Origin of the sequence: Methanococcus voltae PS (genome assembly GCF_024807035.1) — an archaeon.
In the GTDB taxonomy this organism is placed as follows: domain Archaea; phylum AGJL01; class Methanococci; order Methanococcales; family Methanococcaceae; genus Methanococcus; species Methanococcus voltae.
On sequence record NZ_JANUCQ010000003.1, the window covers coordinates 57,672 to 115,342 of the forward strand.

63 protein-coding genes (2 of these 63 cut by a window edge) are annotated in these 57,671 nt (G+C 28.6%); 15 read left to right on the forward strand and 48 right to left on the reverse strand.

The genetic code is table 11. The features are described 5' to 3' along the window. The 7 genes from M2325_RS05855 to M2325_RS05885 all read left to right on the forward strand — a co-directional run. Positions 1-183: the 3' portion of an energy-coupling factor ABC transporter permease gene (locus M2325_RS05855; RefSeq protein WP_209591180.1), read on the forward strand. It extends 486 nt beyond the left edge of the window; the window shows 183 of its 669 coding nt (coding positions 487-669); its start codon lies beyond the left edge, outside the window; the stop codon is at positions 181-183. Further along, on the forward strand, positions 176-481 hold the full coding sequence (locus M2325_RS05860) for an energy-coupling factor ABC transporter substrate-binding protein (RefSeq protein ID WP_209591181.1): 306 nt from the start codon (positions 176-178) through the stop codon (positions 479-481). Before M2325_RS05855 ends, M2325_RS05860 begins: the two co-directional genes overlap by 8 nt. A 256-nt stretch (positions 482-737) precedes the next feature. Continuing rightward, on the forward strand, positions 738-1,517 hold the full coding sequence (gene cbiQ / locus M2325_RS05865) for a cobalt ECF transporter T component CbiQ (RefSeq protein WP_209631850.1): 780 nt from the start codon (positions 738-740) through the stop codon (positions 1,515-1,517). Positions 1,518-1,702: 185 nt separating this feature from the next. Then, positions 1,703-2,551, forward strand: coding sequence for an energy-coupling factor ABC transporter ATP-binding protein, CbiO family (locus M2325_RS05870; RefSeq protein ID WP_209591183.1), 849 nt, complete (start codon positions 1,703-1,705; stop codon positions 2,549-2,551). A 158-nt stretch (positions 2,552-2,709) separates the two neighbouring features. Further along, positions 2,710-3,195, forward strand: coding sequence for a MogA/MoaB family molybdenum cofactor biosynthesis protein (locus M2325_RS05875; protein WP_209591184.1), 486 nt, complete (start codon positions 2,710-2,712; stop codon positions 3,193-3,195). Positions 3,196-3,416: 221 nt separating this feature from the next. Next, complete coding sequence (locus M2325_RS05880) at positions 3,417-4,823, forward strand: lactaldehyde dehydrogenase (protein ID WP_209631849.1); 1,407 nt, start codon at positions 3,417-3,419, stop codon at positions 4,821-4,823. A gap of 133 nt (positions 4,824-4,956) precedes the next feature. After that, positions 4,957-6,339, forward strand: a complete 1,383-nt coding sequence (locus M2325_RS05885; RefSeq protein ID WP_374759691.1) for a TldD/PmbA family protein — start codon at positions 4,957-4,959, stop codon at positions 6,337-6,339. Between the two features lie 179 nt (positions 6,340-6,518). On the opposite strand, the gene M2325_RS05890 is transcribed toward M2325_RS05885, so the two are convergent. The 5 genes from M2325_RS05890 to M2325_RS05910 form a co-directional block, all read right to left on the reverse strand. Continuing rightward, positions 6,519-7,319 (reverse strand): Rossmann-like domain-containing protein, encoded by an 801-nt coding sequence (locus M2325_RS05890; protein WP_209591187.1) that lies wholly within the window; start codon positions 7,317-7,319, stop codon positions 6,519-6,521. A gap of 313 nt (positions 7,320-7,632) precedes the next feature. Next, positions 7,633-8,409 carry an ABC transporter ATP-binding protein gene (locus tag M2325_RS05895; RefSeq protein WP_209591188.1) on the reverse strand — a complete coding sequence of 259 codons (777 nt, stop codon included), beginning with the start codon at positions 8,407-8,409 and terminating at the stop codon, positions 7,633-7,635. A 96-nt stretch (positions 8,410-8,505) separates the two neighbouring features. After that, positions 8,506-9,645, reverse strand: coding sequence for a FecCD family ABC transporter permease (locus tag M2325_RS05900; RefSeq protein ID WP_245314190.1), 1,140 nt, complete (start codon positions 9,643-9,645; stop codon positions 8,506-8,508). Between the two features lie 9 nt (positions 9,646-9,654). Further along, positions 9,655-10,764, reverse strand: coding sequence for an ABC transporter substrate-binding protein (locus tag M2325_RS05905; RefSeq protein WP_209591189.1), 1,110 nt, complete (start codon positions 10,762-10,764; stop codon positions 9,655-9,657). Positions 10,765-11,121: 357 nt separating this feature from the next. Then, positions 11,122-12,951, reverse strand: coding sequence for a bifunctional NADP phosphatase/NAD kinase (locus M2325_RS05910; RefSeq protein ID WP_209591190.1), 1,830 nt, complete (start codon positions 12,949-12,951; stop codon positions 11,122-11,124). Positions 12,952-13,251: 300 nt separating this feature from the next. On the opposite strand from M2325_RS05910, the gene pstK reads away from it, so the two are divergent. Beyond that, positions 13,252-14,067, forward strand: a complete 816-nt coding sequence (gene pstK, locus M2325_RS05915; protein WP_259052066.1) for an L-seryl-tRNA(Sec) kinase — start codon at positions 13,252-13,254, stop codon at positions 14,065-14,067. On the opposite strand, the gene M2325_RS05920 is transcribed toward pstK, so the two are convergent. Beyond that, on the reverse strand, positions 14,064-15,359 hold the full coding sequence (locus tag M2325_RS05920) for an amidohydrolase (protein ID WP_209591192.1): 1,296 nt from the start codon (positions 15,357-15,359) through the stop codon (positions 14,064-14,066). The two genes, pstK and M2325_RS05920, sit on opposite strands and share 4 nt — an antisense overlap. Before the next feature lie 150 nt (positions 15,360-15,509). Then, positions 15,510-15,959 (reverse strand): prefoldin subunit alpha, encoded by a 450-nt coding sequence (gene pfdA, locus M2325_RS05925; protein ID WP_209591193.1) that lies wholly within the window; start codon positions 15,957-15,959, stop codon positions 15,510-15,512. Positions 15,960-16,388: 429 nt separating this feature from the next. Here pfdA and M2325_RS05930 point away from each other — a divergent pair, with 429 nt between their 5' ends. Next, positions 16,389-16,691 (forward strand): monovalent cation/H+ antiporter subunit E, encoded by a 303-nt coding sequence (locus tag M2325_RS05930; RefSeq protein ID WP_209591194.1) that lies wholly within the window; start codon positions 16,389-16,391, stop codon positions 16,689-16,691. A gap of 73 nt (positions 16,692-16,764) precedes the next feature. On the opposite strand, the gene M2325_RS05935 is transcribed toward M2325_RS05930, so the two are convergent. From M2325_RS05935 to M2325_RS06035, 21 genes are all read right to left on the reverse strand, one after another. Continuing rightward, on the reverse strand, positions 16,765-17,154 hold the full coding sequence (locus M2325_RS05935; protein ID WP_209591195.1) for an HTH domain-containing protein: 390 nt from the start codon (positions 17,152-17,154) through the stop codon (positions 16,765-16,767). 287 nt (positions 17,155-17,441) lie between these two features. Further along, a complete protein-coding gene (locus tag M2325_RS05940; protein ID WP_209591196.1) occupies positions 17,442-18,083 on the reverse strand; it encodes a CBS domain-containing protein in 642 nt (213 codons plus the stop codon). 281 nt (positions 18,084-18,364) lie between these two features. Further along, on the reverse strand, positions 18,365-19,126 hold the full coding sequence (locus M2325_RS05945; protein WP_259052068.1) for a 4Fe-4S binding protein: 762 nt from the start codon (positions 19,124-19,126) through the stop codon (positions 18,365-18,367). 160 nt (positions 19,127-19,286) lie between these two features. Continuing rightward, a complete protein-coding gene (locus M2325_RS05950) occupies positions 19,287-19,769 on the reverse strand; it encodes a 4Fe-4S binding protein (protein ID WP_209591198.1) in 483 nt (160 codons plus the stop codon). A 30-nt stretch (positions 19,770-19,799) separates the two neighbouring features. Further along, positions 19,800-21,062 carry a 4Fe-4S binding protein gene (locus M2325_RS05955; RefSeq protein WP_259052078.1) on the reverse strand — a complete coding sequence of 421 codons (1,263 nt, stop codon included), beginning with the start codon at positions 21,060-21,062 and terminating at the stop codon, positions 19,800-19,802. Positions 21,063-21,230: 168 nt separating this feature from the next. Continuing rightward, positions 21,231-22,361, reverse strand: a complete 1,131-nt coding sequence (locus M2325_RS05960) for a hydrogenase large subunit (RefSeq protein ID WP_209631845.1) — start codon at positions 22,359-22,361, stop codon at positions 21,231-21,233. Positions 22,362-22,507: 146 nt separating this feature from the next. Further along, complete coding sequence (locus M2325_RS05965) at positions 22,508-23,008, reverse strand: NADH-quinone oxidoreductase subunit B family protein (RefSeq protein WP_209591201.1); 501 nt, start codon at positions 23,006-23,008, stop codon at positions 22,508-22,510. Positions 23,009-23,198: 190 nt separating this feature from the next. Further along, complete coding sequence (locus M2325_RS05970) at positions 23,199-23,612, reverse strand: DUF1959 domain-containing protein (RefSeq protein ID WP_209591202.1); 414 nt, start codon at positions 23,610-23,612, stop codon at positions 23,199-23,201. 75 nt (positions 23,613-23,687) lie between these two features. Next, positions 23,688-23,981, reverse strand: coding sequence for an energy-converting hydrogenase subunit EhaL family protein (locus M2325_RS05975; protein WP_209591203.1), 294 nt, complete (start codon positions 23,979-23,981; stop codon positions 23,688-23,690). 4 nt (positions 23,982-23,985) lie between these two features. Next, a complete protein-coding gene (locus tag M2325_RS05980; protein ID WP_209591204.1) occupies positions 23,986-24,225 on the reverse strand; it encodes a hypothetical protein in 240 nt (79 codons plus the stop codon). A 124-nt stretch (positions 24,226-24,349) separates the two neighbouring features. After that, entirely contained in the window at positions 24,350-25,225 is an 876-nt protein-coding gene (locus M2325_RS05985; RefSeq protein WP_245314189.1) for a respiratory chain complex I subunit 1 family protein, read from the reverse strand. A gap of 2 nt (positions 25,226-25,227) precedes the next feature. Then, positions 25,228-25,440: a hypothetical protein gene (locus M2325_RS05990; RefSeq protein ID WP_310572594.1), complete on the reverse strand. Its 213-nt coding sequence runs from the start codon at positions 25,438-25,440 to the stop codon at positions 25,228-25,230. Between the two features lie 169 nt (positions 25,441-25,609). Then, a complete protein-coding gene (locus M2325_RS05995; RefSeq protein WP_209591205.1) occupies positions 25,610-26,272 on the reverse strand; it encodes a proton-conducting transporter transmembrane domain-containing protein in 663 nt (220 codons plus the stop codon). A 170-nt stretch (positions 26,273-26,442) separates the two neighbouring features. Next, complete coding sequence (locus tag M2325_RS06000) at positions 26,443-27,153, reverse strand: EhaG family protein (protein WP_209591206.1); 711 nt, start codon at positions 27,151-27,153, stop codon at positions 26,443-26,445. Between the two features lie 133 nt (positions 27,154-27,286). Continuing rightward, entirely contained in the window at positions 27,287-27,790 is a 504-nt protein-coding gene (locus M2325_RS06005) for an EhaF family protein (protein ID WP_209591207.1), read from the reverse strand. Between the two features lies 1 nt (position 27,791). Then, entirely contained in the window at positions 27,792-28,049 is a 258-nt protein-coding gene (locus M2325_RS06010) for an EhaE family protein (RefSeq protein ID WP_209591208.1), read from the reverse strand. Positions 28,050-28,176: 127 nt separating this feature from the next. Then, entirely contained in the window at positions 28,177-28,455 is a 279-nt protein-coding gene (locus M2325_RS06015; RefSeq protein ID WP_209591209.1) for an EhaD family protein, read from the reverse strand. Positions 28,456-28,558: 103 nt separating this feature from the next. Continuing rightward, positions 28,559-28,849, reverse strand: a complete 291-nt coding sequence (locus tag M2325_RS06020; RefSeq protein ID WP_209591210.1) for a DUF2109 domain-containing protein — start codon at positions 28,847-28,849, stop codon at positions 28,559-28,561. Positions 28,850-29,043: 194 nt separating this feature from the next. Then, positions 29,044-29,550 (reverse strand): [NiFe]-hydrogenase-3-type subunit EhaB, encoded by a 507-nt coding sequence (gene ehaB, locus M2325_RS06025; protein WP_259052080.1) that lies wholly within the window; start codon positions 29,548-29,550, stop codon positions 29,044-29,046. 22 nt (positions 29,551-29,572) lie between these two features. Next, complete coding sequence (ehaA, locus tag M2325_RS06030; RefSeq protein WP_209591212.1) at positions 29,573-29,809, reverse strand: energy-converting NiFe hydrogenase A subunit EhaA; 237 nt, start codon at positions 29,807-29,809, stop codon at positions 29,573-29,575. 164 nt (positions 29,810-29,973) lie between these two features. Continuing rightward, complete coding sequence (locus M2325_RS06035; RefSeq protein WP_209591213.1) at positions 29,974-30,609, reverse strand: helix-turn-helix domain-containing protein; 636 nt, start codon at positions 30,607-30,609, stop codon at positions 29,974-29,976. Between the two features lie 436 nt (positions 30,610-31,045). On the opposite strand from M2325_RS06035, the gene M2325_RS06040 reads away from it, so the two are divergent. Then, positions 31,046-31,663, forward strand: a complete 618-nt coding sequence (locus M2325_RS06040) for a ZPR1 zinc finger domain-containing protein (RefSeq protein WP_209591214.1) — start codon at positions 31,046-31,048, stop codon at positions 31,661-31,663. A gap of 746 nt (positions 31,664-32,409) precedes the next feature. Here M2325_RS06040 and M2325_RS06045 read toward each other — a convergent pair. Next, positions 32,410-32,775 (reverse strand): hypothetical protein, encoded by a 366-nt coding sequence (locus M2325_RS06045; RefSeq protein ID WP_259052082.1) that lies wholly within the window; start codon positions 32,773-32,775, stop codon positions 32,410-32,412. A 309-nt stretch (positions 32,776-33,084) separates the two neighbouring features. Between M2325_RS06045 and M2325_RS06050 the strand changes: the two genes are divergently transcribed. Beyond that, positions 33,085-33,720, forward strand: a complete 636-nt coding sequence (locus M2325_RS06050) for a hypothetical protein (RefSeq protein ID WP_259052084.1) — start codon at positions 33,085-33,087, stop codon at positions 33,718-33,720. Between the two features lie 28 nt (positions 33,721-33,748). Further along, positions 33,749-34,600 carry a helix-turn-helix transcriptional regulator gene (locus M2325_RS06055; protein WP_259052086.1) on the forward strand — a complete coding sequence of 284 codons (852 nt, stop codon included), beginning with the start codon at positions 33,749-33,751 and terminating at the stop codon, positions 34,598-34,600. A gap of 18 nt (positions 34,601-34,618) precedes the next feature. On the opposite strand, the gene M2325_RS06060 is transcribed toward M2325_RS06055, so the two are convergent. The 9 genes from M2325_RS06060 to M2325_RS06100 form a co-directional block, all read right to left on the reverse strand. Continuing rightward, on the reverse strand, positions 34,619-35,542 hold the full coding sequence (locus M2325_RS06060; RefSeq protein ID WP_209591218.1) for a uroporphyrinogen decarboxylase family protein: 924 nt from the start codon (positions 35,540-35,542) through the stop codon (positions 34,619-34,621). 232 nt (positions 35,543-35,774) lie between these two features. Next, entirely contained in the window at positions 35,775-37,106 is a 1,332-nt protein-coding gene (locus M2325_RS06065; RefSeq protein WP_209591219.1) for an MFS transporter, read from the reverse strand. Between the two features lie 200 nt (positions 37,107-37,306). Beyond that, positions 37,307-38,251, reverse strand: coding sequence for a CobW family GTP-binding protein (locus tag M2325_RS06070; RefSeq protein WP_209591220.1), 945 nt, complete (start codon positions 38,249-38,251; stop codon positions 37,307-37,309). Between the two features lie 107 nt (positions 38,252-38,358). Then, positions 38,359-40,419: an ASKHA domain-containing protein gene (locus M2325_RS06075; RefSeq protein WP_259052089.1), complete on the reverse strand. Its 2,061-nt coding sequence runs from the start codon at positions 40,417-40,419 to the stop codon at positions 38,359-38,361. Positions 40,420-40,498: 79 nt separating this feature from the next. Next, positions 40,499-41,569 carry a methylcobamide:CoM methyltransferase MtbA gene (locus M2325_RS06080; protein WP_259052092.1) on the reverse strand — a complete coding sequence of 357 codons (1,071 nt, stop codon included), beginning with the start codon at positions 41,567-41,569 and terminating at the stop codon, positions 40,499-40,501. A 229-nt stretch (positions 41,570-41,798) separates the two neighbouring features. After that, positions 41,799-42,884: a uroporphyrinogen decarboxylase family protein gene (locus M2325_RS06085; protein WP_209591223.1), complete on the reverse strand. Its 1,086-nt coding sequence runs from the start codon at positions 42,882-42,884 to the stop codon at positions 41,799-41,801. Positions 42,885-43,182: 298 nt separating this feature from the next. After that, on the reverse strand, positions 43,183-44,271 hold the full coding sequence (locus tag M2325_RS06090) for a uroporphyrinogen decarboxylase family protein (RefSeq protein WP_259052095.1): 1,089 nt from the start codon (positions 44,269-44,271) through the stop codon (positions 43,183-43,185). A gap of 137 nt (positions 44,272-44,408) precedes the next feature. Next, complete coding sequence (locus tag M2325_RS06095; RefSeq protein ID WP_209591225.1) at positions 44,409-45,080, reverse strand: cobalamin B12-binding domain-containing protein; 672 nt, start codon at positions 45,078-45,080, stop codon at positions 44,409-44,411. 340 nt (positions 45,081-45,420) lie between these two features. Next, on the reverse strand, positions 45,421-45,570 hold the full coding sequence (locus M2325_RS06100; RefSeq protein ID WP_209591226.1) for a hypothetical protein: 150 nt from the start codon (positions 45,568-45,570) through the stop codon (positions 45,421-45,423). A 239-nt stretch (positions 45,571-45,809) separates the two neighbouring features. On the opposite strand from M2325_RS06100, the gene M2325_RS06105 reads away from it, so the two are divergent. Next, entirely contained in the window at positions 45,810-46,529 is a 720-nt protein-coding gene (locus tag M2325_RS06105) for a winged helix-turn-helix domain-containing protein (RefSeq protein WP_259052097.1), read from the forward strand. Between the two features lie 99 nt (positions 46,530-46,628). On the opposite strand, the gene M2325_RS06110 is transcribed toward M2325_RS06105, so the two are convergent. From M2325_RS06110 to mmp3, 7 genes are all read right to left on the reverse strand, one after another. Then, positions 46,629-46,784 carry a 50S ribosomal protein L39e gene (locus M2325_RS06110; protein ID WP_209591228.1) on the reverse strand — a complete coding sequence of 52 codons (156 nt, stop codon included), beginning with the start codon at positions 46,782-46,784 and terminating at the stop codon, positions 46,629-46,631. Positions 46,785-46,789: 5 nt separating this feature from the next. Continuing rightward, the gene (locus M2325_RS06115) at positions 46,790-47,410 is read right to left on the reverse strand and encodes a DUF7411 family protein (protein WP_259052098.1); all 621 of its coding nucleotides are present in this window, start codon (positions 47,408-47,410) and stop codon (positions 46,790-46,792) included. A gap of 12 nt (positions 47,411-47,422) precedes the next feature. Next, positions 47,423-47,776, reverse strand: a complete 354-nt coding sequence (locus tag M2325_RS06120; protein WP_209591230.1) for a DNA-binding protein — start codon at positions 47,774-47,776, stop codon at positions 47,423-47,425. A 253-nt stretch (positions 47,777-48,029) separates the two neighbouring features. Continuing rightward, the gene (locus M2325_RS06125) at positions 48,030-48,455 is read right to left on the reverse strand and encodes a 30S ribosomal protein S19e (RefSeq protein ID WP_209591231.1); all 426 of its coding nucleotides are present in this window, start codon (positions 48,453-48,455) and stop codon (positions 48,030-48,032) included. Between the two features lie 342 nt (positions 48,456-48,797). Then, positions 48,798-48,956 (reverse strand): hypothetical protein, encoded by a 159-nt coding sequence (locus M2325_RS06130; protein ID WP_209591233.1) that lies wholly within the window; start codon positions 48,954-48,956, stop codon positions 48,798-48,800. A gap of 114 nt (positions 48,957-49,070) precedes the next feature. Next, positions 49,071-50,240, reverse strand: coding sequence for a homocitrate synthase family protein (locus M2325_RS06135; protein ID WP_209591240.1), 1,170 nt, complete (start codon positions 50,238-50,240; stop codon positions 49,071-49,073). Positions 50,241-50,485: 245 nt separating this feature from the next. Then, positions 50,486-52,027 (reverse strand): methyl-coenzyme M reductase-associated protein Mmp3, encoded by a 1,542-nt coding sequence (gene mmp3, locus M2325_RS06140; protein ID WP_259052099.1) that lies wholly within the window; start codon positions 52,025-52,027, stop codon positions 50,486-50,488. A 429-nt stretch (positions 52,028-52,456) separates the two neighbouring features. On the opposite strand from mmp3, the gene yhbY reads away from it, so the two are divergent. Continuing rightward, entirely contained in the window at positions 52,457-52,855 is a 399-nt protein-coding gene (gene yhbY / locus M2325_RS06145) for a ribosome assembly RNA-binding protein YhbY (RefSeq protein ID WP_209591243.1), read from the forward strand. 253 nt (positions 52,856-53,108) lie between these two features. On the opposite strand, the gene M2325_RS06150 is transcribed toward yhbY, so the two are convergent. From M2325_RS06150 to M2325_RS06160, 3 genes are all read right to left on the reverse strand, one after another. Next, complete coding sequence (locus M2325_RS06150; RefSeq protein WP_259052108.1) at positions 53,109-54,458, reverse strand: SLC13 family permease; 1,350 nt, start codon at positions 54,456-54,458, stop codon at positions 53,109-53,111. Between the two features lie 920 nt (positions 54,459-55,378). After that, positions 55,379-55,522: a 50S ribosomal protein L40e gene (locus tag M2325_RS06155; protein WP_013180947.1), complete on the reverse strand. Its 144-nt coding sequence runs from the start codon at positions 55,520-55,522 to the stop codon at positions 55,379-55,381. A 371-nt stretch (positions 55,523-55,893) separates the two neighbouring features. Beyond that, positions 55,894-56,403: a DUF367 family protein gene (locus M2325_RS06160; RefSeq protein WP_259052110.1), complete on the reverse strand. Its 510-nt coding sequence runs from the start codon at positions 56,401-56,403 to the stop codon at positions 55,894-55,896. Positions 56,404-56,673: 270 nt separating this feature from the next. Here M2325_RS06160 and M2325_RS06165 point away from each other — a divergent pair, with 270 nt between their 5' ends. Then, positions 56,674-57,671, forward strand: the 5' portion of a protein-coding gene (locus M2325_RS06165) for a THUMP domain-containing protein (RefSeq protein ID WP_209591247.1). 250 nt of this gene lie beyond the right edge of the window; 998 of the gene's 1,248 nt are visible here — the first part of the coding sequence; the start codon lies at positions 56,674-56,676; its stop codon lies beyond the right edge, outside the window.

Sequence of the window (57,671 nt, forward strand, 5' to 3'; positions counted from 1 at the left end):
TTCCCTAATCCAAGCTTTATGTCATCATTCACAGATTTTGGAACCATATTCGCAATAACACAGATACCTTTAGCAATAGCAGAAGGTCTTATTACAGGTTTATTGTGGGATTATTTATCCAAATTAAGACCTGAATTATTTGAAAAAGTGATGAACATTAAAAAAGGTGGTAACAATGAGTAATAAGCATCTCTTTATGATTTTAGCACTTATTGCAATTATTGTAGCACCTTTAATTATGTTTAACGGTCTTGGAGAAGACGAAGGTTTCTTTGGCGGTGCCGATGGAGCTGCTGAAGAACATATTACAGTAATAAATCCAGAATATGAACCATGGTTCAGCTCATTTTGGGAACCACCTAGTGGGGAAATAGAAAGTTTATTATTTGCTTTACAGGCTGCTTTGGGTGCCATAATAATTGGATACTATATTGGATACTTTAAAGGACTTAAAAAAACTGAAAAGTCTGAAAATGAATAGGTCTGACCAGTATTTTTAAGTAATGTACGAATGGTAGACAAATACCATTTATATTTTATTTTTTTTGATTTAACATATTATTTTTTTAAACATTTAATTACAATTTATTAAAGATTACTTAATAACTATCAATTAAGTTTTAATAATATTAACCATCTAATACTACTAACGAAAATAAAAAATAAAAATTTAAAATTAAATTTGAATTTGAATTTGAATTTGAAAATAACTTAAAAAATAAATTGTGGGGAATATAATGGTTCAAAAATTAATAATAGACGATATAGCACATTCTAATGGGTTATACTCCACAAGTCCCAAATTAAAAGTAATATTTTCAATTTTATCACTATTTGTAGTTTTATTATTTAATTCCCCAAGTATTTGTATTTTAATGGCTATTTCAATGATTTTTTTAACGATTTTTAAAGCAAAAGTTCCTAAAGGGATATATTTCAAACTACTATCAATTCCAGTATTATTCGGGATTTTTTCACTGATATTCATGACTTTATTATTTGGTACTGATGTTTGGTTCAATTTGGATGTTGGAACTATTTCAATACCTTTATATTACGATGGTTTTAGTTTGGGATATCATGCTTTATTTAGGATGTTTGCAGGGGTTACTTGTACACTGTTTTTAGCACTAACTACGCCATTTACTCAGCTATTAACTGTTTTAAAAGAGTTGAAAATACCAGAAAGTGTTATAGAAATTACGATGTTAGTATATCGATATATATTCATATTAATCGATGAGGCACTTTTGATAGAGCATGCTCAAAAAACTAGATTTGGGTATTCAGGATTTAAAAATACATATAACTCGCTTGGAACACTTGCTGGTGTAATGCTAGTACGTTCTTTGGATAGAGGCGATAATTTATATACCACAATGTGTTCAAGAGGCTATAATGGAAATATCTATCATTTTGGAGAAGAACAACCAGTTCAAAAAACTCAAATATTTGGAATATTTGTATTTGAGGGAATTATTATCTCCTTAGGATTGTTACCGTCGTTGATATTATAAATTATATAATTATAATCGCTAACTTAATTTTTATTTTATTCTTTATTTTATCTTTATTTCCTAAAACTGACATATCATATTTTTTATATTAGGATACTTTATTATTACTATTATATTACTATTATTACTATTATATTATTATTCAAATTAATCATAATCACGATTTTAATCATTATGGTGATAAATTGCCAATTCTTGAAGTAAATGACTTAATATATAAATATCCCGATGGAACATCTGCCTTAAAAGGAATTAATTTTAAAGCAGAAGAAGGAGATATGATTGCAATTTTAGGACCTAACGGCGCTGGCAAATCAACCTTATTTTTACACTTTAATGGAATTTTAAAGCCTAAAGAGGGAATTGTTAAAATTAAAGAAAAGCCGATATCTTACAAAAATAAAGATTTACTTGAAGTTAGGAAAACTGTTGGAATAGTATTTCAAAACCCTGATGACCAACTTTTTGCCCCTACAGTTGCTCAGGATGTAGCATTTGGTCCAATGAATTTAGGATTGGATAAAGAAGAAGTAACAAAGCGAGTAAAAGAAGCCTTAAAAGCTGTAGATATGGAGGGTTATGATGAAAAACCACCCCATCACTTAAGTGGCGGTCAGAAAAAGAGAGTAGCTATTGCGGGTATATTAGCAATGAAACCCGAAATAATAGTTCTTGATGAACCTACTGCAGGTCTTGACCCACTCGGTGCTTCTCAAATCATGCGATTGCTTTATGAATTAAATAAAAAAGGTATTACAATCATAATATCTACTCATGACGTTGATTTAGTTCCTGTTTATGCCAATAAAGTTTATTTAATAAGTGATGGAAAAATTATAAAAAATGGTACGCCTAAGGAAATATTTAACGATACAGAAGCTATCAGGAGTTCAAAATTAAGATTACCGCGTATATCTCACCTATTGGAAATATTAAAACGCGAAGATAAATTAAATATTGATATGGGTTATACTATTGGAGAAGCCCGCGTAAATTTGTTAGAATACATTAGCAAAAGTCAAATTAAAGAATAATACTTATAATTAATTATAATATTTTAAAAATTATAAGTGGAGAATAAATGCAAATAAATATACTATAAAAATGATATAAATAATATATAATATAGAAATAATATGAATAATATTACAAATAACATTATAACATTAATTAGTATAAAATGAGGGATTTTATGCATACCAAAATACAAAATATTAGATATGCGGTAGTATCTATTAGTGATAGTAGGTATATGGAAAAATTAAGGGGTTTAACTGTCGAAGACGGTTCTGGAATATTATTAAGAGATGAATTAAACGCTGAAATATATGAATTAATCCCCGATAACCCTAAAATGATAAAAGGACTCATAGAGCACATTATAGATTACTCAGATGTGGAATGTATTGTTTTAACTGGAGGTACTGGATTATCTAACCGAGATAACACTTCGGAAGTAGTAAACGAGTTATACGATAAAAAATTAGAAGGATTTAGCATAGTATTCCATAAATTAAGTTATGATGAAGTCCAATTCTCCACGATACTTTCAAGAGCTTCAGCAGGCATATATAATAAAAAACTTATCTACTCGCTACCTGGTTCAATTAATGCTTGTAAAACAGGTTTAAAAATAATTAAACAGGAAAGTGGTCATATTTTAGGACATATTGAATAAAAAAATTATATCTATCTGTCTTATTATTTTATTATTTTTTACATTGCTATTTTATTAATATTATTTTTACGTTACTAATTTTGTATCCTATTTTACGAAGATTATTAATATTTTAAAATAGATAATATCTTAAATAATTAACTAAAAAATGTCATATTATAATTATTTATCAAATATTAATTACGGAATGTTACAATTATTTATTGAGAATAGGTGGTTTTATGTTTATTGATGGCAAATGGGTACTCAGAGATGAAATTGACGTTATAAATCCGTATGATTACAAAGTAATTGAAAAAATTACTGCAAATAGTAGGGATGAGACTAAAAATGCGATAAAAGTTGCCCTAGAAAATAAGGAACATATGCACAAATTATCGGCAAACAATAGGTATAAAATATTGATGAGATTAGCAGACGCTGTTTCAAACAATAAGGACCGTTTTGTAAAATTATTAGCGATAGATGCGGGAAAACCTGTTCGTCAAGGTCGAATAGAAGTAGACCGTAGTATTACCACCCTTAGGTTATCTGCATTCTACGCCAAAGAATTGCGCGGAGAAACTATAAACTCGGAAAATAGGCTAATATATACTAAAAAGGAACCTTTAGGGGTCGTAGGTGCAATTACACCATTTAATTACCCCTTAAATTTAGTAGTACATAAAATAGCGCCTGCAATAGCTACGGGAAATACTATTGTATTGCACCCTTCGTCTAAAGCTCCATTATCTGCAATATTACTTACTAAATTAATAGAAAATACCTTGAAAAAGATGAAAATACCCCTTGGAGTATTTAATTTAGTTACGGGTCATGGCGAAGTTGTAGGTAATGAAATAGCTACCAATGAAAACGTTAATATGATTTCATTCACAGGTAGTGTAGAAGTAGGTCAAAATATTGCTAAAAATGCAGGTATGAAGAAAATTGCTCTTGAATTAGGGGGTAATAATCCATTGATAGTATTGGAAGATTGCGATATCGATAAAGCAGTAGAAAATGCAGTTAGAAGCAAGTTTTTAAATTCTGGTCAGGTATGTATCTCGGTAGGTAAAGTTTTAGTACATGAGCAGATTTACGACGAATTTATTGAAAAATTAGTTGATAAAACGCGTGATTTTAATATAGGGAACCCTCTTGAAGATAGCACCGATATGGGACCGCTTATAACTTCAGAAAATGCAGATAGAGTGGAAAACTTAATAAAAACATCTATTTCAGAAGGTGGGGAACTAATAACTGGTGGAATGAGACGAGATTCATTGATAAGTCCTACTATAATCTCAGTTAAAGAAAATAACATATTGTTGAATGTTGAAACTTTTGGACCAGTTTTACCAGTTACAAAAATTATAAATATGGAACATGGGCTAGAATTAGCTAATAAAGGCAATTATGGGTTACAAGCGGGCGTATTTACGCGAGATATAAATAAAGCCATGTATATTGCAGAAAATCTCGATTATGGAGGAGTAATGATAAATAATAGCCCCACGTTTAGACAGGAAAATATGCCTTTTGGAGGAGTGAAGAATAGTGGTTTAGGGCGAGAAGGAATAAAATATACTGTAGAAGAGATGACAGAAGATAAAACTATTGTAATTCACAATGATTTTAAATTTTAAGGTGAATAATACTAATTTATTTAGATACATTTGATAAAATATTAATAATTTTAAATAAAAAGACGGTTAAATAACATATATTAAATTATATTTAGTTTTAAAAATCAAAATAATTTATAAAAATATTGGTGACATTATGGTTTTAAATTTAGATTGTTTGAATGTCGAGAAAATTCAAAAACTACTAGAAAAGGGAACTTATGCGGATATAAGGGTCATTAAAAGTTGTTCTAACAACATAGTAATGAAAGATGGGGATATAGACGAAATATCTAGCGGAAATTACGGAGGCGTTATTGTTAGAGTGCTTGAAAATAATGGATGGGGATTAGCAACGTCTAATGACATAAATATGCCCAATATTGAAGAATTATTTGATAGCGCATATAAAAGTGCCAAATTATCCGATATGCACACCAATAAAGAAGTTATAATGAAGGAAGTTCCAATTGTAACCGATAAACTAAAAACAAAAGTTAAAATAAATCCTTTGGATATCTCAGTCGAAGAAAAAAAGGAATACATGAATATTGTAAATAAAAACCTTAGCGATGAGAATAATCAAATTGTAAGCAAATCTATTAATTATTCCGATGCAGAGGGTGCTTCATTACTCCTTACTAGTGAAGGCACATGTATTGAAAGCGAAGGGATAAAAACACTTATGAGAATGATGGCAGTTTCAAAAGGAGAATCTTTACAATTTGCATTTGATAAATCAGGTGGTGATGGTTTTGAAGCTATTTCTGAAGATAATCTAGAAGAAAAAAGTATAAAAGTCAAAGAAAGAGCTTTAAGATTACTTAGTGCAAAACCTTGTCCAAAAGGAGAATTTAACGTAGTTTTAGACCCCGAATTAGCAGGAGTATTTATACACGAAGCAGTTGGGCATGCTACCGAAGCAGATTTGGTTTTATCCAATGATAGTGTATTTAAAAATAGAATAGGGGACATAATTGGTAGTGAAGAAGTAACCGTTATTGACGACCCTACAATTGAAGGTTCCTTTGGATTTTATAAATATGATAATGAAGGTGTTAAGGGAGCAAAGTCAACACTTATTGAGAACGGTGTTTTAAAAGGTTATTTGCATTCAAGAGAAACTGCAGGAAGGCTTGGGATGGATGTAACCGGTAATTCTAGAGCTCAAGCACTTAATAAGCCTATCGTACGTATGAGCAATACATACATAAAGTCTAAAAACTGGAAATTCGATGAATTAATCGAGGATACCAAAGACGGTATTTACTTAATTGGCTCCAGAGGGGGACAAGTCGATACAGGTAAAGGTTTATTCCAATTTAATTCTGTAGAAGCATTTATGATTGAAAATGGAGAATTAACCACGTCTCTCAAAGATGCAGGACTTAGTGGCGAAATTATGTCAATTTTACATGACGTAAATGCCGTTACAGATGATTTTTACCTTAGCAAAGGTTACTGTGGAAAAGGAGGTCAAAGTGTACCCGTAGGAGATGGTGGTGGTTGTATAAGAACTAAAACCACGTTATGCTAACTTATTCTAATATATTATGCAAATAAAATAGCTATTTTTTAATTTTTCATTTTATATTTGTAAGCCTATTAAAATAGAATATATTTAAAAATAAAATTTTAAGAGTTTATTATAGGGTTTATATACACTATAATTTATTTAGAATTTATATAATTTATATATTTATATATTTATATAAATTATTTATAATTTTTCACATCTATGGTATATTTAGTTCCTTTTTGGAATAATCCGCATGAAGAGCCCAATTTTAAATTCATTACGGTATTTTCAACGTCATTTACCATTATAGAACCCATGTGGGTTATTTTTGTTTCTTCCAACAATTCGGGGTGCATTTGTGCAGTAGGTCCTGTTAAAACATTTATTTTAGAATTTATTGCCCTATCTAATACCATATCTATTGTATCATTTACCATGGTTGAGCCGGTTATAAATAAAGCGTCCATTTCGGGTAATAACCTATATTCAAAAGTATCCATTAGGAAACCCCCTGAACAGCATGAGCCACCTCTATCAAAAACGTAAATATTGTAATCGCCTTTTTTTTTCAATTCATTTGCAATAGGCGCTATATTTCCTATAAATCCTATGTTTTTTACACCATCTAAGTTTAATATAACTTCTACAGCATCCTGTTTCTTTAAATCCTGTGCCATTATATAATACTGTGAAATTGCATTTATAGCTGAAATACCCAAGGCTCTATCAGTGTATGAAAAACTTGTGACTTTTTCGAGTAAATCATATAAATCAGGTGTTTTATTTTCTAACTTATTACAGGAACCTCCCTCATTTAATGTCATACCTGCTCCCAAAACTTCTTTAGAGGTTCCATCATTCTTAACAAACTCCAAAACCGTATAAGCGTAAGGTAATCCCAATGCAAAGTCTTTTAAGATTACTTCTTTTAAATTTCCGCTTTCTATGTCTTTTTTTATTAAGTTTATTGCTTTTTCTTTCATTTGTTCTACAATCATAGTGCCACCAAGGGGATTTATAATTAAATATATAATATTAAGTAATATTTTGTAGTATTGTATAATCTTACGTAGTATTATGTATTCTACGTATTATTACGTATTTTATTTTCAAATTTGAGTTTTAATTATATTTAATTTTGATGTTAAGTTCGATTCTAAGTTCGATTTTACATCAAATCTATCGTAAAGTAATTGGATTAGATTATTAATTATTAATTATGAAACTAATATATATTAATCTCAATATTTAATTAATATTGGTTACATATAAGAGTTACGAAATGAATTTGTTAAAAAAATATATAATTAATTAAATATTAGGAATCACGATTTTTTTATTGTTGTATTGGAGTATATCAGTGGATAATCCATATATATCCATGAAAGTGTCCTTATTAAGTAAATCCTGACCTCCACTATTTACTATTGTTCCGTTTTTCATTGTAAATATTTTATCTGAAAAATGTGTTAAATTAGGGTCATGTAACGAGAATAAAATTGTTTTTTCATATTCTTTTGAAATTTTTTTGATTACGTCTAGTATTAAGACTTGATTTTTAAAATCTAAGAAACTTGTAGGTTCATCAAATATCATAACTTTACTATCCTGAATTAAAGCTCTTGCTATCATTACTAGTCTTTTTTGACCGCCACTTAATGATAAAAAACTTTTATTTGCCAAATGCTCAATTTGTAATTTATTTAATGTTTTATAAACTAATTCCTCATCTTCAGCAGTTGGGCCATTGAAAAAATTAACGTAAGGATTTCTACCCATTAATAATATTTCAAATACTGAATAGTTAAAATTGATACTAAATTCTTGTGCGGAATAAGTTATGAGCTTGGAACGTTCTTTAGGATTTATTTGGGATATTTCCTTATTTGCTACTTTAACATTACCATCGTAATTCAATAAACCAGTGATACATTTTAATAAAGTAGATTTTCCTACCCCATTCTGTCCTAAAATACAACCAACTTCGCCCTTTTTTAATTCTAAATTACATTTATCCAATACGTTATGGTTTTCGAATTTATAATTAAAATTAACATTTGAAACATCTAGCATTATTTTTTCTACCATATTAATCATCCCACTATCGTTTGATATCAATTTAGTATTTTTAAGAATTCTAAGAATTAGCAATTTAAAAATTTAGAAATTGGCAATAAATCAAATTTAAAGCTTATTTTGATTTCTAATAAGTATTTTTAACAATATTGGCACCCCGATTATTGAAGTCATAACACTTAATGGCAATTCTGAAGGCGTTAAAGAACGCGCTATAGTATCACATATTAGTAATAATGACGCCCCTGTGAACATTGATGCAGGTATTAAACGTCTATTATCTACGCCCACAACTAAACGAGCTATGTGTGGACTTACTAATCCAATCCATTGTACCATACCGGCCATTGCAGTGGCGGAAGAAGTCCCGAGCGTTGCTAGTAATATTATAATTACAGAATATTTTTTAACATTTAAACCAAGAGATTTGGCGTTTTCCTCACCCATGGATAATATATTAAACTGCCATTTTAATAGGTTTAAACCAATTATACAAATTATTAAAGGTATTACAGTAATATAAACATCATCCCAACGTATACCTGTAAAACTACCCAATAACCAGTACGTAATTGCTTGTAGCTTATCAGTTGGGTTTGCAACGTATTTTATAAGCCCCACACCTGCGGAAAATAGTGCGGAAACTGCAATACCTGCCAAAACCAAGTTTATAATGCTGGATTCGGATTCAGTTCTTAAACTACCATTTAATTTTTTCCCTACAGTATACGTAATTGCCATTGCTAAGACACCAGACAAAAAGGCGGATATCTGTATTGCATAAGGATTGTAAGATAGCAAAAGAATTGCCAAAACAGCACCAAACGCTGAACCACTTGTTACACCTAATATGTTAGGCCCTGCCAAGTAATTTTTAAATAAATTTTGTAGTGCGACTCCAGATAGTGCTAAACAAGCTCCAGATAGAGAAACTGCTATTAATCTAGGTAATCGTACATTTAATAATATATTCTTTGCCAAAGCATCAGTAAATATACTATTTGGGTCAAACCAAAGCCTTCCAATAAATAATGATAAAATGAAAGAAATTATAAAAATTAAAGGAAATAAGGTTAAAGTATAATTGATTTTTTTAGTATTTTTTTTAGGAGTACCATTATTATCGTTATTATTAATCTCTTTATGATTATTTTCCGATTTATTGCCCATATTAAGTGCAATAAGTAAATAATTAATAAATTTAGATTCCTTTGAATTTTTAATAGTTAATTTCTTCATTTTTTCCATATTTATCACTTAATTAACCGCATCTCCAACAATATTTACTTTGGAAATTTGTTCTGGAGTCATATTGTATACATCAACATATTGTTGCATTGCTTCGTCTTTTAATGAAACGTTCATAACTTCAGGGTGTATAACTTTTGCAGCCCACATTAAACCTAATGTAAATTTAGGGCTTAATACATCCCATGAATCTCCATCGTTTGGCATTCCATAAACTTCACCGTTTTTAACAGCGTTTATTTCTTTCCATCCTTCGTCGTTCATTAATTGATTTTTAGCATCTATTGATGAGAAATCTCTAGTATATGTGATGATAATGATTTTATCAGGATTCCAATTTGATATTTGCTCTACGTTTACAGGCATTTTACCAGTTTCAAGGTCTTTTGAGACACTCACACCGCCGGCAATGTCTACCATTTCATTACCCCAGAAATCTCCTCCAGGTGTCCAAAATGAGTTTTTCTTAGCACTGTGTGCTAATACCAATACTTTAGGTTTTTCACTGTCTTTTACAGTATCCTGAATGTATTGGATTTTACCCTTATAATAATCGATTAAATAATCGGATTTTTCGGATTTATTAAACATTTTACCCATACTTGATAATAATTTGTAGTAATTAGGTACTGTTTCAATATCTACGAAAAATACCGGTACATCTAAACTATTCAACTGGGTGTATATTCCATTCTTTTTATTCCAGTATGGTGCAAAAACGATGTCAGGATTAGTTTTCTTAATTTCCTCTACGTTTTCGGTGTTTACTTGTGCCATATCATCGAAATTGGGATTTAATATTCTTAAAAATTCGTCACTACCCATTATACCCTTACCTGCTTTAAGGGTGTCTTGAGCGTCTAATGAATATATTATAGGCGGTATCATACCATATGTAGAAACTACACTTCTACAAGGGTAATTTACGGTTACATTATTATTTAAACCATCTGTTAATGAAATGGTTGAAATTTTAGTTATTTCATTATCTTTTACAGTGGTATTATCGGGGGTATCAGTTTGTGTAGATACACACCCAGACATTGCCAAGATAACGGATAAAAACATTGTCAATATAATAGTTTTTAAATTCTTTTTCATATTTTTATTTAGTTTCATAAATACACCATTCTATATTTTATAAAGAAACTCCGTATTATAGGATATTTAGCATTTAAACCAAAAATTGTAATATATTATAATTACATTTGAACTAATAAATTAATATATAATAATTACAGTAATTATATTATGTTAATCTCCTATATAAATATAACAACCTTTGATTACATCATAAGCTAGATTAAAAATTGTAAAACATAAATAATTGTAAAATAACCTTTAAATCGATAAATAAGTAGAAATATAGGGTTAAAAATAGAATTTAAAAAATAGTGAAATTGAGTAATTAATAATTAGTAATAAATAACTAACAATAAATAATATTTAAATAATAAATAATATTTAAATAATATATTATTCCATTAAACTTAATTTCTTAACTTTATTGTAAAAATTACTTCCTTTTACAAAGTACGTATACGAATTTGATTTCCTAAACGTAATTTCATCGCCTTTTGATAATAAACCCTCTTCTTTACTACCATCTACCACAACCATTGCAGATTTTTTCATCACTTTGAGTTTTATCTCAGAATTTCCATCTACAACAAGTGGTCGGGAAGATAACTTAAATGGGCATATTGGTACTATAATAAAAGCATCTACAGTTGGTTCAATAATTGGCCCACCTGCGCTTAACGAATAAGCCGTAGAACCATTTGGAGTTGAAACTATAATACCATCTGCTCGAACATTTTCTGCCAATATACCGTTTATATAAACCTCAAAATCCATTATTTTTGCAGGATTGTTGGTTGTAATAACCACCTCATTTAAGGCATCGGATATAAATTTCTGTTTATTAGACTCATTCCCTCCATCAGTTTTAATAACTCCCTTTGAACCATAATTTATAAATCCTGAAAGCTTTGTACGCTTTTCTATTGTATAATTACCATTTAATACGCTATCAATTGCATTGTAAACATCTTCTTTTCCAAATTCAGTTAAAAACCCTACTGTACCCATGTCTACACATATTATAGGTATTTCATTACCTTCAATTAATTTAGAAGCCCTCAATACGGTTCCGTCACCGCCTATAGATATAATATGGGAAATATCCTGTACGTCATCCATCAATGTAGCATTTAGCCTATCTTTAAGTGCATTATATATCCCTTTATCCAATTTATAAGCTATACCTTTGTTTTCTAAATATTTAACAGTATTATATGCTACGTTTAAGGATTCTTCATTATCATGTCTAGAAATTATTCCTATTTTAGTAGGCTTTAATCTCCATTTGTTTCCGAAAGTACCCACTAATTTCTTATGTAAATCTTTATTAGAGCATATAAATGAGCTTTTTTCGGCGATATCTAGCCTTAAATTCATTGGCATTCCATTTTTAGTGGTTATTTCGCCACCTGCTTCTTTTAAAATTATATATCCTGCTGCCATATCACATAAACGAGTTGTTTCGTTGACATTTATGTATGCGTCAAGAGAACCTCTTGCCACGTAGCACATTTCTAGAGCTATAGAACCAAATATCCTTATTCTCCTTATTTTACGGTCTTTTATGAAATTTAACGTTTCAGATGATAGACCGTATGCAAATACACCCATAGAAGCGTCCTTCAAATTTTTAATATTGGAAATTCCGATTTTTCTTTTTTCATTTTCCTTCCCATTTTTTAAAACATACGCTCCTTTGTTCTTTTCTGCGTAATATGTGTCTCCAGTGGATATGTTTTTCACAACCCCTATGCTTAAATCATTTATTGTAAAATTTTCCTTTACAAATTCCTTTAAAATTTTATTCAAATTTTTTTGATATTCCGATAATTCTTCACTAGTATTACCAATACTAGTTAATTTTTTGATTTTTTCCATTTTATCGTTGCTAATCTTACCCATTGCTAACGAAACTGAATATATAGGTATATCATTCAAAGCGTTATATGTACCGTCGATTGGATCTAAAATTACAATGTATTTGGGCGTTCCTCTACCAATTACTTTAAAACCTATCTCTTCACTGATTAAGATTGCAGAGCAGAACTTTTCGAGGGAACTTATAGCGATATTTTCAGCTATCAAATCTATTCTTTTAGTTGGTGTTCCGTCAGCCCCTATTTTTACAATTTCGTTGGATTTTTCCCATCCAATTAACGGGCGAATACTTCTTTCCAAATTTTCTGTTACTTTTATTGCCATTTTAAGCATTTCTTCAGCCATTTTTTCACCCAAGTTGTAATTATAATACTATGAGACATTATTTTCATTTTAAATATGATATGAATCTAAACTACAATAAGATTATGAATCTAAATTATGACATAAATTTATGAGTTTAATTATGTAACTATACTCATATAATATTATTTAATTAATTTACAAATATAAGCTAAATTTTATGTAGTAAGTAATAATAAATAACAAAATCAATACTTAATTTAAATGATTAAAAAATAATATTTAAAAAAGTAAAATAATATACTAGATAATATACTAGATAATAAAATAATAGGTGCTAATATGCTTATTATGCTTGTAGGGTTGCCTTCGGTCGGGAAATCTACTTTTTCAAAGAATTTATCCAAAAAACTCATTGAACGTAATATTGACAATATTATATTAGGAACAGACTTAATTAGAGAGAGTTTCCCCGTTTGGAAGGAAAATTACGAAGATTATATAAAAAAAATGAACAAAAGTCTCATAAGTGAAGCATTAGACGAAGGATTTACTGTAATTGTAGATGATACCAATTACTACAATTCCAAAAGAAGAGATTTAATCCATATGGCAAATTTAAAAGATAAAAATTGCATATCTATTTATTTGAAAGCTCCGTTAGAAGTTTTACTTGCTAGAAACATAGCAAGAGGGGCTAAAATTCCTAATTCAGTTATTGAAGATATGTATTTGAAATTTGACGAAATGGGTACGAAATACAAATGGGATAAACCCGATTTGGAGATAGATACTCACTTGGAAGCCATAAATTTTGATGAAATAATTGATAAAATTTTTAAATTAGATGACGAAAAATCAAGTATTAAATCCACGTTTAAATCTAAAGATATTGAAAATTCTGATAACAATGATAATTACAATTTTAAAAATAAATTAGATGTCGAAACTAGGCATATTATAGGCGAATTTATCAAAAATAACAAGAATTTATCAAAAGAAAAAATTAAAAGATTATCAAATTACCGTAAAAACTATATTAAAAATTTAAGGGATATTGAAAAAGATGGGATAATTATAAAAAATGAAAAAGAATTTAATGAATATATATTAACACTTTTGGAAGAATTTAAAAGCGAAATAAAAAAATTTATTTAATTTACTAAATTTAAATAAGCTTCTTCTGCTTTTTCATAAACTTTATCTTCATCCATTGTTGTCATTTTTCCGTTTTCTAAAACTATTTTTCCGTTGATTATAACAGTTTCTACGACTCCATTGAATGAATATGCCAAATGTGAAATTATATTCTTATTAGGTATTAATGTAGGGTTTTTTAAATCTAAAATTACCAAATCTGCCCACATGCCTTCTTTTATTTCTCCAGAATTATAGTTTAAAGCCTTACTTGCATTTTTAGTCGCCATGTTTAAAACTTCAGATACTTTTACAACAGTTGAATCTTGTTGGACTCCTTTGTGGACTGTTGCGCAAGCTTTTATACTTTCGAACAAGTTTAAATTATTATTACTTGCACACCCATCGGTACCTAATGTAACATTTATATTGTCTTTTAAATACGTTGGAATCGGTGCAATTCCTGAGCCTAATTTTAAGTTACTAAGAGGATTGTGTGAAACGTAGATGTTTTTTTCTTTTAAAATATTTATTTCATTATCCGATAAATGAACACAATGTGCTGCGACCACATTTATATCGTCAAAGACCCCTAATGAATTTAAGAATTCGAAAGGTCTTAATCCTGTTTTTTCCTTTATTTGCCTTATTTCGTCTTCTGTTTCATTCATGTGGATATTCATAGGAATATTGTGTTCTTTTGCCAATTCATGAGCATGTTGCAATAAATCTGCTGAACAAGTATAAGGTGCGTGAGGACCTACTGCTGCATTTATAAGCCCATTTTTGTTATGTGCTTTTTCTAAGGAATTCAAAACATCTTTTTGTGCTTTTACTTCAGTTTGTCTTTTTTCCTCATTACATAGGTCAATTAAACCATAGGATAAGGTACATCTCATATTTGCAGTTTCTACGGCTTTTATGATGGAATCTGTGAAGAAATACATATCATTGAATGCTACAGTTCCTGTTTTAATCATTTCCATACATCCTAGCATAGTGCCTGCATAAATTATCTCTTCGTCTAATTTAGCTTCTAATGGCCAAATATGATTTCCTAACCAATCCATTAGTGGTAAATCATCCGCTACCCCCCTAAATATTGTCATAGGTATATGACTATGGGTATTTATTAAACCAGGCATTATTGCTTTTTTTGTACCGTCGATTACTATTGCACCTTCAGGTGTTTTAAGTTGTCCTGCGTCGCATATTTTGGTTATTATGTTGTTTTCGATTAAAATATCTGATTTTTTACATTTTTGTGGTTCTTCAAAATTATTCAAAACTAAAATGTTTTTAATTGCTATCATATTTTCCCTACGTCTCATAATTTACTTTACAATTTAAAATTAAAATTAAAATTAAAATTTAAAAGAATGATTTATTAAAAAAATTAATTTAATGTATTTAATAGATTATAGATTATAATCAATTATTGATTTAAGTATTTTTATTAAAACTTATTGATTTGGAGCTTGTCTGCCTCTTTGTATTAATTTTTGTCTTTTTTCGATTTGTTGAGCTCTTTTTTCTAAATCTGCTCTTATATTTGTTATTTCTTGATTTAATTTTGCAATGTGCTGGTTGATTACATCTTTTGTCTTTTGTAATTCTTCGATACTATGTTTAAAGTCATCTGCGGCACTTTCTACATCTTTTTCCATGAATATATCTGAAGCTACTGCTACAATTACTTTTCCAGGTGTTTTAACCTCTGCTTTTACAAAAGCTCCACCACCTAAAGGTATAATAATCTCACCTTCGGTATTGGTAGCATACATTGAATCGATACCTTTTTCAAGTTCTGATATCATTACCTCAATACCTGATGATTCTTCTTGTAATTTTTTTACTTGTTCTCCATACACGTCTAATGCCATGAATTGATTTTGAGCTTCTTGATTTTGCATATTTTCACCGTTAATATGATTTATACATATTATGTTTTACTTTTATTTTATCTTATGCCATAATTATAGTATAATTACTAGTAGGATATTATCTATTAAAATATTAGATAGTATAATACTAAATTATAAAGTTATATCTTATAATTATCTAACCTTTACATATTATTAATATTTATTTTTTCAATTTATTTGCATTTGTAATTAAATTACTACGGTATTTATTTATTTAACTTTGCATTTAAAATGAAATAATAATCGAATAGTTTATAAATTATCAATCCATATATTTGTATAAATTATAACTATTAATAATTATAAACTACAATTAATAATTATATATACGTATTAAATAATATCCCCATCAAAAATATGGTAATACCATAAAGTATCAAGTTAACTTTCTCGTAAATTTTGTTAAAAGGTGTTATAATGAAGTTATTGAGTATTTTCGAATATATTTTAGTTATGATAAAAGCAATAGCAGAGGCTTGGGTAGATGTATTTAAAAGATGTACAAATAACCAGATAAACCCCGAAATAATGGATATCCAAACTGAAATAAACAGCTTATACGGCCAGGTTTTATTAGCTTGTAGTATCACCATAACTCCCGGTACTTTAACTATTGATTTAGACCATGATTCAAAAACTTTAAAAGTAGCTTCAATAAGCCCTAGGAAAAAAGACGAAATAATACCTTTTGAAAAATATATTAAAAATATATTCGACTAAATTTAAAATAATATATATTCGATTATAATTTAACATTTTTTATTTTTATTGTTTTTTATTTTTATAGTTATTTTTATTGAACAAACCAATTTGGGAATTCATATAGTTTATAACCACCCAAAGGTCCAGGCTTTGTAGTTATTCCAAATCCTAGTTTTCTCAAGTCGTTTATTCTATTATGTACAGCAACTCGGCTATCTCTTTCAATATAGTTTTTTAAGTACTCTCCAGAAATGTATTGCGAATTTTTGGATAAAATACCTTTAGTTCTCAATATTTCAATAATTTCAGTGCTTGATAATCCTTTTTCAGACATTTCTTCACAAAAGTCATTAATATCTAAAAAAACACAAAGGATTTTAAAATGACCCAAATCTAGTTTTAAATTAATTTCAAAAGCTTTTTCTAGAAAAGTCCAAAATTCAAGCTCTCTTTTTTTATGTATCTCTAATTTATTCAACATTAAACAACACCAAAAGTTATACAGTCAATATACCTTACACTTGGCCATAAGTATGGCCATATTTGAATAAAAATATAATTAATAAGTAAATTAAGTATTAATGGCTATTTATAAGTATTGTCAAAAATTATTAAATACGATTTAACTTATCTTTAATTAAAAATTAAAAGAAGAATTTAGTTTTTTTAATAGTCAATTTAATAGTAAATAACTAATATTATTTTAAAATATATTATATTGCAATACGGTATGTTACAAGTTATAACCCATTTTGAGATAAAGAAACCTTATTTTCGAACTGAAACCTTATGGCTTAATTTACGAGCTACGGCAATTTCACCTATTTTTATTAAACCTGTGAAAAATTTCTCTAAACCACCACATGCCCAAATAGCTTGCCCGAATGTAGATTCTTTAATTCGTGATTCATATTCTTTACCAGTTATTCTTTCCCCAGTTATTTGTTTTGTTACAATTGCTGCCGAATCCATTAATTCATCCCATGAGATACCCTTTAATTCTGCATTTAGGGATTTAAATATATTATATACTGGTATATCATACATTTTTGCTAATGTTTTAGTTATGTCACAATTTCTAACCAAACCAACTAATGTGCCATCATCTGCTAAAACAGGTATGCTAACAACTTTATGTTTTACGATTTTTAAAACTGCATTTTTTGCAGGTTCTTCCTTGTTTAAAACAATTATAGTATCCAATTTATGCATAACATCTTTTATAGGTATTTTTTTATCATCCACGACCAATAAATCAATTGAATTTACCCAACCTACTAATTTATCCGTTCTATCAATTATCGGCGTACTAAATTTTTTACGATTGTGCATAATTTTTGAAACTATTTCTACAGTATCCTCAGGATATACTCTTATAAATTTTGTGTCCATTAATGCTTTTACTTTCATTTTACGCCTCCAATATAGAAAATAAAATTAATTTGTAAACCAATTAATAATTAATCGATTAAGATGTTTTAATTATGAGCAATAATCAGTATCATAATTATTTTATTAAGATGTTTTAAATATATAGTATTATGAAATGCAATTATAAATATATTTGTAAATTATAAGTTATAATTTATTTGGTTTAATATTTTCAATAATGTAATAATGGATAAATAAAAATTATATTTTAAAAAAACTTTAGATTGTAGGATAATTAAATTATAATTAAATTTTTAGTATTATTTATTAACTATTTTAGATATTGCAGATACTGGGCAATTTTTTTCACAAATACTGCAATGTACACAGGTTTTTTCATCAATTTCAATTTTTCCGTTGTAAGATATTGCAGATACTGGACATAAATCGTAGCAAACCATACAATCGATACATTTATCATTATCTACTAAAAATTCGTCTTCAAAGTTAATATCACTTATTTCATAATCCACAGTTATTGCATTGACAGGACATACTTTCTCACAGGCCGTACAACCCATACATAAATCCTCATTTACGTCTATGGATACTTTTCTTTCGACATTGATGGCTTTAGGCGCACAAAAACGCTCACAGATTGCGCATTTGATACATTTATCCATGTCTAGATTATGCTTTACCAATTTTAGTTTACGATGTTCTACAGGCATTTCTTCAATGTTATAAATAACGTTTTCCTTATCATCATCTAAAAATGCTTCCCCCATTAAAACCTCTATTGCCCCTACAGGGCAGGTTTTCGCACAAATTTCACATTTGATACACTTTTCAGAGATTATTTTTGCAGAATTTTTTAAATTTGGTTTTTCAATTGCATTGACAGGACAGGCTTCTAAGCATAATTCACAGTGTACACATTTTTTAGGTTGGATATATAGGTTTTTTTGCAAAGGAATTTTTAAACCATCTGTTAATTGACCCTTAATTTCCTCTTTAGTGTACTTTAAATCTTTAGAAATTACATCCACTAATTCATCAACAGGTTTTTTAATTTTTATCATATATTCACCTAAGGATAATAATATAGTACACCCAACAACTTATAAATAACTTATACGAACAAATATAAACCCCAATTTAAAAGTTAGAGGCATTTAATAATAATTATTAGTATATGCTCATAAATTTGCTATTTAATTCATTAATTAAATTAACAAATCATTATTCGTAAGTAATTGCACTTGCAGGGCATATTTGACCACAATGTCCACATAAAACACATTTTTCAGTGAATAACATCTTATTTTGACCTTTATCGATATCTATTGCATCGAAAGGACAATTTTTCAGACATATATTGCACATTATACATTTTTTTGTATCATAATTCAATATCTTATGCTTTTCGTGGCTTTTTTTAATTTTAAGCTCATTATTTTTAATTTTAAGCTTTATTTGTGTAAGAGATATCGCATCAACGGGGCATTCGGATATGCAAGTCCCACAATGTACACATTTTTCATTTATTACGGAATTTTCTGGAAAATTTAAATCTATGGCATCAACAGGACATACTTCAACGCATCTATTACAAAATACACATTTTTCACTGTTTATATTGATATAACTCTTAATATATTGATTACTTAAGTTTAAATCAACATTTAAATCTCCAAAATATTTTTTTAAAATTTCTGATGACATAGTAACACCAATTGCAATTTATGAAATATATTATAAGTTTAATTCTTTTTTACCTTTTTCAAGAATTTCATCCTTTGCAATAACGTAATTTTTAGCATAATCTTCCAAATCTTTTTCAATTAATAGTTGGAAATTATTTCTAACAGAGCGATATTTACTTAATTTTTCAGATTCTAACGTTTCTGGGAAATCTATTGCATCTACAGGACATTCTCTGTGACACAAACCGCACCTTACGCAATAATATGGGTTTATATACGGCATATTAGTTTCTAAAGATATAGATATGGCATTTTCAACGTTACAAGCTTTACTGCAGATTCTACAGCCTATACATTTGTCTTCATTTACAATATAACAGTTTTCTGTATTCAATGTCTTTTTTACCACAGTTCCAGTTCTAATTGCAGTAGTGGGACATACTTCTATACATAATCCACATTTTACACAGTCTAAAACTTCCAATGAATCCAAATCTATTTTTCCAGGACATACATCAGTACAATTATTACATTTGATACAAAGACTTGGTACAATCCGTGGAATTTCAGCTATTGAATCAGGCTTATATTCTTCAGCTACGATAATATGTTTAATATCGTTAATAACTCCATTATCAGTTGATACGTTGTTTTCTTCGTTATTTTCTACATTATCGTTATCATTTGTATTATTTTTAAAAGTTTCGTATTTTATTTTTTTACTTTTCTTTAAAAACTTTAAATTTTGAGCCCTATTTATTTTTTCAGACAAATCATACTCATTATAAACCTTTATTGCGCCTTCTACGGGACAAACAGTTGCACAACGATTACAACCTACACAATCATTAGTTTTTATCCTATAGACGTTATTATCATAAGTTATTGCATTAACAGGACAAGTTCTCTTACAACTATCACATTTTACACATAATTCATCGTCGATTACGTAATTATTTATTTTTGGCACAGTCCAATTATATTCTTTAGCTTCTTTTCGTAAAGTACCTTGCTCTAAAACTCCTGTTGGACAAGTTTCTACACAATTACCACAAGATATGCAAGAACCTGGGAAAAAAACCGGTAAAACTTTACCATATTCTTCAGAATACCTCATTTCAATGGCTTCGGATGGACAGGATTGATAACAACCATTGCAACTTATACAATTGTCTGGCTGATCAATGATTACCGGAATTTTTCGGTATCTTTTTGGTGGTACGTACGCTTCTTTCTCTGTTTTTGCATTTGCAAATCTTTTTAACCATTTTTTCCTTACAAATTCGTAAAGATACCAGATTGAAGATGACATAATACGATTCCCTAACACTTTTATAAATATATGATGATTAGATGATTATATGATGAATAATAATTAAATTATAGTTTAATAGTAATTTAATGAATTAAACACTTTATTAATTAAATAGTAGATAAAATTTGCATAATTGGTATTTTAAGTATTTTAGTATATTTTATATTAAAAGTCTTTATAATTGGTAGTTTTACCCGTTATTACGTCTTTTAATACTATTGTTCTTTCAGTACATGATACACACGGGTCTATTGATGTATAAGTAGCTACAGCGTCAGGAACTGTTGGGCATGTTTTTAACATGTATTTGTAAGCCTCTAGATTCATTACCGTAGGTGTTCTAATAATTATTCTTTTAATTATTCCACCTTCGGTAATTGCTATTTTATAATAAACTTCACCCCTATGGGCTTCGTTTCTATATTCTCCTTCTGCTGCATGGATAATAGCTTTATTACGTACAGGTCCCGAACATTCTTGATACATAGTCAATGCTTGCCTTATTAAATCAATACTGACCAATACTTCCTCGTGTCGTACCATCATCCTAGCAAAATTATCTCCTTCACTTCTCCAGCACGGTTTAAACTTATACTGTTTATAAAGGTCAGACCTAAGTCTCCAGTCACTTTCGGGAATTCCAGAAGCCCTTGCAACAGGTCCTGCAGCTCTTGTCTTCATTAATTCCTTGTACCCTAGCTTTCCAATGTCCTTGCTCCTCAAATTTATCATGGGTCCAGACCTAAATACTTCAATGATATTCTGAATATCATCCTCAAATTTATCAAGTTCTTTAAGTATTTGGTCTATTATTTCCTTTTTTAAATCTAAACGAACCCCACCTACAACGTTATAACCCATGTTAACCCGATTACCGGTTATTAGCTCTAAAAGGTTCATTACAATTTCCCTTGCATTTAACATCCACATTGCAAGAGTTTCATGCTCTATGGTTAAATTATAAACTGCTGCAGCGATTAAATGGCTGTGAATTCTTTCTAATTCAGTTGTTACAACTCTTAAATGTCCTGCTTTTTCGGGTGTTTCAATATTGCACATGTGTTCAATACATTCTGCGAATGTTTGAGTGTGAATATAGGAGCATATCCCACAAACTCGTTCAGATAGGTGTATGCCTTTCATATAACTTTTTCCTTCCATTATACGCTCTATTCCTCGATGCACATACCCCATATCTATTTCAGCACCCTTTACATTTTCTCCCTCTACTAAAAGCTTTATTCTTAGAGGTTCTTTTAAAATCGGATGTACTGGTCCAATTGGTATTACGTTCATAGTATCTCCATTTAATTAAAATTGGTTATAATATATCGTTGAGTATTTCGATATTTAAGTTATAATTAGTATAATTATAATAATCTATAATAACTGAGATATTTAAAAAAACTGCAAAATATTGTTTTTTTATTATTTATTAGTTATTATTTATTAGTTTCTTGATTATCTTGATTGTTATTTTCTTGATTATTTTTATTTTTTAATTCCATTTCCTTCAACATTTTTTCTTTCATTGCCAATGCTTCAGGAGCAATTGAAACAATCGCTTCGATTATCTCAGAAGGTCTTGGAGGGCATCCTGGCAATTTAGCATCTACGGGGATTATTTTATCCACTGGCCCATAAACATGACCTTCCTTAAATATACCGCAACTTAATGCGCATGCACCTACTGCAACTACTACTTTTGGCTCAGGTGTTTTTTCAAATATTTCTTTTAATCTTTCTTTCCAGGGTAAGACTACAGGTCCGGTTACTACCAAAACGTCAGCTTCACGAGGGTTATTGTGTACATAAATACCGTATTGTTCGATATCATATCTTGGCGCTAAAGTGGATACTACTTCTATATCGCAACCGTTGCAACCTCCTGTATTTACGATACAGACGTTTATAGACCGTTTTCTTGCAAAATCTTTAATCATATTACCACTTGTAATATTAATAAATTATTATAACTTGATATAAATTAATATAAATTATATACATGATATAAATTAAATATACATTATTTAATCTGTTATTTTAACAAAATAAGTATATTTTAACCATAAATATTTTTAATTTTCCCAATTTTATCTTTATTATTAATTTAATTATTTTATTAATAATAAATTATTCTTTCATTAATGCTATAGTCAATTTACGCCCTTTATCGAGTGCTTTTTCATAATCAATCTTATTGATTAAAGTATCTTCCACAACTTTTTTTCTAATTAAGTCTGCGTCACTTTTAGAAATTATTCCTAAAAAATCAGATAGCCAGCATAAACCTAAATCAATATCAACTTTTCTACCCAAACAACCCATTTTTGCTTGTTCGATATAAGCATGAATCTCGTATAATGAAATACCATCATAATGACTTGCAAATATCCCAACAACTTCATCAATTGGTAATTTCAGCGCTCTTGCAATCGGCATAATTGCATCTTCCATTATATACCGATTATCCTTTATTATATTGTATTTTTGTGCTAAACTGTCCTTATCATAATTTTTATCAACATAATTGTCTTCTTCAGCCATGATTTCACCATAATTATAGATTGGTTAAAATCAATGATTAAAATAACCAATTGATATAACCAATTATCATATTAATTATACAATCAATGTTAAGAAATACGCTAGCAAAGTGATTAAAATACCAGTATAAAACTCTTTTGAGCCATAACCTGCCCGCATACCTAATGGAAATGAAAGAAATGCTATTGATAACGGTATGTATATGTTAAACAATATAGCGCCTATTAAAGCCATTGATAAAGCTAATTTATCAAGTTTCTTTTCAGAATATGGACTACTGTATTTTTTGTAACTGTATGATAATCCAAAGGAAGAACCAATTATAAATGCTATTACACAGTATAGTAAATAATAAGGTACTGTAACCATTTAATCACCCTAATAACGTAAAACCTGCGTATATAAATGCTAAAAATACCAAAAACATTAATAAATGTTCCAAATTTTCTAATTTATGGGCTATTTTTAATTTAGGTATTATTAATGCAATTAGTGCTAAAGCCGTAAATATAGCCAATGCCCAGGTTACGTCAATTTGTATAGTATTCACAGATAGTACCATTAAAAATACTACTATAGATGCTAATCCAATCATATGGCCGTATTTTTTCATAATAACACCGGGTTATTTTTTTATATAATATTAGTCGGTCTTTAATTGTATATTTGGTAAATTATTAAATTTAAATATATTATACAATTTAATAATTCATTAAGTTAGTAAGTTAGTAATTTTATTAATGAATTAATCTATATGCTAAATCAATTAATGTAAGCGAAGCAATTGATATTTGAATCATTACTGAATGGTGTGGCGTTAATAGTGGCGATAATGCACATATAAATGAAACTATGAAAGTTAATCCTACCATACTCAACAAGGCTACAGCAGGATTTAAAACCAAAGGTCCTAAGAATAAGGCCATAAACAACCATAATAGTACAAACCAAGCTAATGCGTCACCTATCATGATTATACCATGCAATAATCCGTAATGTTCCGTCATATAACCGCTTACGATATCTTTACCTTTTACAATGCCAAAAGGGCTGAAAGGAGCTTTTGAAACCACTAAAACAAACAATGCGAATGCACAAAGTGGCAATTGGAAAATTAAAGGGCCATTTATAACTTGATAATTGATAATATCTCCAATCATTAACGTGTTTGTAACTATGTAGATTATACCAACCGCTGCGAAAAGGGGTACTTCTGCTGCTGCTGAGAAAACACTTCTCACACCACCCATTTTTCCGTAAGGGGAACCACTGCTTAATCCACATCCATGTTCAACGATTTTTTGAAGGATATATAGTCCAATCATAATCAGGAGGGAAGATTGGAATATTACGGCGATAGATAGGGCACTCATCCATACCATCATATCCATAAGCGCTACAAAAACATACAACGGATTACCTGCAGTTGAAGGAAATGTAATTTCCTTGAAGTAAAATTTAGTTGTTTGTATCAAATACTGGATTATTGGAGGTCCCGGTCTTCCTTGTATACGAGCTATTACTTTACGATGGAATCCAAGTAGAGTACCACCTATTAAAAAAGCATATAGCGTATATGCCAAAGAATTTACCATATAACCGATAGTTTCCATAATTACCACCCTCTAAATGGAATTTTGCCCATTTCTTTCCGCTTAGTACTTGGGTTTAATAAAATTCCTATTCCATATATTAAAAATGGTGTAGATACCGCCATTCCTAAATAAGAAAACAAATCGCCCAAATTTGCCAAATAAATATATAAATAGCCTACAATTCCGATTATAAGAGCAATTATACCACTTTTGAATTCTGGAGTCAATTTCACATTTTCACCAAAATGATGAGTACTTGTAATTTATTTGTTTATTTGTTTATTTGTAATAATTAATTTATAAATTTTTAATATTGTAAGTAGTTATTATTTAAAGTCAATATTGAATTATAGTGATTAATTCGATAGATTATGAAGTATATAATTTATTTAATTTATTTAATTAAGATATGGTCAATAAAATTTCTACAGTTCTTATAATTATCAGCAATGAGGATAAGTGTATCATAAGAATATAAGGTGCTCCTGGAGCCCTAAACATTTCTGCTTTTGCTGCATAAAATGGTGCAACTCCAGTTTCTCCAACCATACCTATTGCATATATTGCCTTTTGGAATAATAAATCATTATTTTGTTTTGCCAACTCTAAAATTGACAAAGTACCAGATTTTGCCAATATCAAAGCTGCTGCACCGAATAAAGGTAGCGAAGAAATCATTGCTATGATTCCGTAATGGAAAGCTGCATTTAAAACCCATTCTTTTTTTACTGCTGCTACAATACCTATGTTTGATAAACCAATCACTGCCAAAAATAGGGCAAAATTGAATATATCACCAGTTAGCATTGCGAAAGCTGTTGCAACACCGCATATGACCGACATTAGTCGTCTAATCTTTAATTCATTCGGGGTTACATAATTATACTTATCTCCAAAACTTTTAAATTGAGCTACAACTTGTTTTTCGGGTTTTGAGAAATAAACTATTATTGTAAAAATAATAGAAACAATGAAGCCAATTATAGAGAAATCAGTTACATAAAACCGGATATCGCCAAGGGGTATAATTCCGTAGAGAAATCCAGAAATTGTACTAAACACCATCAAATCACCAATAAACACTTAAAACTTAAAAAGTGTTCAATATCAACAATATATTTAGTTTATAACGATTATTTGATATTTTAATTAATAGAATATCCAATATAATTAGAAATATATTAATAATCAATATTTATCAATAATATGAATAATTAATAAAGAGTAAATTAAATTTAAGGTTTCCAAATGTGACCTATTAGCCCCAATTTAGAACCTACTTTCAATACAAGACCTAATGACGCAACTAAAAGGAATACTGGCCATTTTGAAGGCATTATAAAAAAGCCTAAAAAGCCTAAAACCCATAATGTCCATGCGATACCTGAAAACGAGATAAAACCATCCCATATGTTTAAAAAATCTGCTTTGGTAATCTGTTCCCCAAGTACTCGTTTTGAAAGTAAATAATAAATTAAACCTGACGCCATTACCGCCCCGCCTGTGAAACCACTCAATATTGCCCCATATATTATTAAAATTACTGCTAAAAATTTAGGACTTGTTTCCAAAATTTGCATTTTGGTAAAATTCACGTTTAAATTGGGACTTTCTTTGATTGTAAATTCTTCTAATAACTTAACCTTTCGGGATTTTGATTTACATCGTATTTTCTCGTCAGATATATTTTTCCTAGAAATATATATCTCTGAAACGGCCAATAATTCTGCCATACCTACAACCAAACCCGGGAGGATTAACGCTTCGGCAAGGTCGGAACCTACGGACGCTACAATTATTAGCATAGCCAATTCAACGACGTCACTAAGTATTATCATATTTACATCCCATTTTTCGCGAGAAATGGCATATAATGAAATAACACCAACAATTATGCCTACTATTATCGAATTACTATAAAACATACTTACAATGTCGAGTGGCATTTTTACACCTAATCGTAAATCTAATTACTTGTATTCTTATTTTCTTATTTTCTTATTTTCGTATATTCCTATTTTATTATAATTAACATTTATTTAAAAAATTATAATAATTATTTTTCTATTTAAAATTATTTTATACGTTATTATCTATTTCTTCCATATTTTCGTCTTCTTCTCTATTTCTATTTACGTATAACCATCCAAATACCATGAATGAGATTAATAGGGTTGATGATTCCAGTACTGTATCCATACCTCTTGTATAATACAATATTTCATCCAATATCCCACCAGGCGTTGAAACTATGGTTGTTCCGAAATAATTAGTATTTTGAGAAATCCAAGTTGCTAACGGGGTTAGGTATGCAGTTATTTGTCCTAGAATTGGTTCATTTTCAGGATATTGAGACTTTATATTTGCAGGCTCTTCGAGAGGTATTCCGCCTCTATCATAAGGTGCTAGTGGCGTTTTTAAAACCTGGCTCTGAATATCTGCCTTAGGGTATAACTGGTCGCTGTTAAATTCAAGGGGCATAAAAACCATTATAAATAACGACAAACACAGAAAACCTGAAAATAATCTTGAAACAGTACTTGGTTTTGAAATATAATTCCAAGCATCATTTATTTTTTTCATGTTATTCCTCCGTATTTTCCACTGTTTTTATAACTGCCCTAATTAAAACAAGACCAATTGCTGCATTAACTGCTAAAAAGGTCATTAATGCTAGTGTATGATTATATGCAAGCAATATAAGACTAAGACCTATCGAAGGGACTTCCACATTTAAAAGTTTTTTTATAGGGTCTTTTGACATTGGACCCATTACTGCCCCTATTGTGCCTAATATTAACAAAATATAACCCGTATATAAGGTATATTGCACAAGTTCCATGATATCACAATTTTAGCGAGTTTTGAGATTATTTATGTCTTTTATTTTAAATATTTTCAATTAAATTGATTATTAGATTAGTTATTAGATTAGTTATTAAATCATATTAAATTGATTAGTCAAATAATTACTTAGTCAACACAGGAATTTCTTTTGAATATACTTTCTTATTTTTCAAAATATATTCGTATTTTACAATACCTAATAAAAGTATCACAGTTCCGATTGGTTCTAAGAGAGATGAGACAATTGCCACATCCAAATACCTAAAAGAAACTATAAGACCTATTAAACCAGTTTCTAATAATGCAAACATTATTATTTTATTGATATTATCTGTGTGAACTATGGTACCAATACCTCCGAGCAAACAGCAAGCAATTGCGACTATAGCCAATAGTTCCATTTAATCACCAAAATCATTATTTGTGTATAATTAGACATAATATGAATTATCTACCAATGAATAATATTCAAAATATTTATTGATAAGTATTAATTTCAAAATATTATTTGAAAAATTCATCGTCATCTTTTTCAAATTTATCAATATCTTGAAACTTATCCAATTCACCAATCGTGTGAGCTATTGCATTACTCGATAGGGTAGCAAATACAAAGTAAATTATCGAAACTAATGCTCCCATTGGTGAATTTATGTATAGCGCAATCAGTGCTGCAATTGCAAAATTTAAACAACAAAGTATTGGCAATTTTAACGCCCTACTCTTTGTTAAAAACATCCTTGCAACACAAATTATGCCTATAAACCCTATTGTTAGAATTACTAAGCTTTCCATACTATCACACATGATGATATTTAATGTATTTAAACTATCAATAATTATTCAAAGAATCTTACCGATATTATTAATTTTTATTAATTTTATTAATTTTATTAAATTATAAATTATAAATTTACAAATCAATTGTAATTTGGAATTTAGATTATAATCGAAGGTATAATCGATAGTATAATCCATATTTGAATGACCTATAAAACTTTTAAAGTTTTACCTATAGAATATAGTACTTTAGAAGCTTTTTCATGGCTTAAACCTTGTATTGTAAATATTGCAACCACCATTCCTGCAATAAAATACTGTGGTTCTACTAAACCGGTCAAACCACCTAATAAATATAGTATAACAGTCATTGTGGTGGCTCCGATAGTTCCCGCATAACCAGTATCGTGGCATAGCCTATTCCCAATATATATTAAAAATATAGCGATTAATCCACCTTCTATGCCCATCGTATAATAAAAGATTGATGCCATAAGCGTACCTGCCGAAGCGTCTGGCGAACATACAATATTACCCATGAAATACCCACCATTTAGGTTTCCACCAATTGATTGTATTTTTTTTCCAATTACCCCGGCACCTTGAACACCTGGAGCCTTTGGAAGTCCAAAAATTGTATCGACAGTTACAAAATTAAACCAACATATTATAGATGCTATGAGAATATAGCTCGCTTCTAAAAGTATTGATGACATTTAAACACCCTTAATAAAGCCATTAAAAGATTTTATTAGCATATTTTGAAAATATGCCGGAAATAATTCCGATAGATACTGCAACAACTACATCTAGCTCGATAAACCTGTGCATTATTGCAGTTAAACCAACGGCTACGAATGGAGTAGGAAATAAAGCCGTAGGTTCGAAAGAATTCATATCATAACTAATTTTTAGCTTCAATAGATAAGCAATCGTCATTGAAACTAAAACTGCTATAACAAATAATTCTACCATGATTACACCATTTGATAAAATTTAATATATTTACGATATTTACGATATTTAATGTATTAAAATCTATATTCTATACCATACTTATTCCATATTGTATGTTTGATTTCCAACATTTGGAATGTTAGTATCTATAATTGAATTATAACAATTAGCCGTATATTAATCTACCAACAATGTAAGATTATACAATCTCCCCTACACGAATATATCGGCGGAAGTTCGGATTTTGGAAATATTTGAATTATAGTCTTATTTTTTAAAGTATTGGAAACTTTTTTCTCCAATCTCCTAATATCTGCACAATCTAGAAGTACCACTTCCTTTTTATCAAAGTGTTTACCTTCAATTCTCATTTTTCCCCTAAAAAAATCTACTTTTTCAATTTCGATTACATCTACTCTTTTTTTCAATTCTTCAGAAAAATATTTTTTATCGATGATGTAAACAGGGTATCCTTCTACCTCTCGGCGACATTTGTGGTTTTTTTCATGCGTAATATCATATATAAACTCAACTATGGCAGATTCTAATTTAGTAAGTGACAATACATCCAATAGATAAGATATAGGGTCTTCTTTAGATAGTGCAGTAGATGATTTTAGTAAACCCAATGTTAATGCTGCTGCGTGAGCTTCCCCTATTTCTCTTTTACCTTTTTCAAGCATACTAAGATGTGATTGACTAACGCCACTTTCGTCTGCTAATTTAGATTGTGTTATTTTTAACTTATTCCTAAATACTTTTATGTATTTTGGGTCGAGTAAAATTACTCTTTCAATAATATTAAGCTTAGAATACATATTATCTTCCATAATACTCAGTAATTTATTTTATAGGATTAATTACGCGTATTCTTCAATTATAACTAATTTAATAATACGATTTATATCATTTTGAAGTTAGTATTAAATTAGAATTATGTCCTTGAAATATGTGTAAATATTATTTCCTAAGAATATTAATATTCTTGTAGGATGTTGTATATATAATTTTTTACTTAAAATTTGGTAATATTTAATTAAAAATTAGTATTATGACCCATTCGACTATCATTAATATTTTTAATATGTTTAATATTTTTAATTAATACTCAATTGTATTTAATACAATAAAATAGATAATGGCAAATAAAAATAAAAATAATAAAAATACAAAGTATAATATGTTAATTTAGTATAATATTTAATAGAAATATGAATATTATGTATAAACTATTATTATATTATGGGTGAAAATATGGAATTTAAAAAAGATGAGAATATAAAAAGTGGAATTAATCAAGTTAGCGTTATGGATTGCCCCATATGTCATGCGGAAAATGGCTTAAAAATGGTAACTCAAGAATTGGAGATACCTTATTTTGGAAAAGTTATAGAAACTACATTATTTTGTAAAAATTGTAACTATAAAAAAAGTGATATATTCCCTTCAGAAGTAAAAGAACCTAAAAGATTTATATTAAAGATAAACGAAGAATACGATTTAAATAAAAGAGTAATTAGGGGGTCTACAGGTCATATTTTAATACCAGAACTTGGATTTGAAGTTTCACCAGGGCCGGCTTCAGAAGCCTACGTATCTAATGTAGAAGGCGTACTTACAAGATTAGAAGATGCCTTAAAAACGCTTAAAGGCTGGGTAGAAGATGAAAATGAAATAAAAAAAGCTAATGAACTTGTTGGTAAATTAGAATTGGTTAAAAAAGGAGAGTTGTCTGTCACACTTATAATAGAAGACCCACTTGGACATAGTGCAATAATTGGAGATGGAGTAGTAGAAGAAGATTTAAACGAAGAAGAAATAGCTAAATTAACACATGACGTAGCAATTATGGAAAATGGAGTTCATGAATAATGAATAATTAATAATGAATAATAAGATAATAGAAATAAAGTATATTATAAAATTTTAAATTTAAGATAAAACTTAAATTTCAAAATAACTTTTTTGTAAAAATAAAATTTTAATGTGTAAATTAAATTTAAGTGTGTAAATCTATGAAAATTTTTTTGTTTTTAAATTATTTTAGGCACGTAAATTTATAAATGAATATTTTATATAGTTTTAAACTTTTTTGATTTCAAACTTTATAATACTTGGAGGAATATTATAAAATATTAAAGGATAACTTAAAATATCCATTTATTTAAGTTTTTGTAAATTTATTTAAGTTTCTATTTTTTATTTTTTATTTTGTTAGATATTCTAGTGTTGTCTAGTGTTCTATGTAGCATAGTGTATTTAGCATGTGTTTGTATTCTTTGTATTCTTTTGAAATAGTAATAGTTTAATAGATATAAGCATCAGCTTATATTCCCATGATAAGTAGATAGTGTGTTTCAATTAGATAGGCATAAGTTTTCAATAAATAGATATGGTACGTTTAATCCATCATTAGTTATATGGCATAACTTAGTGTTTCTGTGTAAATTCATTTATAAGCATGTCCTATTATGTAATGTAATACAACCAATTTATACATAATATATTAAACTAAATGTGTTAACTAAATGTTTTAAATTAAAATCTATTAAATTAAATGATAGAAATTTTGTGTAAATATTGTCCTTAATTCATATTGTAATTATGATAATACTTCATTAAAATATTGAACCGATTGCTGATTCAATCGCTCCTACATTGTTATTTTTTTGATTACGGTTGTTTTTATAGTTGTGTTGGTAATTGTTGTTTTTAAATTCACTTCTATTTTCACAGTTGTAATCACAGGTACAGTTTGCATTATTTAATTTGTAGTTATGTTGATGGTTATGATTGTAATTATAACTATGTTCATAATTTTGGCAATCTTCTGCACCTGATTGTGTACAATCACAATTTTCAATTTGTAAGGCATTTGTTTTCATTCTTTGACCGTTTGAATTATCAAAGCCAATTGCAAAAACTCCTGCAATACAAATTGACATGACCAATAAGGACGCTGTAATCTTTGTAAATTTACTCATTTATTGGCCCCCGGGACTTGCTCCCGAATAATACTTAGTTGAAACACTATATTATAAACTCTATTTTATAATTTATTTTTAAAATGCAATGAATTTTTAAAATAATGTTATAGATTGGTTAAAATACAACTAAATCGTTAAGTATATAATATATAAGTTAATAATTACTTTTAAAAATTAAAAATATAGACTCGTTTCAGTTATTTTGTAATTTAGAATAGTGGTTTCAAGATTTAAAATTACTCAAAACTCGTTTCAACATAACGTATAAAGTGTATTTCACCCTAAATATGCTGGGAGGTAAATAAAATGAAGAAAATAATTCTTGTAACCTTAATATGCATCATTGCATTTGTTAGTGGGGCAATGATATCTGCCAACATATTATGGAATGTATTTGGAGATAATTTGGATGAAAATTTCAAAGACATTTCACCCCCCTATAAAGTTGGTAGCGGAGAATTATATGTATCTACAATACCTGGAGATTCTTTAGATGTAGAAATAAAGTATGCGCTCATAAATATTTCCGAGGAATACCCCGATAGTGTGGTCTATGATGCACAAGGTAACATACACATCATGAACAAATCGGTTTATGAAAAATTAAATAAGATTTTGAACAAAGATGATAAAGAATTAAATTGGGTTTTAGTGCCAGATATTGGGTATACTCAAAATTCATCAGCACGTCATATTGTATATAGAATTTACACGTACGAAGATATAAGTAATTTAAATTTATCAAAACAACAAATGGAAAAAATATTTGAAATTTATCAGTTTGTTTCATTATCTGACGAAGAAATTAGTCAATTAAACTTATCACTTGAACAAAAAGAATATTTAAACAATACCGTTCAAAAAAATTTAAATCCTCAAACTCAAAATCATAATTCAAAAGGTTATGGAAATACAAAAATAGGTAATCAATATAACAACTAAACTATTATAAATCATACTAAGTGGTAATATGAACAAAAAAGATTTGGCATATGCGGTTATACTAGCAGGTTCGGTATTTTCCATATCAATACTGCTGTTTTCAAAAGGAATTACTTCCGTTTCAGTAGCCATTGGTAATGGAGACCCTGTAGCAATAGCCACGCCAAAAATGTATCCGCTTAATGAAGTAATATTGATGTTAGCGCTTTCAGCTATTGCCACAAATTGCTTTTCAAAACTTACCTGTATTGGTGACATTAAATACGAGTTAATAAAGAGTTTAGACAGTGGAAACCGTAAAAACAATGAAAATTTGGACGAATCACAAATTAATAATCGTACTGTTGAACAACTTCAAATTGGCAGTGGAAAAACCGTAAAAACAATGGAAAACGAAAATTTAAATTATTTTGAAGAAGAACCTTCTCATCTAGAATTTGAGGAAAATGTAGAATTTGGAAATTTAAATAACACCCCTTGGAACATTAAAGAAGAAATAGAACCACTAAAAGAAGTTGAAAAGGAAATTAAAAGTAAATTTGAAGATAAAATAGAAAAAATTGATAAAATTGATAAAATTGATAAACTTGAGAAAACCAGTACTGAGATTAAAAAAGAAGATTTAAAAAATCAAGAATTTAAAGTTGATGAGAAAAAATTAAAGAATTTAAAAGAAGATGAATTAAAAATATATAATTTATTGTACGATAGCGAAAATAAGGAATTATTACAAAACAAAATTGTTTTAGAAACAGGATTTTCAAAGGTAAAGGTTTCCAGAACGATTAGAAAATTAGAGTTATATGGGTTAATAGTTAGAAAACCCTACGGAAATACCAATCGAATATCGCTAAAAGGATACAATAAAAACGATATTTAAAAGTAAAAAATAATTATTTTACTTTAATTCATAAATTATACTATTTTTTAACCTAGAACGTGTCTTTTTTATACATGCGTTACCCAATACTGTAGTAGTCTTATTTTTACTTGTATCATTTGAACTTGTAATATCTAATAAAACTTCACCGTAATTTTTAGTAGTTGTGTTACAGTTTACAGGACATTGTGAATACATATCGACATTTTCAAATGAACAGGATAACTTACCACAAACATGTAATATAGGATTATAATCTGCTAATCCTTCCATGGTTGATTTATATTGCTCAATTATTCGTTTATTGGATATTCCACTATATTTTTTAAAAATTCTAGGACCTACAATATCTAATGTACCTACAGAATCAGAATAAGATATAATTTTAGCACCACTTTTTGCCCCTTCGACCATGTAATTTATAATACCTTCTTCAATATAATTTAATAACTTCTGGGCATTTTCAGGATTTTTTCTAAGTTCTTTGTAGAATATTTTGGGGTCCATTAATGCAGAAACTACCGTAAAAGGTCCGCAAATATTTAATATAACATACTCCCCAGAATTAACCAATTCCTGAGTTGCAGTTATTACATTATTTATTCTACCTTTTTTCATGCTCAAATCTATATCCAAAATAGTTTCAAAATCCGCCAATTCTTCATTTGAATTTATTAAATACCTATCAACCCTTGGACCGTATTTATTATCTCCCAATTTAATAATTGCACCAAATGCTTCAGCTTCTATTGTATTACAGAAAGGAAGTCTACAAAACATGTCTTTTTTAACTTCCTTCATAGCTTTTGATAAATTAATCATGTCTTGGAGGTTGTTGTGTGCTTCAGGGAATTTAAAATCACTAGCTATCGAATCAGGTATTGTTTCGAAATTATCACTAATACATTTAAAATCCGAATTTTCTTTACTGTTAGAATCCATAATTTCACCAACTTAAACAATAACGCCATTAATTGTTTAAATTCCAATGTTATTCCTATATATCTAAAATTAAGTGAAAATAAATAAAATAAAAATAAAATTTTGGGATTTAATTATGATTTAGTTGAATTAATAACATTTTTAACTGATTTGAAATAATTTGGGGTTGCTATAATCTTAATTAATTTTCAATCAATTGAATCATATTATTTTTTTCAACAAATATCATTAATTATAAACCCTTTTCTTTTGAGAAATACACTGAAACAGTTGCTATTGCCATTCCAATAGCTAAAGTTAACCATGCTGTTTGGTAACCTGCTATTGTAAAGCCACCTGCTGCTGTTATACCATAACTTGCAATTATAGCACCACAAACTTGTTGTAATACTGCACCACCCACGAATGGGAAGAAGTTTAAGATAGCTGTTGAAGTACCTGCAATTGATATAGGGAATAATGATTTCACCTGACCATATGATACAACGAAGAAACCGCCGAAGAAACCAAATAAGAAGTATAACACTTGGTAAATCAACGGATTATCTACGCCAGTCAAAGCCCATATTGCAAACCATAATGCAGTGTAGAGTACGGTACCAATTATTAAAGTCTTTTTTCTTGATTTTAAAACTTTATCTGCTAAGTAACCTGCAACTGGACATCCAAAGATAAGACCTAAACCTATAAACATTAAAAGTCCTGCATAGGTTAATTTATCCCAGCCCAATACATCTTGGAAGTATGGACCTGCCCATAAACCTTGGTAAGCCATTAAAGAGCCGTAGAAGAAGAAGAACCAAATACCTAATGCCCAGAATGATTTTTCTTTAACTACCATTTTCATAGCATCTTTAATGCCAATATTATTCTCAGCTTTAGGTGCTTCAGCCTTTTGAGATTCTACAGCGATTTTTGAAACCTCTTTACCACTTTCTAAAGCTTCAACTTCTGCTATTGTAGGGAATCCTTTGTCTGAAGGTCTATCCTTAATGAAAATATAGGATAAAACTGCCAATAATACTGAAAATCCACCTAATCCCAAGAATACGGTTTGCCAACCTAATGAAGTGTTTAACATAGCTAAAGGAGCCGCTGCTGATAAAGCACCAATGTTACCTACGGCTAACATTACACCACTTTGTGTTGCAAACTCGTTTTTTCTGAACCAGGTTGCAAGTACTTTCATAATTGGAATATATACTGCAGCTACACCGATACCAATTAATAATCTACCTAAGATTACCATATTGAAATCTGTTGCTATACCAGTTAATAAAGCACCAACAGCAGCTACTAAGGTGAATACTGAAACAACTTTTTTAGGTCCGTACTTATCTGCTAAAACACCAGAAGGTATCTGCATTAAAGCATAAGCATAGAAGTATACAGAACCCAATAAAGCTATTTGTCCAGCGCCTACGCCGAAAGTGCTCATTAAATCTCCAGCCATAACTGCGAGAGATGTTCTATGGAAGTAAACAAAGAAATAAACTATTGCAAGAACTGCAAACATTACCCATCTGTATTTCATCATTTTAGATATATTTTCTTTCGATAACATAATAGTACCTCAAAATTGAATTAAGCCATTATTAATCAATTTTCGGTTCAATAAGTGTTATCACCAAGTCTCTCGTAATTCTATTATATCTAACTAATATATATAATATGGGCATTAGATTTATTAATAACTAAAAATTAATTAAATTAAAAAATAAACTAAAATAAACTAAAATAATTAAAAAATAAAAATGATATATATTAAAATTTAAATAAATCTAGGATTTCTTTTTCTTTTAAATCTTTACCAATTATGCAAATTTCGGATGATTTTTTAGTATTTAAATTTTCAAGTTCGTAGTTATTTCCAACGTAGTTAAATTCTGCATAACGTCTAACTTCAGGATTTTTATCATCCATATAATTAATATATCCCTTTCCTCGCATAATTAATCCATAATTATTAGATTTTAAAGATTCTACAGCATTTTTAAAAGCTTCAACATTTAAAGGATTGTTAAAATTGACTAAAACACTTGAAACGCCTTGCATAGCTTTGTGAACATCTCCAATGTAAAGTTCTTTTGAAATTGTTTCTTTATTATCATCAATGATTTTTAAAAATTTATCAGAATCTATACTATCCCAATTTTCAGAAATAAGTATTGCATTATCATTTAGTTCTTTTAAGGAATTTACAATATTATCTAATTCATTTTGGGTTATATATTGAGATTTACTGATAATTAACTTGTCTGCATTCCTTATTTGGTCATTAAAAAAATCACCGAACAATTCAACTTGGTCTAAGTAATTTTCACCATCAACCACAGTAATTACAGAATTTAACTTACAATTGTCCTGAATCTCCTTGTTATTCTCATCAAGTACGATACCAAGTATTTGACTTAAAAGAGCCATTCCAGTAGGCTCCACAATAATTCTAGTAGGTTTCATATATTCTACGATATCTTTAAGAGATTTTAAAAAGTTTAATTTTAAAGTACAACAAATACATCCTTTTTCAAGTTCTACAACGTCTAAACCTTTATCTCTTAATATATCCCCATCGATACCAATATCCCCAAATTCATTTTCAATGATTACAATTCGTTCATTTTCTGTAGCTTTAATTAATTTTTGAATGAATGTAGTTTTTCCACAACCTAAATACCCTGATATTACGTCTATTTTTATTTTGTTCATAATTTACCCCTTAAGTTCAAATTAATTAAATAATTCATATTTTAATTGATTTTTATTTTATGTTATTTTATTTGGGCTACTATAGATTATTAAGATTATTAAGATTATTATTTGTTAAAATTTAAAGCTTTGATAAATAAATCTTCATAACCGTCTTTAGTAGATAATTCACAGTATTTTATCTTATTTGCTACATTTTCCATATTTTTTCTAGAATCTTTAGATAATAAACACATTAAAGCACCTATTTTGGAAGAATTACCAATATATCGAACTTTATCTTTTAATTCTTTAGGTATTATACCACTTCCGGCTAAACTATCTTCACTAAGGTGTTTTCCAAATTGTCCTGCAACTATAACTTCATCCAAATCTTGCATTGAAACGTTTAATTCATTCAGTAAGGCTTCAAAACCCGATACTATTGCTGCTTTAGCTAATTGAACTTGTCTAATATCATTTTGAGATATATAGATGTCTTTATCGTTTGAATGCGGATTAGCATAAATTAATATAGCTCTTTTGCCCTCTTTTTCAATGATTCTATCCCTATAGAGTTCATTCATAGTATTTGGCGATTTTATACGTCCAGTCTTATTCACCAATCCAACTCTTACAATTTCAGAAATAATATCTAAAATACCACTGCCACAAATTCCCGAAGGTTCACAATCTCCAATTACCTTTATATCGGCATTTAAATCTTTTAAATCTTTTTTGTTGGTAGATTCATTTTTTTCAGTTTCTTTGAATTTAAAACCTTCTATCGCACCGTTTGCTGCCCTCATACCACAACTAATATTCATACCTTCTAACGCAGGACCGGCTGCGCAAGAGCATGCGGATAATTCACCATGATTTGATAAAACTATTTCCCCATTGGTACCAATATCTATAAACAATACCAATTTATCGGTTTTTTCTAAATTGGATACTTCTACCCCAGCAACTATGTCTGAACCAATATATCCAGAAACGCCAGGTAAGCAGTACATCTTACCAAATTTTGAAATATCGATATTTAAATCAGTTGCCTTTAAATACTTTGAATTTAAGAATATCGGCAAATAAGGAGATTTACCAATTGTTTTTGCATCAATATTTATTAAAAAGTGTAACATCGTAGTATTTGCAGATATTACAACTTCGTAAATAGATTCTTTAGATATTCCTTGTTTTTGAGCTAAATCAGTTATCATTTCATTAATACAAGAGATTATACTATTATGTAATAATTTTAAACCTTTTTCATTCTTCTTTGTAAAATCTATTCTTGAAAGTACATCTAAACCATATTGTTTTTGAGGATTGATTCTACTTTCGGAACAAAGCTCTTTTTCATTTTTTATATCTATTAAAGAAGACACTACAGTAGTTGTACCTATATCTATAGCCACCCCATAGCAATTAGAATCATGTGTTGAATTTGAATCCAAATCTGTTGAATTATTTTCGTTTAAATTTTCTTTTTCCTGAATTTCTAGTCCTAATAAGTTATTTTCTGAAAAAATTGCATTAATAACTATTTCGGATTCTTGATTTAAATTTTTAGATAGTAATTCAGATAATTGTTGTATTGAATGTAGGATATTTAAATTATTTAAATTTAAATTTAATTTAGTAATATCTAAACAATATTCATCATTTTTAGCGTATCTTTTGTTAACACCATCATGCAATAATTTCAAAAAGATTTCTTCAAAAGTTTTAATATTTTTATCCTTTAAATTTTCAATATCCATCATTTTTAGCGTATCTTTATTTAGGGGGCAAGATATCTTCATAATGTTTGGATTGTACTTAAATTCTGGAATATATCCATCTGCTAAAATTTTATGGGAGCTACTCTCTTCATTATTGGATAAATTAGCTTCACTAAGTAAATCCACGGTTAAATTATCATATACATAAGTTAAACAACTTAAACGAATTCCAGAGCTTAATTCATCCTCTGAAAGGTATCTTAATTCTTCAGGTGAAGGTTTTGAAACGTTGGTTTCATTTTGATTTAAAATTTTAACTTTACATTTTCCACAAGTTCCAGCACCGCCACATGGACTTTCTACCTTTAAACTATTATTTTGGAGAATATTAAGTAGTAATTCACCATTGTCAAATTTTAACATATTATTTTCAATGTTTGAATTAATTACTGTAATTATTGCCATTTTAAGCCTCTAAATGTAGTTATATAAAAATTTAGATTTTTAGATTTTTAGATTTTTATTTTTTATTATTGTAATATTTTTAGTTCTTTAAATTTGAATTAGAGGAATTTTTTGCTGTATTTACCATTGCTTGAATATTCTCTAATTTTGTCCTAACGCCAATACCGCATGCAGGAGATAAAATATCTACTCCAAACTTCATACATGCGTTGCTCATTCTACCTATAGATTCAGGATTACCGTTTTCTAAGGCAAATGTACTTACATTACCCATGATTGCTTTACCCGGCACATTCTCAACAACTTGCTTTACATCAGTTATTGAATCAAAACTGATTGCATCACTTTCTAAAGTTTTTATTTCGCCGTATATACTTTTTAATCTACCACAAATGTGTATTATTGTACCTGTTTGAGCATAATCTTGTGTTTCTTCTATTAATTTATTTAAATAAGGCATAGCATATTCTTTGAACATTTTAGGGCCTAATATTTCACCGGTACCACTCGGGTCAGAAATTGCTAAAACGTCAGCACCTGCTTTTAATTGAGCTTTACCAAATTTTATTAAGTTATCAGTAACAAAATCCATATATTCATGTACCTTTTCTGGTTTAGACCTAAGTTCTTTATAGTATGTAATTGGTTCCATTAATGATGAAGCCACACTTACAGGGCCAGTTAAATTTGCAACCACGGGTACATCTTTATCTTTATTCTTCAAAATTTTTATAGAGTCTAATATTACTTGTTCCCGAGTTATATTTCCATTTTCATCTTTTTCATCTTTTTTAGTTGATAAAATTTCAGTTAAATTCATATATTCAGTTACTGAATTTATTGGATATTCTGTAACTCTTGGTTCAGTTATTTCAGTGCCCATTTTAACTTTAGCACCCATAGCTTCTGCTTCTACAGTCATACAAAAAGGAACGCCAACATTTTCAAATCCGCCATTTTTATATAATCTATATGTTAAATCCGCCATTTTTTGAGGGTCGTTATGAGCTTCTGGCCAATATATGTTTGTAATATCCATGATATCTTTGACTATCATATTCATCATACCGCCCGGACATATGCAGGGAGGTCTATCTACGGTTTCTTTCTCTTTTAAAACTACTTTTAATCGTTCTTTAGGGGATATCACATAATCACCGTAACATGTTGATATAGGGTATATTAATATGTACAATATGGTATGTTGTAATTGTAATTTTAATCGTAATTTAGAATACTTCTAAGTAATTAAGTAAATTTCAAATAAATTCTTTAAAATACATTAAAAATAATCTAATTTTAATAAAAAATATTAAAATTAAAAATAATAAATTAGATATAATTATAAAATTCCATTTTGCAATTAATTTAATTGCAAATTACTCTTCATATTTGTTAATGCTTAACAAATATTCTAATTTTTCATCAGTTACTGGCCATCCTATTTCTCTAGCAGTATCCATCATAACGTCTATATTTTCAATAGGTGTTTCTACAGGTAAGCCACATCCGGACATAATTCCATAGCCTTTTTTAGCTTTGTAACCTTGTTGAACGGATTTTATAACAGCTTTTCTTACTTCTTCTTTAGTTCCCGCATACATTACTGCTGAAGGGTCAACATTACCTGTTACTACCATTCTGTCCCCTATTGTATTAACACAGTCTTCCATATCTGCTATATCATCAATACTAAATGCGTTAATACCCATATCTGCTATATCAGTCCATATTGCTTTAGTTTGACCACAAATGTGGATTGAAACACCATTGAGTTTTGATTTTACAAAGTCTACATATTTTGATAAATATGGAGCACAGTATTCTCTGAAGTGTTTAGGGCTTATAACAGTACATGAAGCCATAGGTTCTGCAATGCTTATACCCACACCAGTTTTTATAGCTGCGTCGGTGAATCTGATACAGTTTTCTAGGGATATTTCACATAATTTGTGAACTGATTCAGGGTCTTTTATCATTAATTTAGTCATTTTCTCAACGCCGATGATAAAACAAGCATTTGTAAATGGACCTACAATGAGTGCCGTACATGGAACTTCGTCTTTTAATTCTTCGTGAACATATTCCATTGCTTTTAAGTGAATAGGTAATCTTGCATCTTTGTAAGGGTCAATTAAAGGTATTTTATCAATTTCTGAGATATCATTTATTGCAGGTTCTAATAAATCAACTGTGTCATCGTCAGGCATTTTCATTTTAGCGCCCATAGCTTCTGACAATAAAAATAAATCGGTGAATACTTTAGCTCCATCTGCACCAAATCTTCTGTAGGTTGCTATAACAGCGTCCGCTAAAGCTCTTGGGTCTTTATTAAAATCTGAAATTTTACAACCTGAAATTCTTGCAATACCGTTTGAAAGGTTAGGGTTGCAAGGTAACCTATCAACTGCTTCGCCGTTTGCTTTTGCTTTAGCTCTTTGAAGAGGAGTCATCTTATCTTTCATAGTTTGCCTCATGCTACTAATAAATAATTTTGTGTACGTTTTTTAATTGGATTTAAAAATTAAATTAAATTAAATTAAACCAAAACTAAAGAATTATTTAAATAATCGATATTTATTAAAATATGTAATATATGGATTTTAAATTGCTATTGAATTTATATTTACTGATATTAACGTTATAATTAAAGATTGAGAGACTTAACTAATAACATAATATATTGAATCGATAATTTATTTGATAATTATTTTAATTTTTAGTTTTTAGCTTTTAGTTTTTGATTTAAAATTATTTTTTAAATTACTCGTATTTTGTAATAGCCATTAATTTTTCTAATTTTTCATCAGTTACTGGCCATCCTACTTCTCTTACTGTATCCATCATAGTTTGTATGTTTTCAATAGGAACTTCCACAGGTAAACTACATCCAGACATTATAATAAAGCCTTTTTTAGCCATGTAACCTTCTTTAATGCTTTTTAAAGTTGCTTTCCTAACTTGCTCTTTAGTTCCTGCATACATTATCGCGGAAGGGTCAACGTTACCTGCAACAGCCATTTTATCGCCCACTCTGTCAGCACAAAGTTTTAAATCGGCAATATCATCAATACTTAATACATTAACACCCATATCTACTAAATCGTCCCATATTGGGTCAGTTTTACCGCAAATGTGTAATACAATATTTCCCACACCTTTTGATTTCATATAATCAATTAAACGTTTAAGGTATGGTGCAGAATAATTTCTGAAGTGTTTAGGACTTATTACAGTACAAGAAGATAAAGGTTCTGAGATTGTAACTCCTACCCCTTGCTCTAAAGCCGCATCAGTTAATTTCATACAGCTTTTTAATGAAATTTCACATAATTTGTGAACTGATTCAGGGTCTTTTAATAACATTTTGGTCATTTTTTCGATACCTATTAAAAAGAAGGCATTTGTAAATGGACCTACAACTGAAGCAGTTACTGAAACTTCGTCGCCAATTTCGTCCTTAACTTTTTTCATAGCCCTTAAATGTATGGGTATTCTACCATCTTTGTACGGGTCGATTACTTTTAAATCGTCTATTTTTGAAATATCGTCAATTGCAGGTTCTTCCAAATCTGCAGTGTTATCTTCGGGTTTATTAACTTTTGCACCCATTGCCTCAGCTATTAAGAACAAATCGGTAAAAACTCTCGTACCATCCATTCCAAACATCTTGTAAGATTTTATAACAGCGTCCGCTAAAGCATCAGAATTGCTATTAAATTCTGAAATCTTATAGCCTGCAATTCTTGCAATACCATTTCCAATATTTGGATTACATGGTAATCTATCGATTGGTTCACCGTTTGATTTTGCCCTGGCTCTTTGAGCCGGGGTCATTGTATCGCTAATCATCTATATCACAATTTAATTAGATTTAATTAGATTTAATTACTTAATTATTAAATTAAATGCCAATGCTAAATATTAAATATTAAATATCAATTTTAAATTTAAAAATTAATTTAAAAGTAAATTCAAGAATTAATTCATTAATTCAATTTTGAATCTTTTAATTTTGAAACTAATTCTTTTGCAATTCTTGCAGATTTTGAAGCTTCAGGAGCATAACCATCTGCGCCAATTTTATCAGCAAAGCTTTGTGAGATAGGACCGCCACCAACCATTACGATGGTATTGTCTTTCATATTTTGTTCTTTTAAGATATCGATAACAACTTTCATGTTATCCATTGTAGTTGTCATAAGTGTTGATAATCCAATTACATCCGCATTTACTTCCTTAGCTTTCTCTACGAATTCAATAGGTGGTACATCTCTACCTAAATCATAAACTTCGAAACCTTGTGTTTCTAACATTATTTTAAACAAGTTTTTTCCAATGTCGTGAGTATCCCCTTCTACGACACCAACTACTGCTTTCATTTTTTCGTCATTTTCTGAATATTGTAAATGAGGTTTTAAAATATCCAATCCTTTGTACATTGCATCGGAACATACTAATAATTCAGGTATGAAGTATTCTTCTTCTTCGTACATAACACCTGCTCTGTTCATTCCATCTGCCAATCCTTTTGAAATTCCTTCGAATGCGTTGTATCCATTTTTAATATATGTATCAGATAATTCTTCTGTTAAATCTTCATCCATATCTAAAACAGCATCTGAAAGTTGCTTTATCATATTTTCTTGTGACTCTGTCATATTTGGCCTCATATATTAAGATTTTTAATAGGGTAATCATATTTTTTAATGTTTAGATTATAGCACCCCATACTATGGTAATCAATATATTTATAATTTTCATTAGAAAACATAATATCGAATAAGGATGTAAAGAAATCTATTAAGAACTACTTTAATTAAAATAAATTTATTTTTAATATATTTTTTAAAATAGTAATATCTGAGAGTTTAAATCATTGAAAAAGGTACATAATAATTATACTAAATATAATAATAATTTAAAAATAAATATGTTAAAAATATTGTAATATAACAAATATTTGTAATTACAATATTGACAAGCCACAAATTAATAAAATTAATTATCTTTATTATTGCATAATTTTGCCATACAGTATACCGGAGTACCGCCTTCTAAATGTGCATTTATACAGTCTTTACAGTTACCATAGTGAGGACACTGTACGTTAGGGCAATTACAATTTTCATTTTTATTACAAGATTCCATAATATCACCAAATATTTTTTTTATAGTTTAATAGTATCTTAGTAGTTTTCAAATTTTCTTTATTTGAGATATAATATACTTGAATTATATATTCGATGAAGTAAACATATACTTAATTGTCAGTGAAATAGTCAAGATTAAAATTTGGTATATTTAAATAACCTATTAATTATTAAATATCATGAAACTTTAAAAATAAATAAAAATACTATAACTGATATCAAAATCTCAGGTAGAATATGAAAAAAGAACGGGAATGTAATATAGATTATGAATCAATAAAAGATATTAAAAAAGATATAGTAAAACTATATGGGAAATTAAATGAACTAATAGAAAATGTGGAGTTAAATTCACTTGAAGAAGATGAGGAATATGAAAAAGATAAAGATAGCGGTGATGAATTATATAAAAATATACAGAATGAAGAAAAGTTGAAAAAAAAGTACATGGCTGAGTTTAAAAAATTTTTAAAGAAAAACAAATTTTTAGATTTTGAAGGAGATAGCCCTGATGAATTTGTAGAACATTATAAAAATAGAAGTAGTTTAAGCAAAAAAATACCATTATTTAACAAAGAGTGTAAATATGAAGATAGTGACGCTTTTGAAAAACAGCACGCCCTTATAAAATCATTAGGCGTTAAAGATACAGAAAAAGAAATCAAAGAATTTGCAAATATTGCAGAAAAAGAAATCTACGAAATATTAGAACCAATTTCAAATATTCACAGGTTAAAAATCGCAAAATCACTATTATATGCAAATCATAGTTTTTCAGAGCTTTCAAACATTACAGGATTAAAATCTGGCAATTTACTATTTCATTTACAAAAACTCCAAAATTCGGGCATTATATTTCAAAAATTCGAAAAAGGAAATTATTATTTATCAAAAAAAGGAGAATATATTATAAAATCACTTTTTAAAATTGTAAATGTGTCCAAAATGTTAGAATAATTAAATATGCGTTAATTAATAAAAAAATAATAATAAAAAAATAAAGAATTAAAAATAAGTCATATAAAAAAGATAATCAAATATAAAATAACTATTCAATTATTTTTTAAGGTTTTTTCTTCTCCAGTTTCTCATTTTTGGGTGGCTTCTTACTGCACCTTTTGTTTTAGCTACTGCGAATAAAGGTACTCTTCTGTTTTGATTTAAAGCTTTAGCCAATCTTATTTTTTTACCTAATGGTTTATTGCTTGCCATAAAATTCACCTCTTTTTTAATCCGATCACTCTTGATTGGATGTGTTTAGGGAAGTAATCCAAAGGATTTTCGCCTCTTGACCTCAATACTGCCCTTATTTCGGTTTCATAATCCGATTTTAAGAGTTCTTCACTCTCTTTTTCTGAAATTTCGAAATAACTATTAACAAGATTTCTTAAAGTTTTATGTCCGAAACCCATAAGTGGAGTTATATACTGAATATCCTTTCTCATCTCTAAACTTTGAACTTCTGCGTGGCTTAGCTTAGGGACTCTGTCGTCTCTTCTCGTACCATCTGCAATAACTTCAAAATCATCAGAAATAATATTCAATGTTTCTTTGTGAATGTATTGTATTCCATTTGATGGGAATCCATCATTTAAGATAATATCAACAGATTTTTCAAGAATTTCGCTATCCAAGCTTATAACTTTATGAGAATAATTTAATATTTTGGCAGTATTTTGAGCATGAATATAGGAATCCAAAACTCCAAAATTTATGGTTACTAATTCTATATCGTATCCTAGATTATTTAGAATTATAGCCGATAATGAACTATCTTTACCACCACTAAACAATACATGAGCCTTATTATTCAAATTATTTGTATTAATTGCATCCATGGTCTCACAAAGTTAACGTCTTGTTATGCTGAAACTTCTTTTAGGTTTAGCGCTTTCATGAATTTTATCAAGAATAACTCTAAAGTTGTTATCGTCTAAAGGAATAGGCAATCTTCCAGATTGTGCTAATTGAATTAATTGGTACTCAACTTGTTCTGCAAATTGAGGTTTTGCCATTTTTATCCTTGCCAATCTTGACCTTGCTTCCTCAGATAATATTTGTCTCATTATCTTTTGTTTTTGCATTTCTTGTTGTGCCCTTTGTTCTTCAAGTTGCTGTTGCATTTGTGCTTGAGCTTCAGGGTCATTTTGAATTTTTTGTTGCATTTCTGCTAACTTTTGCCTTTTTATCTCTTCAGGGTCCATCTAATCACCAACTACCAATCAATAATTGCATAATATTGAATTTATTACGTTACATTAATATAATTATATTGTAACTCTTGTATTATAATTATCTATGTAACTATATAATATTAGCCATTTAAATAATTAAAAGCTTTAAAATTATATAATTGTATATTTGCCAATATATAACAGTATTTTAAATTTAAAAGTTTATTTAAAGGTTTAATTAAAAATTTAAATTTAAATGCAATCATTTTTTAGTGTTGAATAATTATTCGTTTGAAGCATCTGAAACTTTTTTAGCCACGTTGTCTAATAATGCGTGTCCTTTTGGTGAAATGATTCTACCGCCATTTTCAGCTTTTAAGATTAAATCTTTTGCTTCTAATGCCTGTAAAGCTTTTCTGATGATGTTACCGCTACCTTTTACGAATCTTTCAGGAGCACATCCTCTGTTTTTTCTTCCGCCGTAAGCACTTCTTAATCTTTCAACGCCAACTGGTCCGTTCATGTTAACTTTTCTTAAGATTGAAGCACATCTTACAAACCACCAGTCTGAATCGTCTGGTCTTCTTTCTTTATGTGCACCTGTTTTAACATATAATGCCCATTCTGGCTCTTGAACGCCCATTTCTTTTAATTCTTCTGCTAATTTTTCAATTAATTCATTTGGAGATACTTCGTAAACTGTTACCATGTAAACACCTCTTTTTCTAATATGATCCATCGTTCGAATAGCTGACGATTATGGATTCGTAGAACTAATAAATATATTATTAATCTTTCCTAAATACCGAGCAGTTTTACTATGTAGTACAAGTATATAATGGTTTCCCTCATCTGATAATAGTGATATAATAGTGATATAATTGAGATATACTGGACATACACTAAATTATAAGCTATTATCTGATAAATTAAGCTTTGATAGCTATTATCTGATAAATTAAAAGTTTTTGATTCATTAAAAAAATTTTATAAATGCCGTTAGTATACCCTTGTTAATTTAAATATATTAAAAAAATATAAAATAAAAAATTTAGAAAATACCCAATACAAAATGAGCTATAACTAATACAATAACCAAAATTAAACCAAGTTTAATCATTAGTTTCATTGTTTTAAAGAATAAACTTAATAATACCCAAATTATGACTGCTACAATGAGTATTCCTATTATAGATATCAAATCAAACATGTTATCACAATTACTTTTTATAAATACTATATTAATTACGATAATTCTATATAATATTTAATTAATTCCCCTATTTATAATAATATTATATGATAATTATTTAAATTATGTAATCTATTTTTTATCATCCAATATTTGGTGTACGATGTTTTTAAATACGTTATCGGTTATTTCTACGCCACTTTCACGGGTTTCTTTAGTTTTTTTAACAATTTCCCATAAATGTTCCCTATCTGTTTCAATTCCTTGCTCCATTAATCTGCTTGCTACTGCCTTACAACCAGAATGTTTGCCCAATATGATTTTTCTCTCTTGTCCAACTACTTCAGGTAATACCGGCTCATATGTTAATGGATTTTCTAAAACAGCGTCCACGTGAATTCCACTTTCGTGATAGAATACGATATTACCAACTATTGGTTTATTTTCTGCTAACTTTATTTTAGAGTATTCTTCAACAGTTTGGGATAAAGATTTCAGTTTTTCAGTTTTTAAACCCATATCGTGCTCGTAAAGTGCCTTTAAAGTCATTACAAACTCCTCTAAAGGTGCATTCCCTGCACGTTCTCCTAAACCATTTATAGTAGTAGATACAGCTTTTGCTCCACCCATAAGTCCATATATGGAGTTAATGGCTGCTAAACCAAAATCATTGTGGCAATGTACGCCAATGTGTGCTTTTTTAAGAGTATTACTTAATTCTGAACATATGAAATGCATAGCTTGAGGTGTAGCACATCCCACAGTATCTGCTACGTGCACCCTATTTGCTCCATGCTCTTCTGCATTTTTATGAATTCTAAGTATATCTTCAATAGGAGTCCTTGTTGCATCTTCTGCGGAAAAAGCCACGAAAAGTCCATGTTCTTTCGCATATTCGATAGCATCCATTCCCATTTGTTCTACTTCATCCAATTCTTTATGTAATTTATATTTCAAATGCATGGGCGATGTTGCAATAAATGTAATAATACCGTCTACATCGCATTCTAAAGCCTTATCGATGTCATCTTTTACAACCCTACAAAGCGCCAAAATTTCTGCATTTAAACCTTCGGAAGATATAGTCTTGATAATATCCCTTTCAGATGCAGATACTACAGGGAAACCTGCTTCAATCTGTTTAACGCCCATATCATCAAGCTTTTTTGCAATATCTAACTTATGCTCTTTTGTAAAGCATATCCCAGGTGTTTGTTCACCGTCTCTAAGTGTTGTATCGTATAAATAACAGTCCTTTAAATCTAATTTAGGATTATAAGGACATGTGGCTTTCCATTCCATAAAGAATTCCTCCCAATTCTTGCAGTTACTGTTTAAATTAATTTGACAATCACTTAATTATTGTTTTAATTATTGTTTTAATTATTGATTCATATTTTAAAATAGCTTAAATATTTATAAAAATAATAGCGAAGTTAAAAAATATTTTAATGTTTAGAAATAATGTTTATTAAATATCAAAATGATGTTTAATAGTATTAATAATTTTTCATAGGATAAAAATTAGAAGTATAAATATAATTATTTTATTCAATTTCCTCATATAGGTATATTTCATCTTTTGGCTTTAAACTCTTTAAAACACCTTCATTTTTTACAATTTCCCCTACAACGTTTGTACCTTCGAAAGTTTCCCCGGTAGGTCCATATTTATCACTACTACTAGTTCTAATTCCTGCATAGCCCTTGTATTTCTTAACCATGTTTGTAATAGCAATTTTATTTCCGTCTAATTTTTCTTTTGGCGTATTTTCAGGCAATAAAGCTTTTGCATACTCTAAATTTCTTTCAAACATCGCCATATCTTGGTGTTTAAAGTATGTCTTAAGAATACCTATTCTTTTTGTAGTTAATCCCGTTAATTTTCTAAAGTACCAAGCACTTTTTGGCGCTTTTTTGTCATATATCTTTATATGAAGTATATTATCAGGATTCACTGCTTTTAAGGTGACTTTTTTAGCATCTAAAAGGTCTAATGTATAATTAGGAGTTTGCTCTACAATTACTTTTTCGACATCTGAATTTGAGAAATCTTCTTTATTCTCTAATTCAATGTCATACTCGTTTAAAATTTTTAAAGCATCTTTTATGGATTTTCCAATTAAATTAATACGTTCAGGCTTAGAAATTGTTGTAACAATACCTTTTGTTGAAAAATTAATCAATTCTTGACCATCTACGACTTTTCCAACATTCGTATGTGATAATGAAGAAGTTCTGCTTTCTTTGTAAATGTATACTTTACCCATACCTACGCCAGTGTTTCTAACGGTTACAGTACCTTTTTCACGAGGTAAAGTATTTAAATCATCTATTTTTAAAGTTTGTAACCTTGAATCAGATATAAACGTGTTTGAACTTTGAGAAACTTCAATATATCCATTTTCAAAGATGGATAGGGCGTGTTCTGTTGTTTTAGCAGGACCTTTTAAGTTTAATTCACAGTATGTGTAAATTTCCCATCCATCTTCTATTATAGTATTTAAATCAGTTGTAACTTCGTAATCTACAGATTCTTTTGATTCTCTTAGTAAATCTATCGATATAATTTTATCAGAAGGTTTTAAATTAGCCAATTGTCTTTTTCCACCAATTAAAATTCCTAATTTAGGATTATGAAGACCATACGCTTCAGTATTATCTTTTCTCATGAATACTAGATGACCTTCTGATTTATCAAGACCCGAAATACTCAATAATACGTCCCAACGATCAAAGTCCGCTGATTCCGTATTTACATCTAAATCAATTGTTATGTTACCAAAAGCTACATCAGAAACTGATTTCCACCTTAAATTTTTATCTTCAAACTTTTTATAGTTTTTATTCCAAAAGTCAACTACTGGACTTTCCTCAGTTACTTTTAATATAAAAGCTCCTCCTGTAGTCTTTATCCTATATTTCATAGCACTTTCAGATATTTCCTGTTTAACTCCTTTAATTATGGCTATGTTTGAATTTTCAAGATAAGGTGCCCCTTCTATAACTTCTTTCAATTTTAAAGGGTTCTTAGATTCAAATTCCTTTTCAACGTTGTTTAATTTTATTTTAATTTTTTTATTTGCCATATTAATCGCTCCCAGATACTAAAAATAAACTTTAATAATTAAAAACATACTTTTTATATGATTCTTATGTAGGTATTACATAATTATATGTTTATATACTAATTTTATAATATATAGATTAGAATAAATGTTTAACTTAAATATTTTAAATAATCGCAATTTTCAATAAGAATATATAATTAAACATACATTGTTTATATAATAATATTATTTTGATATTAATTTATAAGTATCAACTGTATATTATATATATTATATAATAAATAATTATAGAAATAATTCTATTATACTATGTCTATTATATTAAAATCTAACTTGTTATTTGTAATACGTCAAATAACGGCAGTTAAGACTTTAAAATTAAATATATTAATATATTACTTTTATAATAATGTATATTAAAATTATAGTTATTTATCGGTGATAATAATGGATTCAAAAGAAAATAACAAAGTTATAACCTCAAAAGCTAAAAAAATACTCAGAAGTCAATCCCAAACTATAGAACCAGTTGTTTGGGTTGGAAAAGAAGGCGTTGAGAAGGTTATAGAAGAAGTAAGAAGGCAACTAAAAGATAAAAGCCTTATAAAAGTTAAAATCAGAAAAAGTGCAATAGAAGGCATGGAAAAGGACGAAATTGCCAAAATAATAACGGATTCGACAGATTCAGAAGTTGTTTCAATCGTAGGTAATGTTGTTACATTATTTAAGCCGAAAGAAGGCTGGAAAAAATACACGACTTGCAAACCAAAAACTGCTAAAACTGGAGATAAATATATTGAAGAATTCGAGAGTTTACGTTCAAGAAAACACCTTATGGATAGATAATTAATCAAATCCACTTTAAAATAAACTTTTTTTATAATATTTATTTTACTTTATTTACTTTATTTACTTTATTTACTTTACTTTATATAATGTATCGCATATTTTTATAAATTTTATTATTTTTATAAATTCTAAAACTATTATATCATTTTATAATTTAATTTTAAGTTTTTTAAAATATTTATAATAAAAAAGATTGGGTATATATTATTTTAATTATTTTAGATTAAACCATAATCTAAATTTTAAGTTATTAAAACGGCCAAATTAATGGCGTTACTGTTATTACCAATACTCCACAAATTAACTGTAATGGCCAGCCTGCTTTAAAGTAATCCTTGAATTTATAACCACCGGGCCCCAAAACTATCATATTTGGTGGCGTAGCAATTGGTGTAAGGAAACAAGCTGAAGCTGCCATAGCTATTGCTATCAATATTGGTTTAGCACTTACGTCAAACGCGTCTGCCAAAGCTAATCCTATTGGCATTACCAAAGCTGCTGTAGCAGTATTTGACATGAAGTTAGTAATTATTGCCGTTAATACGTATGTAACCGCCAATAAAGCCATTGGTGATGTAATATGCGCGACACATATGTTTGCAATCATTGCTGCCGCACCCGTATTTGTTAATGCAATACTTAATGACAACATACCTGCAAATAAGAATATAGTTGTCCAAGAAATACTATTAAACGCTTCTTGCATTGTTATACAGCCTGTTATAACTACTAAACAAGCTCCTAACATAAATGCTGTAGTAATTGGAATTACGTTGTAAACCGTTGCTAATAATACAAACAAGAATATAAGCATAGAAACCCACATTTTTTCTCGCCTATATACAATATCGCCTTCCTCAAATGTAGACTCAGAATCTGAATCAGGTAAAAATTTATGACCTATTATTGCGTAATACAAAATTCCTGCAACAAATAGTACAATACCCATCTGTGCAAAGTCAAAGAAACTTAATTGTGCCAATCCTGCCTGTTCTAACGTACTGTTTACAAGACCGTTTGGTGGCGTACCCACTAAAGTCATAGTACCGCCCAGAGAAGCTGCAAAAGCCATCGGCATCAATATTTTACCCGGTCGTATACTTGCCGAAGCACATATGCCCATTACAATAGGAATGAATACCGCAGTAGTTCCAGTATTTGATAAAAATGCTGACATTCCACCGACTGCTGTCATAACCAGTATTAATAATAAATTTTTATTTTTTCCTGCACCTTTAACGGTTAATTGTCCAACTTTATCTGCAAAGCCGGTTCTAAACACAGCGTCACCCAATATAAAAGCTGCCATGAACAATACTACCCATTTGTTTCCAAATTGGCTGAATGCGTCTGCACTCGATAGTATATCTATACCGGGAAAACTCAGCGCTACGGGTACTAACATCGCCGTTACCGCTAATGGTGCTGCTTCCGTAAAAAACATTGCTGCTGCAACTACTAAAATTATAAGTGTTAGTATTGCTTTTTCCTGATGAAAGTCGCCAATTTTTAAATCTTCGGTACTTTCTCCACTAAATGCGTATTTTGTGGCCCCTATGGCCAATAAAAATATTATAAAAAATACTATTGCTTTTTTCAAATTTACACCTCCTTTATTCTATACCATATGTCCATTTCACCTCAAATTTATAATTCAATTGAATAATAAAAATTATACGCCATCTTTTACAGTTTAATTATTTTGATTTATGTTTAATATTGTCTCTATTTTTATAATTTTATAGAGCGATATTTTTATATATTCCTATTTTGTTTCAAAAGTAAATATTAAATTAAATTTAAACCGTGTACTCTTCTTATATTTTAAATGCCCATAAATTCACGAAAATGCGAATTTTTTTTAAATTAATGGTTTTAAATTCACTTTTATAGCCTAAAACTTCGAAAATATTAATATTTCATATTTTAAATCTCAGAATAATAACAAAATTAATAATCTTAAGTATATTTCAATTTAAGAATATACGGATTAATTTATTACTAGCATACTTTAAAAGTAAGTTAGCAATCTAAAGATTTTAATTATAATAGTTACTATATTGAAGAAATTGTTTTGACATTTTTCGATACTATCCTCTGTAATCACCCCGGATTACAAATTCATAGCATAGAAAGATAACAAATTCAAAACAGAAAAATTAGCGACGTTTTAAAACATCTAATATAACATTGTACTAATAATATATATTATTATTTATTTAATTTTACCATTTTTATGAAATGTAGTTATAAAAATAATACTCAATAGATAAAAATTCTAAAATAGTAATATTACTAAAATAAAATATCTGAGATAGTATTATTATACCACAAATATTATAAATTTATATTTGTAAATTTATATATTTATAAATATAAATGAAAGAATTAAATATAATATTTAAAACTACAACTGAATTACATCGAAGTAAATCGAATTAAAAATCAAAAATAATAAACAAATATGATAATAGTTAATAAAAAATATAAAAATTAGTAATTATATTTAAAGTAGCTCGATTATGCTCTTGCTTCTTTAGCTTTAGGTCTTAAATTTGAGTAACCGCATTTTCTACATTTTGTAGCTTTCCAAGCATTTCTTGCGTTACATTTCATGCAAATCTTTTTTGTAAAAACTCTTTTTATAGCTTCGTCAAATGCCATAATTTCACCATTTAATTGTGTTTTATTCAATATCTATTATTATATCCAATTTTAAATTTGTTCAGACTTAAAATTCAAAATTATATGCTAAATCATAATTTATCATTGTTTATAATAAATATACACGTCCAATATAAATAAATATTGTATAACAATTGTATAGCAATATAATGTATAATAAATATCTTCATAGGTATTGTTTCATAAGATATTTAAACATTACCATTGTACTATATAAGCATTACTTAAAGTGTACCAATATTATTAATTTAGTAAGATATTATTCATTATGATATATAAATAATATTATATTATTAAAAATCAATAAAAGGTATTTTTGATTAAAAATTTATATTTATTATGTTTTTCGGTTATTTAACATCTTTTAAAAGCTCTTTTTGGAATTCAATAATTTCATCAGATGTTTTACCACAGTAAAAGTCCAATAATTTTTTATTTAATTCTATAAATGTGTGAGCCCACTTAAAACCATTTAAAAGTTTATAGGCTTCCTCTTTATAATCTGCAATATATAAAGTGGCTATTGTAGCTTCCAAAGTCGTAAGTTTGCAAGGTTTACCATAATTTACAGGATTTCCTGCAACTAAAAAAGGTAAACTACGTTGTGTTTTTGAATTTGTCTTTTTAAATACTTCTTCAGCTTGTTTCCAAGAGCAATCCAATGCCATAATCCCATTTTTTTCTACAATATCCCTATCTTCAAAAGATACTGTTTTCTCAGCGTAGGGGTTAAGTAATATGGCATTTCTCGGTAGTCTTCTAGGGTTTGTAAGTATTTTTGCATACCCCATCTTACCCATTTTTAAAGCAGTGCAACGTTTTGGGTCACATTGCTTAGCGTGATAAATGTATAAATTCATAAAATCCCTTATTAAGTGTATTATTAGATTATAAATCACCATATACTACTAAGATTAAGTTACTGATAAATTATAATAAATTGTATTTATTTTTATATTATGCATTATTTCTATTATAGATTACACATATTTAAAGAATTATATATATTATGTAGTATATCATTATTGTTAAACAATTGTAGGATTCATTAATATTTATATATTATATATTTATGAAGTATGCAAATTAAAATTTATATTAAATATATATTAAATATAATTGGTGCAAATATGGACATATTATCTAATAACACGAAATTAACCAAATCAAACGATTTTAAAAATAAAATAGGAAATTTAAATAATTTTAATTATAAAACTGCTTTTCTATTAAGCGGGGAACATATTGAATTACCATTTGCAGAATTAAAAGCACTTTTAGAACTTTATACGCAAGATAATTCAAAAAAAATAACCAATTCTGAAGGATTAAACATTCAAAAATATATCGAAGATAATTTATTTTGTAATTTTTCGGATAATGCAGTACATAACAAAGAAAACCCGAATAAGTCAAATTACGTCATATATGATGAAAATTTAAGTTGTGAAACTTTAGTTAAAATTATAAATAGAGCTGGTTATGTAAATGAAGCTCATAAAATACTTTATGAATCAGAATATTGTGAAGATAATGATATTAATGATTTAAACGTACTAAATGCAGATAATGTTATAAATAACATTTATGAATTGCTTGAAAATATGGAAATTCCTCAAATAAGCGGTTCTTTTGCAGTTAGGGTTCAAAAATTGTATAAAAGTAGCACTTTAAAAACTATGCCTATTGAAAGGCATATTGGAAGCATAATAAGCCAAAAAATGCAAGGAAATTTAAAAGTTAATTTAAAGAATCCTGACTGGATAGTTAAAGTTATGATATTAAAGGATAGAATTTATTTATCCCTAGTTGTGTCAAAAAGAGATGTCGAATATTTTGAGCATAATAGACCACATATGCGCGCTTATTTCCATCCTGGTTGTATATTACCAAAATTAGCCCGATGTATTGTTAATTTATCCCGGGTTAATGAAAATGATGTTTTATATGACCCATTTTGTGGAACGGGCGGTTTTTTAATAGAAGCGGGATTACTAGGCTGTAAATTAATAGGTAGTGATATAGACTATCAAATGGTGAATGGTACCAAATTAAATTTAGAAACATATGATTTAAACGATAAAGTAATTTGTATAAAGCAACTCGATGCAAATGAGGCTAAATCATA

Bases quoted from the DNA above. Each gene is read 5' to 3' on its own strand.
- M2325_RS06130 (WP_209591233.1), bottom strand. From the start codon at position 48,956: ATGTTTGATTTGATATCTATAATAGGAATACTCATTGTAGCAGTCATA.
- M2325_RS06075 (WP_259052089.1), bottom strand. From the start codon at position 40,419: ATGGCAATAATTACAGTAATTAATTCAAACATTGAAAATAATATGTTA.
- M2325_RS06110 (WP_209591228.1), bottom strand. From the start codon at position 46,784: ATGGCAAGCAATAAACCATTAGGTAAAAAAATAAGATTGGCTAAAGCT.
- M2325_RS06010 (WP_209591208.1), bottom strand. From the start codon at position 28,049: ATGGAACTTGTGCAATATACCTTATATACGGGTTATATTTTGTTAATA.
- M2325_RS06065 (WP_209591219.1), bottom strand. From the start codon at position 37,106: ATGTTATCGAAAGAAAATATATCTAAAATGATGAAATACAGATGGGTA.
- M2325_RS06045 (WP_259052082.1), bottom strand. From the start codon at position 32,775: ATGAGTAAATTTACAAAGATTACAGCGTCCTTATTGGTCATGTCAATT.
- M2325_RS05860 (WP_209591181.1), top strand. From the start codon at position 176: ATGAGTAATAAGCATCTCTTTATGATTTTAGCACTTATTGCAATTATT.
- M2325_RS05900 (WP_245314190.1), bottom strand. From the start codon at position 9,645: ATGGAAAAAATGAAGAAATTAACTATTAAAAATTCAAAGGAATCTAAA.
- M2325_RS06105 (WP_259052097.1), top strand. From the start codon at position 45,810: ATGAAAAAAGAACGGGAATGTAATATAGATTATGAATCAATAAAAGAT.
- M2325_RS05875 (WP_209591184.1), top strand. From the start codon at position 2,710: ATGCATACCAAAATACAAAATATTAGATATGCGGTAGTATCTATTAGT.
- M2325_RS05940 (WP_209591196.1), bottom strand. From the start codon at position 18,083: ATGAAAGTAAAAGCATTAATGGACACAAAATTTATAAGAGTATATCCT.
- M2325_RS06120 (WP_209591230.1), bottom strand. From the start codon at position 47,776: ATGGACCCTGAAGAGATAAAAAGGCAAAAGTTAGCAGAAATGCAACAA.
- M2325_RS06100 (WP_209591226.1), bottom strand. From the start codon at position 45,570: ATGGAATCTTGTAATAAAAATGAAAATTGTAATTGCCCTAACGTACAG.
- M2325_RS05890 (WP_209591187.1), bottom strand. From the start codon at position 7,319: ATGATTGTAGAACAAATGAAAGAAAAAGCAATAAACTTAATAAAAAAA.
- M2325_RS06070 (WP_209591220.1), bottom strand. From the start codon at position 38,251: ATGAACAAAATAAAAATAGACGTAATATCAGGGTATTTAGGTTGTGGA.
- M2325_RS05880 (WP_209631849.1), top strand. From the start codon at position 3,417: ATGTTTATTGATGGCAAATGGGTACTCAGAGATGAAATTGACGTTATA.
- yhbY (WP_209591243.1), top strand. From the start codon at position 52,457: ATGGATTCAAAAGAAAATAACAAAGTTATAACCTCAAAAGCTAAAAAA.
- ehaA (WP_209591212.1), bottom strand. From the start codon at position 29,809: ATGGTAGAATTATTTGTTATAGCAGTTTTAGTTTCAATGACGATTGCT.
- M2325_RS06020 (WP_209591210.1), bottom strand. From the start codon at position 28,849: ATGGAAAGCTTAGTAATTCTAACAATAGGGTTTATAGGCATAATTTGT.
- M2325_RS06160 (WP_259052110.1), bottom strand. From the start codon at position 56,403: ATGAATTTATACATTTATCACGCTAAGCAATGTGACCCAAAACGTTGC.
- pstK (WP_259052066.1), top strand. From the start codon at position 13,252: ATGCTTATTATGCTTGTAGGGTTGCCTTCGGTCGGGAAATCTACTTTT.
- M2325_RS06085 (WP_209591223.1), bottom strand. From the start codon at position 42,884: ATGAAAGATAAGATGACTCCTCTTCAAAGAGCTAAAGCAAAAGCAAAC.
- M2325_RS05935 (WP_209591195.1), bottom strand. From the start codon at position 17,154: ATGTTGAATAAATTAGAGATACATAAAAAAAGAGAGCTTGAATTTTGG.
- M2325_RS05965 (WP_209591201.1), bottom strand. From the start codon at position 23,008: ATGATTAAAGATTTTGCAAGAAAACGGTCTATAAACGTCTGTATCGTA.
- M2325_RS05930 (WP_209591194.1), top strand. From the start codon at position 16,389: ATGAAGTTATTGAGTATTTTCGAATATATTTTAGTTATGATAAAAGCA.
- M2325_RS05945 (WP_259052068.1), bottom strand. From the start codon at position 19,126: ATGATAAAAATTAAAAAACCTGTTGATGAATTAGTGGATGTAATTTCT.
- M2325_RS05920 (WP_209591192.1), bottom strand. From the start codon at position 15,359: ATGATAGCAATTAAAAACATTTTAGTTTTGAATAATTTTGAAGAACCA.
- M2325_RS06125 (WP_209591231.1), bottom strand. From the start codon at position 48,455: ATGGTAACAGTTTACGAAGTATCTCCAAATGAATTAATTGAAAAATTA.
- M2325_RS06060 (WP_209591218.1), bottom strand. From the start codon at position 35,542: ATGGATTCTAACAGTAAAGAAAATTCGGATTTTAAATGTATTAGTGAT.
- pfdA (WP_209591193.1), bottom strand. From the start codon at position 15,959: ATGCAAAATCAAGAAGCTCAAAATCAATTCATGGCATTAGACGTGTAT.
- cbiQ (WP_209631850.1), top strand. From the start codon at position 738: ATGGTTCAAAAATTAATAATAGACGATATAGCACATTCTAATGGGTTA.
- M2325_RS06035 (WP_209591213.1), bottom strand. From the start codon at position 30,609: ATGTATTCTAAGCTTAATATTATTGAAAGAGTAATTTTACTCGACCCA.
- M2325_RS06055 (WP_259052086.1), top strand. From the start codon at position 33,749: ATGAACAAAAAAGATTTGGCATATGCGGTTATACTAGCAGGTTCGGTA.
- M2325_RS05980 (WP_209591204.1), bottom strand. From the start codon at position 24,225: ATGAAAAAATACGGCCATATGATTGGATTAGCATCTATAGTAGTATTT.
- ehaB (WP_259052080.1), bottom strand. From the start codon at position 29,550: ATGTCATCAATACTTTTAGAAGCGAGCTATATTCTCATAGCATCTATA.
- M2325_RS06155 (WP_013180947.1), bottom strand. From the start codon at position 55,522: ATGGCATTTGACGAAGCTATAAAAAGAGTTTTTACAAAAAAGATTTGC.
- M2325_RS05985 (WP_245314189.1), bottom strand. From the start codon at position 25,225: ATGGAAACTATCGGTTATATGGTAAATTCTTTGGCATATACGCTATAT.
- M2325_RS05905 (WP_209591189.1), bottom strand. From the start codon at position 10,764: ATGAAACTAAATAAAAATATGAAAAAGAATTTAAAAACTATTATATTG.
- M2325_RS06090 (WP_259052095.1), bottom strand. From the start codon at position 44,271: ATGATTAGCGATACAATGACCCCGGCTCAAAGAGCCAGGGCAAAATCA.
- M2325_RS05910 (WP_209591190.1), bottom strand. From the start codon at position 12,951: ATGGCTGAAGAAATGCTTAAAATGGCAATAAAAGTAACAGAAAATTTG.
- M2325_RS06015 (WP_209591209.1), bottom strand. From the start codon at position 28,455: ATGGAACTATTGGCTATAGTCGCAATTGCTTGCTGTTTGCTCGGAGGT.
- mmp3 (WP_259052099.1), bottom strand. From the start codon at position 52,027: ATGGCAAATAAAAAAATTAAAATAAAATTAAACAACGTTGAAAAGGAA.
- M2325_RS06050 (WP_259052084.1), top strand. From the start codon at position 33,085: ATGAAGAAAATAATTCTTGTAACCTTAATATGCATCATTGCATTTGTT.
- M2325_RS05960 (WP_209631845.1), bottom strand. From the start codon at position 22,361: ATGAACGTAATACCAATTGGACCAGTACATCCGATTTTAAAAGAACCT.
- M2325_RS06000 (WP_209591206.1), bottom strand. From the start codon at position 27,153: ATGCCACTCGACATTGTAAGTATGTTTTATAGTAATTCGATAATAGTA.
- M2325_RS06005 (WP_209591207.1), bottom strand. From the start codon at position 27,790: ATGAAAAAAATAAATGATGCTTGGAATTATATTTCAAAACCAAGTACT.
- M2325_RS06095 (WP_209591225.1), bottom strand. From the start codon at position 45,080: ATGACAGAGTCACAAGAAAATATGATAAAGCAACTTTCAGATGCTGTT.
- M2325_RS05950 (WP_209591198.1), bottom strand. From the start codon at position 19,769: ATGTCATCAGAAATTTTAAAAAAATATTTTGGAGATTTAAATGTTGAT.
- M2325_RS05970 (WP_209591202.1), bottom strand. From the start codon at position 23,612: ATGGCTGAAGAAGACAATTATGTTGATAAAAATTATGATAAGGACAGT.
- M2325_RS05955 (WP_259052078.1), bottom strand. From the start codon at position 21,062: ATGTCATCTTCAATCTGGTATCTTTACGAATTTGTAAGGAAAAAATGG.
- M2325_RS05995 (WP_209591205.1), bottom strand. From the start codon at position 26,272: ATGGTGTTTAGTACAATTTCTGGATTTCTCTACGGAATTATACCCCTT.
- M2325_RS06115 (WP_259052098.1), bottom strand. From the start codon at position 47,410: ATGGATGCAATTAATACAAATAATTTGAATAATAAGGCTCATGTATTG.
- M2325_RS05895 (WP_209591188.1), bottom strand. From the start codon at position 8,409: ATGGTAGAAAAAATAATGCTAGATGTTTCAAATGTTAATTTTAATTAT.
- M2325_RS06040 (WP_209591214.1), top strand. From the start codon at position 31,046: ATGGAATTTAAAAAAGATGAGAATATAAAAAGTGGAATTAATCAAGTT.
- M2325_RS06135 (WP_209591240.1), bottom strand. From the start codon at position 50,240: ATGGAATGGAAAGCCACATGTCCTTATAATCCTAAATTAGATTTAAAG.
- M2325_RS05975 (WP_209591203.1), bottom strand. From the start codon at position 23,981: ATGGTTACAGTACCTTATTATTTACTATACTGTGTAATAGCATTTATA.